Here is a 57,671-nt window from a genome sequence, read left to right as displayed (position 1 = left end):
CACTATGGTGTTGCCGGCGTTAGAAAATCCGACCAATAATACCATGCTATATTTATACGTATAGAGAACGTAAACAGACCAAACGTTAATACATAGCGTTTGGTCTGTTTTGTGGTTAACACCAACTTTTTAGTAATGTTCGTTTTCTATGCGCTTTGTTACAACCAAGGCAGTAACTTGTGCTGACTCCTGCGGGAAAAGCATGCACAAGAAACTATCAATAAAGATTTTACTCATAAAACAAAAGGTAGACAATCATAAAAATGATTGTCTACCTTTTTTGAGATTGGCAGTGGCTAACTGTATTAAAAATGCGTTTATATCAAGCTCTTGTATTCCATTTATAGTCAGCTTTGCCGAGCCAGGTTCATGCGACGAAATCTTGTTAAAAAATAGATTTCTGTCCCACTCTTTCATATTATTCGTTTAAAAACTTCTGAACTTCTTCTTTATTTTTCGCTTTATCGATTTCTAACGCACTACCATCACCAAACGTTTGAATATCTTGGTAACTTCCTTCGACAGGTAACGTTAGAGAATCAACATTTTTATCGCCTCGAATACCAAAGTTTAAGCCTGCTTGCATAATTGCAGAGTCTGGCATGTTCGTATTCAAGTAACCTCTTAAAATACCAGCGACACGTGGCAATTTAGGAAGTGTATCGATACTTGCAAGTTCACCTTTAAGTGCTTGCATCACTTGTTGTTGTCTACGGACACGACCAAAGTCACCTTCAGCATCATGTCTAAATCTAGCATAACCTAAAAGCTCTTTACCATTTAATCGATGGTGACCTTCTTTCAGTGATACACCTATATTTTTCGACATATCTTTTTCAACATCTATAGGTACACCGTTAGGTTCTAGTTCATCAATCATTTTTTCAAAACCAGTAAAGTCTAAAATAGCGTAATACTCAGGATCTACACCTAAGTTTTTCTTCAGCGTTTTTCTCATTAATTCTGGACCGCCTATAGAATATGCAGAGTTAATTTTATGCTGTCCATTTCCAGGAATATCAGCATAGATATCACGCATGACAGACATCATTTTCAGCTTTTTATGCACAAAATCATATTGAGCAATCATAATAGAGTCTGTTCTAGAAATACCACCTTGCTCCTTATCTGCACCTAACACCATGACTGTAATCTTACCGTCATTTTTTTGAGCACCATTAAATTTATGCTCTTTCAGTGTCTTACCATGGTCTTTAGCATAATCAATACCTGAATTATAACCATGAATCGCATAACCAATCACTATCGCCAATAGGATAATGATAATTAAAATAATGAAAGGAAGCTTTCTAATCCGCTTCTTTTTCACCCTTCGTAAAGGGGCCTGTGTTGTTTCTTCGTTCTCATCTGATGTACTTCTTTTTTTGTCCTTATTCATTAGTATCAACCTTATATCTTCAAAATTGCACTTCTATGTACTATAATTAACATATATTAAAGTTATATAAAAAGAGTATAAAAATCAAGTAATATCTTAATATATGGTACTAAGGTCTAATACAGAAAGGATGTTAAGCATGAATATAAACAAAGCATACTTCGCCGGAGGTTGCTTTTGGTGTATGGTCAAGCCTTTTGACACGTATGAAGGTATTGAACAAGTAACCTCTGGTTATATGGGAGGTACAGTTGATAATCCATCATATGAACAAGTCAAGACTGGCAACACTGGGCATTATGAAACCGTCGAAATCGAATATGATGTCGCACTGTTTTCATATAATAAGTTATTAGAAATTTTCTTTTCTGTAATAGATCCAACTGATGACGGCGGACAATTTCAAGATAGAGGTTCGCAGTATAAGACAGCTATTTTTTATTCTAATGACAATCAAAAGGAAGTAGCTGAAACGTATATCGAAAAATTAAAACACACGATTGATAGAGACAAGGCAATTGCAACTCAAATCTTGCCCGCTTCTAAGTTTTATAAAGCTGAAGCAGAACACCAAGAATTTTATAAAAAAAATCCAGAACGTTATGCTGAAGAACAAAATGAACGTCAAAATTATAAGCAATAACAAATCAATCATAAAAGCCGGAGCATATCTTCTATGCATCCGGCCTTTTGATATTATATGATCGAACTCACTTATTAGTCTCCCTATAGCACTATAAGCTATTTTTTACTACTACTCTTGTTTTTTCATTTCTAATGGTATCTTATTCTTCTTCTCTACTTCCTTACCTTTGTGTAAATCTATTACTGTTTTCAAACTTTCTTCACCCATCAAATCAGGTTGTTGCGCGACCGTGGCATATAACTTACCTTTGTCTACTGATTTAATTGCATCTTCATTACCATCAAAACCAATAACTTTAATATCTTTGCTGCCTACCGCTTCTATTGCGCCTAATGCCATTTCATCATTTTGTGCAAAGATTGCTTTAATATCTGGATGTGCTTGAATAATATTTTGAGTTACATCCAATCCTTCTGTTCTATTAAATTTCGCACTTTGTTTGGATACCACGTCAAGTGAGTCATCTGCTACGTTATGGAACCCTTTACCACGTTCTCTTGTAGCACTTGCCCCAGGTATACCTTCTAACTCTGCAACTTTAGTACCTTCCCCAAATTTATCAACGATGAGGTTTGCAGCCATTTCCCCACCTTTAACGTTATCTGAAGCAATAAATGAAGCGACTTCCCCTTTAGCAACTTCCCTATCTAAGGTTACTACTGGTATGTTCTGATCATTAGCTATTTGTATACTACCAGAAATTGCATCTGAGTCTGTAGGATTCACAATAAGATAATCTACATTTTGTTGTATTAAATCATCAATATCGTTTGCTTGTTTTGCCGCATCATCTTGCGCATCTGCAAACTTCACTTTAACACCTTGTTTTTTTGCCTCATCTTCAATACCATCTTTAATTTTCACAAAGAATGGATTGTTTAACGTTGAGATACTTACACCAATGACAATATCAGATTTTTTCTTATCTGACTTACCGTCATCATTATTTTCCAAAGGAGACTCAAGTGAACATCCTGTTAAAAATAATAAAATCGCAATTGCACTGATTAATATTTTTTTCATCTTGCTAACCTCCCACACTATTTATTCTTTCTATCAATTAATACAGCTATGATAATCACTACACCTTTAACAACCTGTTGATAGAATGATGAAACGCCTAATAAGTTCAAACCATTGTTTAACACACCAATAATAAGTACACCAATTAATGTACCGAGTATGCGTCCCTTACCACCCGTAAGTGATGTACCACCCAGTACAACGGCCGCAATCGCATCTAGCTCATATGACATACCTGCTGTTGGTTGTGCAGAGTTTAAGCGTGATGTTAATATTGCACCTGCCATTGCCGACATTAAGCCAGCTAAACTATAAATCATGATTTTTAATTTATTTACTTTAATACCAGAAATAAATGCTGCCTTCTCATTACCGCCCATAGCATAAGTTTGTCTACCAAATACTGTTTTATGTAGCAAAATATATAAAATGATAAACGTAACAAACATTGTAACTGCCGGAACAGGTATGCCTAAAAAGTAACCACGACCAAATAATTGGAATGCATAGCTCCCATTTAAGTTTGTAATCGGGTTACCATCCGTAATCACTAGTGTTAAGCCCCTAAAGACGGTCATAGTAGCCAATGTTGCGATAAATGGTGCCATCTTACCTAAAGTAATTAACAAACCGTTAATGGCCCCTAGAACTGCACCAAAGATACAACCGAGTAATAACGCAATCATTGAATCTACACCTGATACCATTAAAATTGCTACCATCGCACTTGATAACGCCAATGTAGAACCGACGGACAAATCAATACCGCCCGTTAAAATAACAAATGTCATACCAAATGCAATGAGTCCATTAATCGATACTTGTCTCAGTAAATTAAATAAGTTGGATGGTTCTAAAAATGCGCTGTTTAATGCACTAATGATAATAACTAATAAGATTAACCCAATAAACGGAATTATTTTTTCTAAATATGAAAATGATAGTTTAGAATGTGTCATGTACTTCCCCTCCAGTAGCTAATGTCATAATACGTTCTTCTGTTAATGATGCTTTCTCTAGCACGCCCGCAATATTTCCTTCATGCACAACGGCCACTCTGTCACTCATGCCTATAATTTCAGGTAATTCTGATGAAATCATAATGATAGACATGCCTCGTTCGGTCAATTCATTCATCAATTGATAAATCTCTCTTTTCGCACCTACATCAATACCACGTGTAGGCTCGTCTAAGATTAGGACATGTGGCGCAGTTGCTATCCATTTTGCAATAACAACTTTTTGTTGATTACCACCTGATAAATCAACACATGCATCATTTTTCTTACCTTTAATATTCAAACGTTGAATCATTTGTTCTGCATATTGCTCCATAGAAGCTCGTGTTAAAAAGCCGGATTTCGAAAAACTTTTCAACAGCTGGTAACGAGATATTCTCTAATATTGAATCTTGCAAGACCAAGCCTTCTTCTTTTCTATTCTCTGTGATAAATGCTAAGCCTTGTTTGATAGAGTGATTAGGATTATTTATCTGTAGTTGTTTATCATTGAGAGTTACTTGCATATGCCCCTTATCTAAACCAAACAATACACGCATAATTTCAGAACGTCCTGCACCCATCAATCCACTAAAACCTAAAATTTCACCTTTATGTAGATTAAAGTGAATATCATTCAATTTATGTTCAGTAGAACTGAGGTTTTTTACAGAAAGAACAACTTCCTCATCTTGCGTGTAATGTCTGTCTGGGTATTGATTATCTAGGTCTCTACCAATCATTGCCTTAACAATTTTCTCATTTGTTGTATCTGCTGTTGCAGAAGTTAAGATGGAACGTCCGTCTCGCATTACCGTAATACGATCTGAAATACTGAAAATTTCTTCCATTCTATGAGAGATATAGACAAATGACACACCTTCACTTTTCAGTTTTCGAATTTGTTCAAATAAAATATCAATTTCGTTATTTGTTAATGCCGCAGTAGGCTCATCCATAATAATGACTTTTGAATCTTGCATTAAAGCTTTACTAATTTCTAACATCTGTTGCATACCTACAGATAAAGCACCCGCTTCTTTATTTAAGTCGATATTAATATTTAACTTTTTGAAAATAGCATTTGCCTGTTTTTTCATCGCTTTATTATCCACAATACCTAAGCACTTTGTTTCCTCTTTACCAAGAAATAAATTTTCTAACACTGTTAAATTAGGCCATATATTTAACTCTTGTTGTATGAACGACACACCATTAAGTTCCGCGTCTTTGGTATTTTTAAATTGAATCGCTTCACCGTTTTCTTCAACAGACCCACTATCCGACTTATATACACCGGTGAGTATTTTCATCAATGTACTTTTCCCAAGCACCATTTTCTCCCATTAAGGCATGTATCTCACCATCACCGATTTCAAAATCCACGCCTCTTAATACGTCATTTTGCCCAAACGATTTATATATTTGTTCCATCTTTATCATTTTATTCACCCCTTAAAATAAAACACCGCTTGTTAGTACAACATTAGCAAACGGTTTAGCTTCACCTGTGCGAATGATGGCTTTAACTGTTTTACTTTGTACTTTGAATTGCTCATGTGACGTTGTTTGAATTTCAATATTTTCAGCTGATAATGTCTGATATAATGCCGTGTTTTGCGTTATCATTTCTTCAGCTAATGTCATTTGCTCGATTTCCATATGCTTTTTTATAAGGTTAAATACTTCAATAAAAGAAGGCTTTCCAAATTCCAATGCCAGATCAATCTTTTTCACGCCTTCTGGAACTGGAAGTCCACAATCTGCAATGATAATTTGATCAGTATGCCCTAAATCACTTAACAACTTTGAAATTTCGCTATTTAATATACCTGTCTTATACATTCAATCACTCCTAAAATTTTATGTAACCCGTTACATGTTATGCATCAAAATCTCGTACTTTCCCTCCGCTTCACTGTAATTGCTACTTGATCAACGTGGTCCGCGTCTCCCTCCTCATACAAATTGAGGAGTTTCGATACAGCAAGTTCACCTATACGATATGCCGATTGATCTATTGTTGTAATTTGAGGAAATGTCATTTTTGAAAATGGTATGTCATCATAGCCAACAAGTTGTATATCTTTCGGCACTTTAAATCCATGTTGTTGAATCACACCCAATATTTTAATCGCAATCAAATCATTACTACATATAATGCTATCGATATGATTTTGACGTATTTGTTTAATAAATTGTGTTTCGTCATCTATTTGTTCTTCTTCACAACGACAATATGACACATTATGTTGGTTGAGTACTGTTTCTACGCCATTCACACGTAATTGGAATGCGGCTACATTTAAATCAGAATGCACGATTAATACGTGCTGTGCCTGTCCTTCGATGATTAATTGAGATTGGAGTTGACCACCTTCAAAATGATTTGTAGAAATCCCTTCATTGCCATCATTGATACGATCAACAAATACAAATGGAATACCATATGAATGAAGTGTATTTTCAATTACATTTTCATTTAGCGCTGTGGAAATCATACCCGTACAATTATGCGCTACAAATGTAGAAAGATAATTTTTTGCTTTATCAATATCATTATCGCTATTACCTATCAATACTTGGTAACCGTGTGCCAAAGCTACATCTTCTACTCCGCGAGCAATAAGTGTGAAAAACGGATTACTAATATCTGGAAGTAATAGTCCTATCATTTTAGATTTTCGCTTATATAACGTACGTGCCGCTTCATTCGGTTGATAATTCAGTTGGTTAATCGCACTTTCAATTTGTGCTCTTGTTTGTGCTTTTACGTATCCATTATTATTGATTGCTCTAGAGACAGTTGCTACTGAGCATCCTGCCAATTGAGCTACTTCTTTTATTGTTGCCAATGAAATCACCTCAATTTATGTAACCGCTTTCATATTACCACAACTTTTTATAATTTAATAGAACAATCGTATGTTTTAATTATTAGATTAATTTTCTGTAGAGCTATTTGCAGTTTTTAAAAATAAAAAACGGTATTCTTTTAACTTTAGAATACCGCTCTAACATATCAATGCCTTTATCAAATCATATGTAATGTCGTTCAATACTATAACTATTTATCTGGATATATTAAATAACTATAATTGCCACTTTGTACTTTTTAATGATTGTCCGTTACTTGATCTATACTTTCTATCCCCTTAATTTCACCATTTTGACCTACATAAACTTTTACCGAGAATTTATTATTAGGATTATCATCATAAATCATTGTATTTTCTTCGTAGTTTATTGTTCTTGTACCATGTACTTGTCTAAATTGTTGGACATTCACGTCTTCCGGTATGATAAAGAAGCGGCTCACTTTATGATTGGTATAGCGAACCCCAATGTCACCGTATTTAACAACTTTCACACCGGCAATATTCATTGTTTTTTCGCTTTTACCAAATTCAGCTTCTATTTTATCTTTGTGTATTCCCTTCGATACTTTATGATAACCATGTCTTGTATCACGATTCATGAAATCTGTGCTAAATTGCTGTGCTAATACATCTATTTTCGGCGGATGACCGTTACTTTTTTCTTTATTGTGCTCATTACTCTGAGAAACTTGATTTGTCCCTTTATAATTAGAATTAAGGGATTGGTATAAAAACGTGCCCGCAACGATTAATGCAATAACTAATAAGGCTAAGATAATGCCAATTATGATCTTCTTCATTTTAATACGCCCCAATATTTTTAATTTATTTTATATCTTACTACAAATGATGAACTGATTGAATCTATTTTTAATATTAAATAATTATCATACAATTCTATTTTTAGCGATCGTTCCACTCCTAGCAAATAGTAATAATACAATTAAATTTTAAAAAGAAATTATGTAGATAAAATGTCATTTTTTATTTGAATAATCTTACTTCCCACCATTGAAAGCGTTTTCTAATGATGATATATTATGATTATACCTTAACAAAGGGGTAACGAGAAATTCATATATAGTTAGAGTCAAATGATATTTAGAACAGTTCTACCAGTTAGTTTATTTAAAGTAGTTAATAACTTCTCCAGATATTAACTACAGAAACCATTAAACACTTTTAAACTCCTTAAAAAAAGCAACCAACACATAAAATGTGTGTTGGTTGCTTTTATATTTATTCCTTCTTATTTATACTTTCTAATTACACGCATCACTTTTAACATACTAAGCCATAATGAATGATGTTTTCTATAAACTAAAAATCTTGGTTCCCAAAGAGGATTAAATTTCTCTTTGTATCTTCTGAGACCTTGAAATCTATATAGACCATTAAAATGTTCAAAAACTCTACCTGCGATTCTCTCTCCATAAAATGAAAACGGCACTTGCCCCACATTAGATAATGTAGCCATACCCATATTAAAATGCTCATAATTATGCGCCTTTGCCCATAACAACATATTCAAATATAAGCCATCCATTAAAGGTAAATGACTATCTGCCTTCCAACGAATTAAATCTACAGAAAGTGTTGCTTTGTAATACGTGGGCATAAAGGTACAAAATGCGATGATAGATTCATCTTTATTTTTAATGATCGCTATAGGTGCTTGCGATACATAGTATTCATTAAAGCTACCTACAGAAAAATGCATTTCATTTCTTTCTGCTAACCAATCGTGACTAATGTTTTTCAAATCCGCAAGTAATTTGGATGAAAACGGCGGGTCCAACACTTCAAAAGTTAGATTAAGATCATCAAACTTATTTAATGTTGCACGTAAGCCACGTTTCTTTTTACCTGATGTAGTAAATGTAGTTAAATCTATAACCGCTTCTTCACCTAATTTGAAAAATTGATTACCAAAATCATGATAAAGTGACATATATTTATCAGTTACTTGATAAAATATCACATCATAACCTAAGTATTGTGCTTCACGGTAAAACGTTTCTAATAATTCATGAAATGATTCTGGATTGCCTACTGGATCACCTAATACAATATAGGCACTGTATTTATAACGATACATAAGAAAGGCATCTTCTTTTTCATTAATAAAACAATGCTTATCTCCACTATACATTAAATGGCTTAAATAATTACCGCCATTTTGCGCTATGATTGCTTCACACATTTCTATATTGTTACTTCTATTCTTTACTCTATAACGATACTCAAACCACCAGACGATTGCACCGACAATAATAGCAACGAGTAGAATCGTAAACCAGAAATAATACCTTAATATTGAACTGTCCATTTCCAAATGATAAATATCTAATGTATAGAATGTCCCATCTATAACAATATGATTAATATACAAAATGAGTGCACCGACAGCGACACTTAACCATAACTTTGTATATCTGAATGGTCTTTTAATTGTATTTGAGCGTCTATAAAATACCAATAGTAGGACAAACATAACTGCTAGCCAACTCAGTAGTATAAAAGAAGCATAAGTATAAGCTGTAACAATAAATATTAAACTAATCGAAATCATTGAAAATAAAATAGCTCGTTTAGAGAGATGATATACACCAATTATATTTAATAATAAAAGTAAACATGCCGATGTATGTACTGATACGATAATGTAATAAATATAATGATTCGGATCATATAAACCATCATATATAATCGTCATATTATTTAAAAAACATATGAGGCTTGTATACATCAACAATAGTGCAATTGAAAACGATGGCACTCTTACAATTATATCTTTTTGATACGATGCTACGAGTGATGTCATATCTTTCACTGGTAACATAAGCTTTGAATCTTCCCAATAGCGTTTTGCAGTACTTCTGAATTCAAATGTAGAAAGAATCAACGCGATTAACACTGGGAATAAATAATAAGCAAAACGATAGAGCAATAATGCTAAAACAATTTCTTCTTCCGGTACATTCAGACTTTTCAAACCTAATAAGACGACTAAATCAAATGTTCCAAACCCACCAGGAATAAAACTAATTAAACCTGATAGTGACGCTATAATAAATATGCCCATAAAAGCAGTAAATGGTATGTGGATGCCTACAATGACTAAAGCCATATATAATACAAATGACGCTATCATCCATTCAACACCAGAAACAACTGTGCAATAAATACCAAGTAATTTATGTGATTGTTTAACTGGTTTTACATAAGTAACTATAATAAATATTGGTAAAAATAGTGCCACAATATACAATAACCATCTAATCCATGGAAAAGGGCTAAATATGTGCGTCACGTCAAATACGTGAATCACTACAAGGATAGACAGTAAACTAAGTCCTGTTAACATTGATATTAAAACAATAGAGATTGTATGTACTAACGCCTTTTTATCGTCAGTTGCGTTCTTGTATAATAGAAAACGTACACTTGCACCAATAAAACCTCCAAAGCCTACGACAACATTAAGTGCATTTACAATATAACCAATACGAATCGTTTTCAATAAAGAGAGTTTCAACTTTAACGTTTTTACTAAGAGGACGTCATAAAGCGATAATACAATAATAGATAACCCACCACTTAAAAATAAAGCAACTAACCATACTCTATTAATTTCCCCAAATGATTTTACTGTTTCTTTAAGATTAATATGTGAGAGTTCTTTATATAATGTGAAAACAACAAAAATAAATAACGTAACTGCAAATACTATTTTTAATATAGAAAATACTTTACTTCTTAATTCCTTAGACATATCTTCACTTCTCTTTTCAGTGATTCTATTGTGTCATAAAAAATATAGCACAACACTAAAATATAATAAATAAATTTTTAATGACATCTATATAACATAATTGTTAGGTGGCTTTCATTTAAATCATTTATACGATGCACAGTGAAGTCATTATGAAACGCAAAGTATATAAAAAACGACGAATTTCAGCCTTTGTCATTTTTGTGCGTGCTTTCTGCGGTCACAGCCTTTATTGTTATATTGGCAGTAGATTTCTGTCCACTCCCATGCTCAGGCAAGCATGTACTTTCAAAATCAAAAATTTTCTAATAAAAAAGGAGCGGTGATAGGAAATCAGATTTTGATTTCCTATCACCGCTCTATAAGACTGACTCGAAAAAGTAATACAGGAACTGAAAAAACTTCATTTAGATATCAGACAGCTACTGTGCAATCTAATCGAAGGATGCGTTGATATTAACGAATTTCTTCTTCTGATGAAGTTTGATACTCGCCTGCATCTTGACCATAATATTTATTATATCTACGTTTATACATAGAATATAAGTGTGAAATAAGCACTTTTAAGATAGCGTATGCTCGGTATACCTAAAATAACCCCAACTACACCGAGTAAGTTACCCGCACTTAACAAGATAAAAATAATTGTTAGTGGATGTATTTTCAGTGTTTTACCCATTACATTCGGTGAAATAAAGTGCCCTTCAATAAATTGTACAGCAGTCCACACGATAATTAATTTCAACAACATGATTGGTGAAGTAATTAATGCAATAATAATTGCAGGTGAAATTGCAATCGTAGGACCAATGTATGGTACTACACTCGTTACAGCCGCAATAGATGCTAAGATTAAACTATAATCTAATCCGATAATGCTATAACCAATAAATAATAGAATTCCAATACAGAACGAAACAACAATTTGTCCTTGGATATAAGAACCTACTTGAACACTCATTTTGTCTAATAAATCATGAAAATCTTTTCTGAATTTTGGTGGCATCAATTTTGTAGAAAAATCTTTGAAACGATAGCCATCTTTTAACATAAAGAATAATACAAATGGTGTTGTTGCAATTACTACACCAACATTGACTAATGCTTCGGCAAAATTCTTGATTTTAGATCCAAAACCATTAAAATAATCAGAAACCATACCTGGTAATTTTTTTGCTAATGTATCAAGTTGATCTTGAATCTGCGTATAGAAATTAGATATCACAGAAAATTTAGTAAGACTATCAATAAATTGGTTCACTTTATCGACATAGTATGGGAAATTATTACCAAAACTTTTGAATTGTGACCCAATCACTGGAATAAGTAGATTAATTGCCAATGATATTACACCAACGATGAGTAGGAATAGAATGATAACGCCCCAAACTCTTGGAATATTATATCGTTCCATTAAATTAACTACCGGGTTAAATAAATAATAGAGAATAATTGATACAATGATAGGTGTTGCAAGCGTATTAAATACGATAATAAATGGTTTGAAAATGTAAGAAACTTGATCAAATATAAAAATTGAAAAACCTACTAATATTAAAATCAACAAACCAAAAAGTAAATCTTTACCGCCTAAAAACTTCATGAAGCGGGTTTCTGGAAAACTCAGTCTCAATTTATCTTTTCCACTCTTTTTTTCTTGCTTTATATTTTCTTCATTCGACATATACTCACCATACCTTAATTTGATTCTAAAATTATAATTTAACATTAAATGATACAAATCGTAGTACAAAACTACGAACATAAAATGCATTGTCGATTTATTTGCTAATATTAATATTAACACATTCGTCATCTTCCAAACATATATTTTACCACATTATATATCGTAAGAATCTTTTTGAGAAATTATACACATAATAAAAGTACAACAATACTTTCATTATTTTTGTACTACTACAGCTTTTAATAAAAAAAGACAAACCAAACGTGAAAATTTGCTTGGTTTGCCTAGAAGTTAGTATATTCCACAATAATACGAGAGCTCTAAATTGTTAATTTAAAGTGGGTTCATTTTCACGAACTGGTTCTTCGGTAATATCTTTATTTTTATTCGTCTTCTTTTTAGGAATCGGAACGATATAATTGCCATAAGGTAATTTACCAATTAAGTATACTAATAATGCAGATAGTGCAACTGCTGCAATAAAGACACTCACAAATTTACTTTGTGGTGCTATATTCTCTACAATTGGTAATCTTTTCACAAATTGTATGGCAACATAGTGAACTAAGTATATCCCCATTGAATAGTTACCAATTACCGTTAACGTATTTAATACAATCTTATTTTTCTTAACATGCTCGTACATGTAATTAAGAAAAACGATAAAGAATGGAATATAAATAATGTTCGATATTGTGATTGAACTATTGAGATTTTCTAAATCAATACTTATGAGTAAATCTATAAATAATATTGCAATAATTATAGTAAGCGGCTGTTTTATACTTAAATATCAATTCTTTTATTTCATTATAAAATTTAGCATATACAATGCCTAGCATAAAGAATGAAATCCAATTCAAAATAAACAGTTTATCATTAACAAAGCGTTCGACGCCTCCGCCACCTAATGAAATTGGCTGAATGACGATCCAAACAATGTTGACAATGGTCGCTAAAATGAAAACCGATATGATTGGCCAACCTTTTTTAAATTTATGCACAAATGGAAAAAGAAAATAAAATTGAATGACAGTCAAAATAAAGTATAAATGAAAATTAGCTTTACCATAAACAAAATAGTTAATTAACTTACCGTCATCCTCAAGGTTATGTAAAAAATATTCTCTATATAACAAATAAAAAATCGTCCAAATTATGTAAGGGATAAAGATTTTACTAAATCTAGATTTCATAAAGTAATTCAAACTAAATCCTCTATTAATAACTGATATCGTCAATAAAAAAGCACTAATAACAGCAAATATAGGCGTGCCTAATCTTGCCATTTGATTGATATATCCTAAAGCGTCAGAAGTAAAATCGCCTGTTGAAGCTGAATAACCAATACTATTGACTGTATGAATTGCTACAACTAACATAGCCGCTACTGCTCTTATAATAGGCACTTCATCATAATACTTCACGCAACTGTAGCCCCCCTACTCATAATTAACCTGAAGACTAAGTCTATAATGTTCAACATAAGCTGTAAACCTTGTTGGCGGTGAAAAGTTGAATCTTAATACATTATTATATGTTATTTAATATTTTCTAAACACTCTTTACATTTCAACCTTTTTAAAAAGTAAAATTACTTTTTATTTAAATTAAAATATCAAAGTTTTTTAATTTAGTTTGTGGTTTTAAAAATAGCACCTAGTCATTTGAAATGACTAAGTGCTATTAGCAGTGTTAACTGGGGCATATAATAATTTTTATACATAAGTTTATATCATTGTCCGATTTTGCAATGAATTAAATTATGTTTGATCTGACGGCTTAGCGACCATAAAATGATAAACATGTAATGTTAAATAAATGACCTCTGCCTCATATATAGTAACATTCAGTTCTTGTTGCAACATTTTCATTATTTTCAAGGCGATATTAAAACACAAAGGGTACTGCGTTTTTAATAATTCTTCAAACGCACTTGTTTTTTGCAATACTTCCCCTTTATTTAATCTTCTTATTAAAAATTGAATATGTCTAATAAACCGTTGATATTGTACCGTTTCTTTATCTATTGTATGTTTCAAATCGTGCTCTAAAATAAAGATACTTTTATTAATCAACACATTTATCGTTTCCATCTCACGTATGGACACTGTTTCAGTATTAGAAGCGATATGTAATGCGATAAAACCAATCTCATCCTCAGGAAAATTCACTTCTAAAACATCGTTTAATCGTTCAATTACTTTTTCTGCTATTTCATATGCCTCACTATATAATTGCTTTGTTTCCATGACGAATGGATTATTAATTAATTGATTTTGTTTCATACGCTTATAAGCAAAAATAATGTGATCTGTTAACGATACAACCAATTTTTGATTGTCTATTTTCATTACCGAATTGGTAATAATATTTACTGCATCAATCACGGCTTGTATCAAGTTATCATCAGCTAATTCAACCAATGTTTTATAATGATCTTGTTGTGATTTTTGATCTAATATATATACTTTTTCAATGGATTGGTTTTCATGTAATGTCATTCCAATCTTTTTATTAAAACCAATGCCTTTTGCAATTAATACATATTCTTGCATTTCATTAGTACAAATAATTACATTGTTATTTAAAACCTTTGTAATAAGGTAAGAACTCATGTCACTCATCCTTCTTATTATGTCAATAAGCATTATATAGTGAAATTTATAAAATTGAAAGTAGTAAAACGCTTTTCTATTAATTTCATAGTATTATTACATAAAAAAACTATGCATTTTCATTTTATAGAAAATACATAGTTACAATCACTTTATATAATTATTTCTTTTTCATGCCCTAGACTTTCAATGCCAAATAAATTAATTTCTAATTCTTCTGGTTTAAAGACAGGCTTTTTACCTGCTTTACGTTGACGTTGGTAATCATTCATAACTGCAAATGCAATATTAGATAATCCTATAATTGCGACTAAGTTGACGATTGCCATTAAGCCCATAAATACATCGGCTGTGCCCCAAACAGTTTCTGTTTTAATTACTGCACCTACAAATACAAGTACAACAACTAAACATCTAAAAACAAATAATAATGTTTTGTTTTTAGATAAAAATTCAATATTTGATTGTCCATAGTAATAATTTCCTACTACAGATGAAAAAGCAAATAATGATATTGCTACTGTTAAGAAAATACCACCAACACTACCTAAATGTTCATTAAGTGCAGATTGTGTTACTGCAACACCTTGTGCCGCATTTTCACCAAATTCTAATCCTGTATATAATAAAATCATAATCGCAGTTGCTGTACAAACAAGCATAGTATCAAAGAATACACCTAGCGATTGAATTAAACCTTGTTTTACAGGGTGAGGAACGGCCGCTGTTGCCGCAAGCATTAGGTGCAGAACCCATACCGGCTTCGTTGGAGAATAAACCACGTTTAACTCCTTGTAAAATCGCCGCACCAACAGCACCACCAGTCGCCTGTTCAAACCCAAAGGCGCTCTTAACAATTGTAGTAATCATTGGAATTATTTGATCATAATTGATAAACAAAATAACAGCTACAAGACCGATATATATGATTGCCATAAATGGTACGATGACTGATGATATTTTGGCAATACTACGGACACCACCAAAAATAATAACACCTGTTAGTACTGCTAAAATGACACCTGTTACAACAGGGCTTACGTTATATTGTGTTTTTAATGATTCAGCGATCGTATTAGATTGCACAGTGTTAAACACAAATGCAAATGTCACTGTAATTAATATGGCAAATAAAACACCTAGCCATTTTTGATTTAAACCTTTAGTTATGTAATAAGCTGGTCCACCACGGAAACCACCATCTTCATCAGGTACTTTATATACCTGTGCTAAAGTTGCTTCTATAAAAGCACTCGCCGCACCAATCAATGCGATAACCCACATCCAGAACACAGCGCCTGGTCCACCTAAAACAATTGCAGTAGCCACACCCGCGATATTACCTGTACCGACACGAGATCCCGCACTTATTGCAAAAGCTTGGAATGGCGAGATACCTTTCTTACCACTATCTAGTGTTTCGGGTTTTTCGCCAATGGCACGAAACATTTCTGGAATCCATCTTAATTGAACAAATTTAGAACTAATAGTAAAGTATAAACCTGCTGTTATTAGTAGTCCAATTAGGTATTGCGACCAGATTAAATCATTCCCGACTTGAACAAAAGTTTTGAACCAATCTGGAATTAAACTATCAAAATTACTCAATTTAATCCCTCTCATCTATATAATTTAAATTTTATAGCAAAATCAAGAGATTTATAGTTATTTCATGTACATATTAATAATCAAAATGCATATGTGCACATGAAAGTGAGCGAAGGTTTAAAAGTGTTTAGCTAAAGGCTTTGCACTATCATATCTTGCTCCACTATAAATCTCTTGGTTTTATTTTTTATTGCACCTAAAAGGTATTTTATCATTATATAGTTGTATTTACTAACAGTTTTTTCAATTTATATTATTTAACAACTAAATTTTCCACTTCTCCAAAGTCATTAATATCTACTATGAAACTACCATTTGTGTATTGTTCTGATAAATGAATATCTTTAATCTCGCCTGTTTCTTGTTGTTTATTTGAATAGATTGTATATTGCTTTTGTCCTGGTTGGACAACTTCGGCGACTACAATACGATGAGGTGCTTTCTTAAGTTCTTTCAACAATGTAAGACCACGTTGCGCACGTTTTGCTGTTTGCAATACTTTAAATCCTACACGTTTTAATGAACCTCTTTGTGTCGCCATTAGAATTGAATCTTTTTCAGATATCAATTGTGTAAGCACTGCATAATCTTCGTCTTTTAAGTTAATAGATTTAACACCAACTGCTCTTAAACCAGTATCAGAAAGTTCATCACTACTATATGTTAAGGACATACCTTTATGTGTAAGCACTGTAATCAGTTGTAGTTCTTCTATGCGCATGACATTAATGATTTCATCATCCGTTTTTAACTTCATTGATACTAATGGTTTATTAAAGCGTGAAGTTTTGAACATAGAAACATTACTTTTCTTAATCATACCATCACGTGTAGCAAGAATATAAAATGCTTCAGGTTTAAAGTCACGTTCACAAAAGACATCTACGACATGTTCACCTTCATCAATCGGTACGATTTGTGATACGTGTTGACCCAAATCTTTCCATTTGATCTCTGATAATTTATGCACTGGAATATACAAGTAACGTCCTTTATTAGTAAAGACAAGTGCAGTATCTAAAGTATTAACTTCTTGATATTTAAGCAACTCATCGCCTTCTTTGACACCAACTTCTTCGGCGCCACTTGCATTAAAACTACGTAAAGAAGTACGTTTAATATAACCATGTTTTGTAACGCTCATGATTACAGTTTCACTTGGTATCATAACTTCTTTATCAATTTTGATTTCCGTAATTTCCGCTTCAATTGAAGACAAACGTTTTTGTTTATAGCGATTTCTTATTTCAGTTAATTCTTCTTTAATAACATTTAATAAGGCATCATGATTATCTAGGATGTTTCTTAAAGCTTCGATCGTTTTTTTCAATTCATCATGTTCATTTTGTAATTCAACAATATCTGTATTTGTAAGACGATACAATTGTAACGTCACAATCGCTTCAGCTTGAGCATCACTAAAATCATATTCAGCTACTAAGTTATTTTTAGCATCTTTTTTATTTTTAGAACTTCTAATGAGTTTTATGACCTCATCCAAAATAGAAAGTGCCTTCATTAAACCTTCTACAATATGCATTCTACTTTCAGCATGGTTTAATTCATAGCGCGTACGTTTTGTCACAACATCAATTTGGTGATTGATATAGCTATCAATAAATTGGCGAATGCCCATAAGTATAGGACGTCCATCACTAATCGCAACCATATTAAAGTTATATGCAACTTGTAAATCAGTGTTTTTATATAAGAAGTTCGCCACCGCTTCACTATTTACGTCTTTCTTCAATTCAATTGCTATACGTAAACCAGTTCGGTCTGTTTCATCACGTACTTCAACGATACCATCTACTTTTTTATCTGCGCGTAACTCATCCATTTTTTTAACTAGTGAACTTTTATTCACTTCATAAGGTACTTCAGTAACGATAAGCTCTTTTCTACCATTTCGTAGTTCCTCTAATTCTACTTTAGAACGGACAATGATTTTACCTTTACCGGTTTCATAAGCTTTCTTGATACCGTCAATACCCTGGATAATACCACCAGTAGGAAAATCTGGCCCTTTAATATATTTCATCAATTGACTCACTGTAATATCAGGGTTATCAATATATTTAAGCGTTGCTTGAATTACTTCTGCCAAGTTATGCGGTGGTATATCTGTTGCATAACCTGCAGATATACCGGTACTACCATTAATCAATAAATGAGGTAACCTTGCTGGTAAGACCATAGGCTCCATTGTTGTGTCATCATAGTTCGGCATAAATGGCACTGTTTCTTTATTAATATCTCTTAATAATTCTTCTGAGATACGGCTTAATTTAGCTTCCGTATAACGCATAGCCGCCACTGGATCATTATCAATACTACCATTGTTCCCTTGCATTTCGATTAGTACATGGCGTAATTTCCATCCTTGACTCAGTCGAACCATTGCGTCATACACAGAGGAATCACCATGTGGATGATATTGTCCAATGACATCACCGACAGTTTTAGCACTTTTACGGAAATTTCTATCATATGTGTTTCCACTTGAATACATTGCATATAAAATACGTCTTTGAACAGGTTTGAGCCCATCACGAACGTCTGGCAATGCACGCTCTTGAATGATGTATTTACTGTACCTACCGAATCGATCGCCAATAACATCTTCTAGCGATAAATCTTGAATTATTTCACTCAATTTATTTCCTCCTCATCGGGGTTTTCCTGTTCTAAAATTTGAATTTCATTATTATCCAAAATACTTTGTTCTTGTTGTAAGCCAAATTCAACATTTTTTTCAATCCATTCACGTCGTGGCGCTACTTTATCACCCATTAATGTTGTCACACGTTTAGAAGAACGCAATTCATCTTCAATTTGTACTCTAATTAACGTTCGAGTTTCAGGATTCATTGTTGTTTCCCACAATTGATCGGCGTTCATTTCACCAAGACCTTTATAACGTTGTAGTGTAAAGCCTTTACCTAATTTATTTTGTAATTGCTCTAATTCTTCGTCAGTCCAAGCATACTCAATTTTTCTCGAAGCACCTTTACCTTTTTCTAATTTGTATAAAGGAGGTAGTGCAATAAATACTCTGCCGACTTCTACTAAAGGTTTCATATACTTAAAGAAGAATGTTAATAACAACACTTGGATATGTGCGCCATCGGTATCAGCATCTGTCATGATGATGATTCTATTATAATTGCTATCTTCAATCTTAAATTCGTTACCGACACCCGCACCAATTGTATGGATGATTGTGTTAATTTCTTCATTTTTGAATATATCATCCAGTTTAGCTTTTTCTGTATTTATTACTTTACCTCTTAGCGGTAATATAGCTTGATACTTACGATCTCTTCCTAATTTAGCAGAACCACCTGCTGAGTCACCCTCTACTAAGTATATTTCTTTTTTCTCAGTATTTTTACTTTGTGCAGGTGTTAATTTCCCAGAAAGTAATGTGTCTTTACGTTTATTTTTCTTGCCTGAACGTGCATCTTCTCTTGCTTTACGTGTTGCTTCTCTCGCTTGTTGGGCTTTCAGAGCTTTTTTTACTAGAGATTTAGATAATTGCCCTTTTTCTTCTAAATAATACGGCAATTTGTCAGACACAACGGAATCAACTGCACTTCTAGCTTCTGGTGTACCTAACTTAGACTTGGTTTGTCCTTCGAATTGCAGTAATTCTTCCGGCACACGTAACGATATAATTGCTGTAAGCCCTTCTCTTATATCATTACCATCTAGATTCTTATCTTTCTCTTTTAATTCATTAATACGTCGCGCATAATCATTAAACACACGTGTCATAGCTGATTTAAAACCAACTTCATGCGTGCCTCCATCTTTAGTACGAACGTTATTAACAAAACTCAAGATACCTTCTGAGTATTGATCGTTGTATTGAAATGCTACTTCTACTTCAATTTTATTCGCTTCACCTGCAAAATTAGCGACTTCGTGTAATACTTCTTTGCCTTCATTAACATAACTCACAAATTCTTTAATGCCATCTTCATAGTGGTAAACATCTTCACGTTCTTTACCAGCTCTTAAATCTCTAAGCGTGATTTTTAGGCTTTTCAGTAAAAAAGCCGACTCTTGCAATCGTTCACTTAACATATCGTAATTAAATGAAGTTGCTCGCTTTGAAAATTTCAGGATCTGGTTTAAACGTTACTTTTGTACCTGTTCTTTTTGTTTTACCATGTTTTTCAAGTCCTGATGATGGTTTACCACCATTTTTAAAACTTTGGGTATATATCGTACCATCTCTACAGATTTCAACTTCCAACCATTCACTCAGCGCATTGACAACTGATGCGCCCACACCGTGTAATCCACCTGAAGTCTTATATCCGCCTTGCCCAAACTTACCGCCTGCATGAAGTACCGTGAAAATGACCTGAACAGTAGGTTTCCCTGACGTGTGGATACCTGTTGGCATGCCACGTCCGTTATCTTCTATTGTAATACTTTCATCTTTATTGATAGTTACTATGATTTCACTACCAAAACCGTTTAATACTTCATCGACGGAATTATCGACAACTTCATACACTAGATGATGTAATCCACGTTTATCGGTAGAACCAACATACATACCAGGTCTTTTTCTTACGGCCTCTAACCCCTCAAGAACCTGAATGGAATCATCCGAATAGTTATTTTGTTTATTCATTGCCAATCGTTTCGCCCTCCTACAAACATACGTTCGTTTTTAAAACTATACATTAGTTATTCTTATATAAATCTGGATAAATTGCAAGCACCAAATCAATTTTCAAAAAATAATTCATTCCTCTATGAAAATTTTTATTCGTCTTATTATGGTCTTGTATGGTAAAATAATTTTAATGTCATTAAAGGATGTGGATTATATATGATGATGATTATAATCATGTTGATACTAAGTTACCTCATTGGTGCATTTCCAAGTGGCTATGTAATAGGAAAATTATTTTATAAAAAAGATATCAGAGAATTTGGTAGTGGCAACACTGGCGCGACAAATAGCTTTAGAGTATTAGGTAAACCAGCAGGCTTCCTAGTTACTTTTTTAGACATATTTAAAGGTTTCATTGTTGTCTTTTTCCCACTATGGTTACCTGTCAGTGCAGAAGGTCCTATTAGTTCATTTTTCACAAATGGATTAATCGTTGGTGCTTTCGCAATTTTAGGTCATGTATATCCAGTTTACCTTGGATTCAAAGGTGGTAAAGCCGTTGCTACAAGTGTTGGCGTTATACTTGGTATGAATCCTGTCTTATTAATTATACTAGCAGCTATTTTCTTTATAATATTGAAATTAACAAAATATGTTTCACTTTCAAGTATTATTGCGTCAATCTGTTGTCTTATTGGTGCTGTACTCATTCGAGACGTCATCTTAGTTATCGTTAGCATCGGTGTAGTTGTATTGCTGATTATTAGACACCGTTCTAATATTGTAAGAATTTTCAAAGGTGAAGAACCCAAAATAAAATGGATGTAACTATTACACAAGTCACTATGTAAACAATCAAGTAATTAAAATAAAAAGCTAGAGGACTTCATTGCCTCCAGCTTTTTATTTTTAGCTTAAGACCCCTAACATCCACGTACGAAGAATTAATTTCTTCGATCACTTTAAAACATCATTACTTCTATTATACTACTAATGTAGTGCTTTAACATAGATTTTCGCTATTTCACATATGTCTAAATTGATTTCAAATAATTTTTTGATAATTTATGCTATAATATCTTTAGTATTACTCAAAACGGGTAATGTATATAATACTAATTTTTAGATTAGTCACTAACTATCATAAGTTAAGCACTTGTGAACCGAAAGGAGACTTTTATTATGGAAATAGAACTTTCAAATAATGCAGTGTCTTGGTTTAAAGAAGAACTTGAATTACCCGAAGGTGATAAAGTCTTACAATTTTTCGTTCGTTATGGTGGAGAATTTCAGTTAAAACAAGGATTTAGCCCTGCCTTTAGCGTAGACAGAAAAGATGAAGTTGAAATTGGTTACGAAAATAATTACGAAGGTTTAGACGTAGTCATCGCCGAAAAAGATTTATGGTATTTTAAAGATGATAATTTATTCATCGATATAAATGATAGTGTTGATGAAATTTCGTATACTACTAAATAATATATAGTTAAATTATTTTGAACTTAAGTTAATGTACAATCAGTGTTGATTATTATCTTTCTTCTATATAATATTGCTTAAACAGTTGTATTTAAACTTTTAGATTCAAATGATTTATCATTAGTATAATTAAAGAAGCTTTCGAGATAAAAGAATTAAAGTTAAACAAGAAAAAGGATGATTTCTATTAAATAATATAGAAATCATCCTTTTTTATTTGTTTTACCATGTATCTTTTAATTAACATTTAACGAAAAGTAGTATTGAGTTAAATACCTTTTACAAGCTCTAACGTTTCGCCCGCTTTATTTTTTTGATCAATATCAAGATAAGTCGCATGCCACTCTGGGAAATACTTATCTAGTCTAATTGGTTTAAAGTCTTCCTTTTTAATACAAGTTAAAGTAGTAGATCCTGTAGTCGCTAACTCGTCTGCTTCATTAAAAATCTCATAACGATAAACATATCTCAATCTAGAGTATTTATCTACCCAAGTCTTAATTGTTACCTTTTCTGGATACGTGATGGATTTAATATATTTAATATCTATATCTGTTACTGGTGAGATAATACCCGCATCTTCCATGTCTTTATAACTGAAGCCCAATTTAGAAATATAGTCTGTACGTGCGACTTCGAACCATGTAGGGTAATTACCATGATAGATTACGCCCATTTGATCTGTCTCTTGATAACGTGATTCTATTTTTGTCATACTGTAAATCATTTTACGTCCTCTTTTCAAATACACATAGTCATTATTACACATTAAATATTAACATAAAAAAGGGAGCGTGACAGAAATCAACGTTTGATTTCATTTTCCCACCCCCACAAGACTGATTAGATAAAGAAATACAAGTGCTTAAGCTCTTGCATAAGAACTTAAAACAAGTGAATTTATATATCAGACAGCTAATGTGTAATCATTAAGTTATTAATTACTAGCTAATTTTTTTCTTAATACAAGTTGTAAGATACCACCATGGCGGTAATAATCCATTTCTACATTTGAATCAAAACGTGCAACTGCTTCAAATTCAATGACTTTACCATTTTCTTTTTTAGCTTGTACTTTAACTAAATCATGAGGTTTAACATTTTCATCAATATCAACTGAAATAACTTCAGTTCCATCGATACCTAAACTTTCTGAAGACTCTCCGTCTTTAAATTGTAAAGGTAAAACACCCATCATAACTAAGTTTGAACGGTGAATACGTTCGTAACTTTGAGCAATAACTGTTTTAACACCTAAAAGGTTTGTACCTTTAGCTGCCCAGTCACGTGAAGATCCCATACCGTAGTCATTACCAGCTAATACTACTAAACCAGTGCCATCTTCTTTATATTTCATTGCCGCATCGTATATTGGCATTTGTTCACCTGTTGGCCAATACGTTGTGAATCCGCCTTCTGTACCTGGAGCCAATTCGTTTTTAATACGAATATTAGCGAAAGTACCACGGACCATAACTTCATGGTTACCACGACGTGAGCCATATGAGTTAAATTGACGAATTGGAACATCATGATCCAATAAGTATTTACCTGCTGGTGTGTCTTTGCCAATAGCACCTGCTGGCGAAATATGGTCAGTTGTTACTGAATCTCCAAATTTACCCATAACACGTAAATTTTTAAGTGATTCAATTGTTCCTGGCTCTTTAGATAAGTCTTGGAAGAATGAAGGGTTTTGAATATAAGTAGATTCAGAATCGAAGTCATATAACGGTTTATCTGTAACATCGATTTCGTTCCACATTTCATTATTATTGTATACCGTTGCATACTCTTCTTTGAACAATTCAGGTGTAACAACATTATCTACAGTATCTGAAACTTCTTTAATTGTAGGCCAAATGTCTTTTAGATATACATCTTCGCCATCTTTGCCTTTACCTAGTGGTTCATTTTGTAAATCGATATTTACTGTACCTGCTAAAGCATAAGCAACAACTAATTGTGGTGAAGCTAAGTAGTTACCTTTAACTAAAGGATGGATACGTCCTTCAAAGTTACGGTTACCTGATAATACAGATGTAACTAATAAATCTTCTTCTGCTATAGCTTTTTCAATTTCTTCACGTAATGGACCTGAGTTACCAATACAAGTTGTACAACCATAACCTACAAGGTTGAATCCAAGTTTATCAAGATAATTGTTTAAACCTGAATCATTTAAATAGCCTGTAACAACTTTTGAACCTGGTGCTAATGAAGTCTTAACGTATTCTGGCACTTCTAATCCTTTTTCTACTGCTTTCTTAGCAACTAGTCCAGCACCTAACATTACATATGGGTTAGATGTATTTGTACATGATGTAATTGCGGCAATAGCTAGGTCGCCCGTTTTCATTGTTGTACTTGAACCGTCTTTAAATTCAATATCAACAGTTTTATCAAACTCGCTCTCATCAAATCCGTGACCTTGGTTACCTGTTGGTGCAGTAACTGATTTTTGGAATTCAGTTTTCATATCACTTAAGAAAATTAAATCTTGAGGACGTTTTGGTCCTGCTAATGAAGCTTCAACAGTTGATAAATCTAATTCAACAACTTTAGTATATTCTGGTTCATCATCTTCTACTGTGAAGAACATGCTGTTTTCTTGTAAATATTTTTTCACAAGTTGGATTTGATCCTCAGAACGACCTGTTAAGCGCATATATTTTAATGCTTCTTCATCTACTGGGAAGAAACCACAAGTCGCACCATATTCTGGAGCCATGTTTGCAATAGTTGCACGGTCTGCCAATGGTAAATGTTGTACACCTGGACCAAAGAATTCAACAAACTTGCCAACCACGCCTTGTTTACGTAACTCTTGAGTCACACGTAAAGCTAAATCTGTAGCTGTTGCACCTTGTGGTAATGCGTTAGATAATCTAACACCAATCACTTCAGGGATTGGGAAGTATGAAGGTTGACCAAGCATTCCTGCTTCGGCTTCGATACCACCTACGCCCCAACCTAATACACCAAGACCATTAATCATTGTCGTATGTGAGTCAGTACCAACTAATGTGTCAGGAAACGCTACAGTTTCACCATCTACTTCACGAGCATGAACAACATTTGCTAAATACTCTAAGTTAACTTGGTGAACGATACCAGTTGTTGGTGGCACTGCACTATAATTGTTAAATGCTTTAGTAGCCCAATTTAAAAATTGATAACGTTCGTAGTTTCTTTCAAATTCTAATTTCATATTACGTTCTAATGCATCTGGATTTGCATAGCTATCAACTTGAACTGAGTGGTCAATAACTAAATCTACTGGTACTTCTGGGTTGATTTTATCCAAATCTCCGCCAACATCATTCATTGCTTTACGTAATGATGCTAAGTCTACAACTGCGGGAACACCTGTGAAATCTTGTAGAATAACACGAGATGGTTTAAATGGTACTTCGCCTTCTGCGCCTTTGTTAAAGTCAGATAATGCTTTGATGTGTTCATCAGTGATTACAAAACCATCTTCTTGTCTTAAAACAGACTCTAGTAATACTCTAATTGAGTATGGTAATTTTGATACTTTCGTTAAACCTTGTTCTTCTAACGTATTTAAATCATAAAATGTATATGATTTTCCGTTAAGCTCAAACGATTTTTTCGCTTGTTGTTTGATATTAGAAGCCATAAAAATCCCCCTTGAAATTTATATTGATTATATGCCGTTATCTGAATTGTATAATTAAATGCAACTTAAAACAACTACATAATACTAGAAACCTATATAATTTAGATTTGATTTTTCAATCAGTATGTATAAGTATAACTTATCACGCTATGATTGTGTAATAAGTTAATGTTATCAATTGAGAATCATTATCACCTATATTTAATTATATATACAATTCTTTTTACTGTTTTGCTTATATTTTTTATTTATATTAAACGCTTTAACAAAAACCGCTCCTCGCTTAATATTTAATCTTTTTGCGCACAAAAAAACTGGAGGCCCATTAGGATCCCCCAGTTAATTCACATTATTTTTCGTTTTTTTCATCGTCTCTTAATGGTTTACGTCTTTCAATAATGTCATCTTCATAATCATCTTCTTGATGTTGCACATAATCTTGCAATCTATGTTTGTTAGGCGTCAATGTTAAGCCTAAGAACTTACGCTCTTTATTGGCATCTTTGTAGAATGAAACCATCATCATTATAACTACAAAGGAGAACGGCAAGGCACTTATAATGGCGGCACTCTGAATCGCGTTCAGTGCTTGTGCACCATCACCCCCACCCGCAAATAATAATACGAAAGCAATTAATGATTGTGCAATACCCCAAGTTACTTTAATGTAATTCGAAGGATTTAACGAACCATATGTCGTTTGCATACCTAATACGAATGTAGCTGAGTCTGCTGAAGTAATAAAGAATGATGCAATTAATATTAATGCAACGATTGATAATATAATACCCATAGGTATTTCGTTAAACACAGCAAAGAGTTGTGTTTCTACGGTCATATCGAATATTTCAGGATTTTTCTTACCAGTTTCAATACCTAGTACTCCAAATACACTGAACCAAACGAAACTTACTAATGCGGGCACTAAAAGTACACCAGAAATAAATTCACGGATAGAACGTCCTTTAGATACACGTGCAATAAATATACCTACGAATGGACTCCAGCTTAACCACCAGCCCCAATAGTAAAGTGTCCAACTAGACATCCATTCACTCTTTTGAGGGTTTAAAGCTGCTGTATCAAATGAGTTAAATAGGAACGAGTTCAATAGACTACCTGTTGAACTTGTCATCATATTTAAAATTAATACAGTTGGGCCAATAATAAGTACAGCTATCATCAATATTAAACCTAAACTAATATTTAGATTACTTAAATATTGGATACCTTTACTTAATCCAGACCAAGCACTCATGATAAATAATATAGTTACAATCACAATAATAATTGCTTGTACCCATATATTATTTGGAATTCCGAATAAGTAATTCAAACCACCATTGATTTGTAATGCGCCCATACCAAGTGATACGGCAACACCAACAACAGTAGCAAATACTGCTAATACATCGATTATTGTTCCAATAGGACCTTCTACTTTATCGCCTAAGATAGGTCGTAAAGTTCTAGAAATAAGTCCTGGTTCGCCTTTTCTAAATTGAGCATACGCTAGCGCTAATGCTACTACGCCATAAATTGCCCATGCGTGGAAGCCCCAATGGAAGAATGTTGCGCGTAAACCTTCAGTATACGCTTCAGTTGTTTTTGGATCTGCAGTTGGTGGCGCGGCAAAGTTAGCCATTGGTTCAGCCGCTCCATAGAATACAAGTCCAATTCCCATACCAACACTAAATAACATCGCAAACCATGAAATTGTATTAAATTCAGGTTTATCATTCGGTTTACCAAGTTTCAGTTTACCGATTGGGCTAAATATTAGGAAAACACAGAAGAAAACAATGAACGTTGTAAGTATTAAGTAATACCATCCAAGTTTTTCTGTTATCCATAGTTTGATTGTATTTGTTACAGTGTCAAACTGTTCAGGCAAGAATGCACCTATAAGTACTACAATCGCTACGAGTATCGCACTATAGATAAAAACTGGAGATATTTTCTTACCACTAAGTCTATCGTTAGAAGAATTCATTAATAATAACTCCCTTTCTCATCTTATTTAATTTTTTAAAATCCTAAATAGAAAAAACACTATAAATTCTATTTTTATCTTTCGCCACGTATTAGAATAACAAACCCTAGTGTTAATATCAAATTTAGTTAAAAAAACTATTCTCTTTATTTAAAACTTATTGTATAATAAAATTTATATTTAATTAAGAGGTGTTATAAAATGTTGAAGGAATTTAAAGAATTTGCATTAAAAGGTAATGTCTTAGATTTAGCGGTAGCTGTAGTAATGGGTGCGGCTTTCAACAAAATTGTTACAGCACTAGTTGCATACATCATCATGCCTTTAATTGGCTTGATTTTCGGAACTGTTGACTTTGCAAAAAGTTGGACATTCATGGGCATCGAATATGGTATGTTTGTACAATCAATTATAGATTTCATTATCATTGCTTTTGCATTATTCATCTTTGTTAAAATTGCAAACACCTTAATGAAACCTGAAGAAGAAGAAGTAGAAGAAAATACTGTATTACTAACAGAAATTCGTGATTTACTACGTGAAAAAATTAATAAAAAGCAATAAGCATTTGATATCCATTGCTTCTTACTACCAACTAAGTCTAACGATTTTGTTGGTATTTTTTATGCATGTTTACCGCAGACAAAGCCTCAGCCTGACGTAGTCTTTGACTAGCGTATTTCCTGCATGGGTCAACCCAAAGCACCATCATTTTCTAATAATTCAACAACCAAAAAACATTGATGTATAACCAGTTTTTGGTTTCTTGAATGCTATTTTGAGTTTCAAATGAATGTCACTTCGTGGGTTACCTAAAGTTAAACGAGAAGTAGAATTAGTATTAATGGCAATAAATATAAGAAAAATAGCAACTCATTGAGCTACTAAAATGGATAAGCGATTAAAAATGGTGGTTTCTACTTTATTTCACGTAGAAACCACCATTTTTTAGTTTACTATGAAGCCTATGTCTCAGACTCCTCTATAAGCATATTGGCAGTAGCTGACTGAATTGAAAATATGCTTATATCATGCTTTTGTATTCAACTTTATAGTCAACTTTGCCGGGTCGGGCTCATGCGATGAAATCTTTTTAGAAAAACTAGATTTCTGTACCAATCCCTTATTCAATTATTGCCTTTTAAATTGTGTAGTACTTTGATATTGCTCTGTACTAACTTCAAGTATTAACGGAATTCTTTGCTTAAGTTCACTTACGTGAGAAATAATACCTACCATTCTCCCTGTAGATTTCAAACTCAGTAATGTATCTAACGCTGTTTCTAATGTTTCTTGATCTAATGTTCCGAAACCTTCATCTACAAACATAGAATCTAAAGCAATTCCTCCAGACTCTTGTTGAACTACTTCACTAAGTCCTAATGCTAAGGCTAATGATGCTTGGAAAGTTTCTCCACCAGATAATGATGAAATATGTCGAGATTGATTCGAATGCGAGTCAAAGACGTCTATTTCAAGTCCACTGTAACCTTGTGATATTTGTTCTCTTCTTGTTAATTGGTAGCGTTGCCCTGTCATCAATGCTAAACGTTGATTGGCTTGAGCAAGAATTCGTTCCAAGTAGTAAATTAATACATAGTTTTCTAACGTTAACTTTTGATCATTTTTACCTGACAATATTTCGGCTAATTGAAACACTTCTTGCTGTGCTTTCAATTCCTTTTCTAATGTTTCTATAATTGAATTAATCTCATTGATTTTCTTCTGATTAAAATCAATCTTATATTCATGTTGGCTTAATTCCGTAGCTATCTTGTCTAATACTTGTTGCTTTTGTTGATAGATTTCTTTTAAATGTTGGCTATCTTCAAGTTTTTTATTTTTTGTTTCTTCACTAAGCTGTGTAATAACTAATTCTAATGACTGTTTCTCTTTATTGTAAGTATTGACCTCTGCTTCAATTTTGTCTTTATCTGCTACTTTAACTATTGTTGCTTCCACCTGCTCAAATTGAGTGAAGCCAATTCTATCCATTTCTTCATCTATCTTCAGATTCATATTTTCCAATTCATTTTTTAATTCTTTTAAACTTGATTCTAAATATGCTTTACTATTTTCTTCAATAGACAGTTGTTGGTTACTATTTAGAATATTTTGTTCTAATTTATTAAAAACATTGTCATATTCTTTTATCTTTTCTAAATTACTTTCATAAGCTTTCACAAACTTAGCAACATTATCAAGTTCGGTGTTATGTTCGAAATCATTTATAGTAATATCATTTTCTCTTAGAGTATGTTGCTTATTTTTCATATCTAATTCAAGCGTATGATAAGTTTGTTCGTTTTTTTGTAATTGTTCTTTTAATTGATTAATCTCTTCATTTTCTTTTTCTAAATTCTCTTTTTCATCATATTTATAATCAATACGCTTTTCAAGTTCACGATAATTCGTATTATTAAGCTCTTCTTGAGAAAATTTTTCTATTTGTTCATTTAAATAGTTTAATTCACTTTCACATTTTATCTTTTTCTCTTTTATATCTTTATGTTGTTCTTCTATTGCAGTTAACGCTTGATGTCTTTCAGTTAGTTCATCAAAGTCTAGATGTTGCTCAATTGAATGTACTTCATTTCCACAAATCGGGCATGTATCACCTGAATTTAATGCTGATTGAACTTTTGCAATAATATCCTTTTTATTGTTTAAATCTATATTCGTTTTGTCTATATTAGAGTATTTGTCATCTAATTGTTGAAGCCGCATATGAAATTTTTCTATATCTGTTAACTTTTGTTTTTTTCTGTTTTGTAAGCTTTCAAATTCAATTTTTTTGAGTTCATTCTGTTTTAACTCTTTGATTTCATTATTTAAATTATAAATTTGTGCATTAAGCAATTCAACTTTTTTATAATCACTGTTACGATGGTTTAACTTCTTAGCGAGATCATCCAGTAGTTGCTTTTGTGTTTTAACCTTTTCTTCAAGTGTTTTATAAGCTTTATTTATTGTTTCACGTTGATGATATGCCTCTCGATATTTACTTGCTTTATCATAAAACAACTTACATTTTTCTACATACTTTCTAAAACCTTCTAATATATCTGAAGACTGTAAATGTTTTTCGAGTTGTTTTTTATTTTCATGTGACTTATCTTTGAGTGAATTAATCGATTTTTCTTTTTCTTCGATATCTTTTATTGATTTTTCTTTTTTTAAAGTTAACGTTTCTTTAGACTCTAACAAATTAGCTAACGGTCTTACTTCATAAATTTCATTTAATAGTTGGATTTTCTTTTTGATTTCGTCATCAACTAAAAGTAACTGTTCATATTGCAGTTGTTTCTCTTTAAGTTGCGTTAATGCTTCTTCAAGTTTTAAATTATAATTTAAATTATTTTCTGCCGTGGTCACTTCATCTTTATATTTACTCTTTTTTTCTTTTATTTCTTGTTGTATTTTTCGTGCTTTTTCTTTAAATTCTGGTAATACTTTCATAATTCGATTTGTTTGTCTAGCATTGATTGTTTTATATTCAGTTAATAGTTCATCGTTAAATGTTTCAATATCATGCCAATTATTTTCTAACATATTGAATCTTTTTTCAATTTGTTCTCTAACTTCTTTTACGTCGTTACTCAAGTGTTTCTGTATTTCTTCAAAACGCTGACTATTAAAAAGTGTCCTTAAAATTTCTTGCTTCTCTGAGCTTTTAGATAGTAAAAATCTCTTGAATTCTCCCTGAGGTAATATAAAAAGTTGTCTGAATTGCTCAGCGTTTACGCCTAATAAATCTCTGATAAATTGATTACCCGTATTTATTTTACTCTCTCTGAGATTATATTCATTGTCTTCGTATTGGTATATTGCTAACTGGCCTAGCGTTTTATTTTTATTACCTTCTTTAATAAATGCACCTTGTCGCACAATCTTAAAAATATGGTCTCTTAGTTTAAATTCAAATTCTACAATCATAGGTGTCTTGCTATCTGCAAAATGACTTCTTAAATCACTCTCTTTTCTATCTTTAGTAGACGCTTCACCAAAAAGTGCATAGACAATTGCGTCAAAAACCATTGTCTTACCTGATCCAGTTTTACCACTGATTAAAAAAAGTTGATTATCTTTTACGTTATTAAAATCTATCATTTCTTTTAAGAAAGGTCCGAAATTATTTAAATTTAATGTTAAAGGTCTCATTTATTCAGATTCTCCTTCGAGCAAATCATTTAACACCTTAGCTACTGTTTTACTTTGAGTTTGTGTTAGTTCTTCATCAGTAATATTTTTATAGAATTTATCAATTATCGTTTCATCATCTAATTTTTGAATTTCATAGTTATCTTGATGAATGTGTGCACTAAAATCAAAAGTCTGGTTTGTAAGTGCCAATGTATTAGGATAAATTTGTTTTAAATGTACCATTGGATCACTGACATGAGACATATGTTTTAATTTGAAGTGTAAATAATTATCTTTATCTTTTACCTTTAATTTTTCTTGTATCGCGTCTTCGTAATCGCCTTCTACAACTTCTAATTGTCTTAAAGGCGCAATCGGTATGAATTTCTCTTTAATCGTATCTTCATTAATTTCAATGGTTCTATACCCTTTAGGTTGATCCACTTCTGAAAAAGAATATTGGAGTATAGACCCACTATAGCTTATAAAATCAGAATCTATGCTAAACGGATGGTGTAGATGACCCGAGCATAACTCTATCAAACTGTTGAAACGAATCAGCTTCTACAGATTCGACTGTCCCTATAGATAAAGGTCTCTCTGATTCTGAACGCACACCACCTTGTACAGTTAAGTGACCAATAAGAATATTGGTATTATTCTTATTTATATTATTACTCATATATTCAATAGATTTACTTAAAGCTTGTTGATAAGTTTCTATCGTATTATCTTTTAAAAAATGTTGAGTTTCATTAATTGTTGCAAACGGTAACGTATAAAAATCTATAGCCCCAATTGAAATAGGTACATTCATATCTTCAAGTTTTGTACGTATATATAAATTTGATTTTTCAAACCACTTGGAACCATAGTTCAATCGTTCTTTACTATCATGGTTACCGCTTATCATAATGAGCGGAATGCCCATCTCTAGATTCAAAGTATCAATTGTACTTTCTAATAATTGAATCGCATCTTTATTCGGATAACTCGTATCATATAAATCACCCGCAATGACTATGACATCCGGTTGTTCATTTTCCATTGCTTCTATAAAACGATTTAAAATATATGCTTGGTCTTCTAATAATGATTTACCATTTAAAATTCTGCCTAAATGCCAATCGGCAGTATGTATTACTTTCATTTTAACACCTCTAATAGAACGTTTGTTCGTATTTATATATTATAATATTTTTACTACTAAGACAAGTATAACCATAATGGCGATGAGACAAAAAGCTAATTTTTCTAATAAAATTTTGTCATATGACTCCAGAACACAAAGATGACTATAAAAAAAGACAATAGCTTCAGCGCTTATATAAGAACTACTTATCTTCATAAATGAAGAACTAATGCTTTAAAAGTTACATATAAAGGAATTTCCACTTCTTTCAACTACTGCCAATATAACAATTGAGGCTGAGACATGTATTTATGCCCCAGCCTCTACAAACTATTGAATTAACGTGCTTTTAAGCTTTTTATATTTATATAACATTGCTAAACGCCAAGGAACAATCATAGAAAAACCAAGTAAGAAAAACATGCCACCAATTTCTCCTGGGTCTATTTTATTGCTAATAAATATTTTAAGTAATGTACGTATTAACAGTAGTGAAATAAGAATGATAGGGAAAGCTTTAGAGCGTTTCATATATATTTCACTGCCCTGAGTTTCAAATTTAGATGTCCATATTAAAATTGTAGAAAACGCTATACCTAAAATAATACATTCTACAATTTCAAGACCAGTTAATCTAAAATATGGAACAACGTACATTAAAGCACCTGTTGCCATAAAAAATGGTGGTAATATAATTTTCTTTTCATTAACTGGAAAATTTTGCGCTTTCATTCGCACAAAGATAGCACCTAGTCCCATTATAAAAGCGAAAATTATAGAAATTACTAAATATAACACACTTACACCTTCTTTAAATTTCTATAAGATGATATTTACTTTCGATAGTATATCACTTAACAAAATATTAATCAGTATTTTTAATTCGTTTTCCACTATTTTCTCGTTTCTAACATTACATAGTATATATTAGCATTTTTAAATTAAGTAAATAACAACTATCAATATCTTTTCCCTCTATAAATAATAAATTTCTTATACTAAATATGCTTAACATCTATGCGAATAATATAATTTTTTCTATTGTTTTATTCTTGGGAAAGTGAAGTGCTATGACTAAAGCTTTGTGAGACTAAAAAATCTAAAACATACACCATAAAAAATGCCAACAAAGTCTTTAAGACTTTGTCGACAATGTGAATGAACCTTGGTAAAGGTTTATTCTATCATTTTTGCTCTATTGCACATGTGAATTAACACATGCTGATAATGCATCATTTAGTGTATATCTAAGATAATTCATATCATGAATTTGCATTGCGTTATGATATTTCTTAAAAGCTTCATCGTTCGGAAAGTTAATGTGCATATTAGCTAGTCGATCTAATACTTCTCTGTCTTCCATGTCATAAGCATCCTTCACTTATCGATACCTCCCTTATATATACACAATTATAACAAAAATCATATCACAATCAAATGTTTTCTGAATATTTGAAATATAAAGTTCACATTTTAATTATTGAATACTTTAGGGTTCGCGACATAAACATCTTGATAAAACTATCATTCACTTTGAAAATATTTAATATGGCTAAGGATTTAATGATTTAATCTTATTGTTAAAAAATAAAGGTTCAAACCAATTCACTTATTGGCTCGAACCCTTTATAGAACATTATTTTGTTTTTTTCATTTGATCTTGTTGATTTTTGTTCATCATTGTCATCATTTGATTTATTTTCTTTTGAGATGGTTTTTGACCCATTTGCATCATCATCATACGTAGCATTTCTTCGTTAATTGGTGGGTTCTTTTTAAGATAATCCATCATATATTTTCTTGCAAGGAAAAATCCACCGACTAGTCCTAGAATTAGTGCTAACACGATTAATAAAATTGCTAACCAAGTTGCCATTGTTTCACCCACTTTCCTATCCTAATGAATTTTACTAAAATTGGTGCTCCTTTTCAAGAGCAACTCAATTAATATATATTTTTTCAACCTTATGTATTATATCAATTACAAAATCAATTTGTAAATATAAGCTATGCTTTATATCTAATAATAAAAATTGGTATGAGAACTTTCGCTCTCATACCAACAATTTAAATAATTAATTATATTAATTAGAATGTTTGTATTTGATTCAATACGTTTTCTTTAGTGAAACCATATTTTTCAATTACTAAATCGCCAGGCGCACTTGCACCAAATCCATCAATTGCGATGACTTTGCCTTGTGTGCCGACATATTTATGCCAACCAAGTGGTGAAGCCATTTCAATAGCTACACGTTTTGTAATTGATGATGGTAATACTGATTCTTTATACTCAGCAGATTGTTGATCGAATGCATTCCAGTTAGGCATTGATACAACACGAACGCCTTTACCTTGTGCTTCTAAATCTTTTGCCGCATCTACAGCAAGATTAACTTCAGATCCTGTTGCTAATAATAAGAATTCTGCTTCTTTGTCAGATTCAAACACTACATAAGCACCTTTACGTACGCCCTCTTCAACTGTTTCTTTTGGTAAGTCCATTGTTGTAAGGTTTTGACGCGTTAATACTAATGATGTTGGTGTACTTTCTGATTCTAGAGCTACTTCCCAAGCCACACGTGTTTCGTTACCGTCTGCAGGACGAATCACATTCATATTAGGAATCGCACGTAAACCAGCTAATTGTTCGATTGGTTCATGTGTTGGACCATCTTCACCAACAGCAATTGAATCATGCGTAAAGATGAATGTTGAATTTAAGCCCATGATTGATGATAAACGAAGTGCTGGTTTTAAGTAGTCACTGAATACGAAGAATGTTGCACCGTATGGATGTAATCCACCATGTGCGACCATACCATTTACTGCAGCTCCCATTGCGAATTCACGCACACCAAACCAAATATTTTTGCCTTCTGGTGTATCTTTGTCAAAATCAGCCGCATCTTTTACGTTTGATTTGTTAGAACCAGCTAAGTCTGCTGACCCACCAAAGAATGAAGGTACTGTTTTACTTAATGCTTGTATTACTTCACCAGAATCAGCACGAGAAGCACCACTATGGCCAGCTTCGAAGTTTGGTAACTCATCTTTATAATTTACTGGTAATTTACCACTAATAGCTAGTTTAAATTCTTCAGCTAAATCTGAGTACTTACTGCTATATTCTTCAACAAGTTTATTCCATGCTTCTTCGTTTTCGTTAGCACGTTTTAGCATAGTTTGTTGGAAAATTTCATATACTTCTTCAGGCACATTGAAACGTTTTTCAGGATCTAAACCATAATTTTCGAAAGCTAATTTTCTTTCGTCTTCACCTAATGGCGCACCGTGCACACCATGAGAAGCTTGTTTGTTTGGTGCACCATAACCAATAATTGTTTTAACTTCAATTATTGTAGGTACATCATTAGACTTCGCTTCTTCAATTGCTTTATCAATTGCTTCGATATCATTACCGTCTTCAATTAAAATATGCTTCCAACCGTATGCTTCGAAACGACCTTTAACATCTTCAGAAAATGCTTTATCTAAATCACCATCTAAAGAAATATCATTTGAATCATATAAAACAATTAGTTTATCTAATTGACTATGACCTGCTAATGAAGCGGCTTCATGTGAAACACCTTCCATTAAGTCACCATCAGAAGCAAGTACATAAGTATAATGATCTACAACTTGTGCGTCATCTTTATTAAATTTACCAGCTAAGTGTTTTTCTGCCATTGCCATACCAACTGACATAGCGAAACCTTGTCCAAGTGGACCTGTTGTTACTTCAATGCCATCCGTATGTCTAAATTCAGGATGACCAGGCGTTTTAGAATCCCATTGTCTAAATTGTTTTAGCTCTTCTAATTCTAAACTACCTGAAACATGTAATAAACTGTATAATAACGCAGACCCGTGTCCCGCAGATAATACAAAGCGATCTCTATCAAAGAAATCTTTTGATTGGGGGTTAAAGTTTAAATGACGCGTCCATAAAGTATAGGCCATAGGAGCAGCGCCCATTGGTAATCCAGGGTGACCTGAGTTTGCTTTTTCAATAGCATCGATACTTAACGCTCTAATCGTATCTATCGCTAATTGATCTTTTTCTATATTCATCTAACATGACTTCCTTTCTTCTAGCAAGATTCAATACCATTATACATTAATTTTCTTCTATTTAACAAAAAAGTGATTTAGTTTTTATCTTCTTTGTCTTTAGAATCTAATATTTTTTTCACTTTATTAGGTGTAACATCATTTCCTTCTGAATCAATAATTCTAGTACTTTCAATTTGTTGCTTGAACTTGCCTCTAAATTCGTCTAAATAAGCTTTGCGCAACTTAGATTGCTCTTTGGCTTCAATTTGAGTAAGTCCCTGTTCTTTTTTCTTCTTTGCTAATTCATTAATACGTTCTAAATCTACGCTACCCTTGTTAGCCATAGTTAACCTCCGTAATTTATAATCTAGGAAAAATATAACAAAAAAGTGAGCGAAACTAAATCGTTTCGCTCACTTTATCCCTATTTACTATTAACATGCTTGCTTTCCCAAATCACTTCTATTTAAAAAATTATTTAACCGCTTGCTATAACCGGTTGTTGTTCGTGTTCGCTATTCTCTTCGATTTTCACATTGTATTGTTCGCTTTGTGCTGGTTCATGCGTTATTTGATGATCGGTCATTTCGTACGTCTGTTCTGATTCTGCATTGTTATGTGCACTTAAAATAAATAATGCGCTTAATAGCATCGTAACAAGTAACACTGTTACATACGCTTTTATTTGGTGTTTATATATTTTCAACATTAATAGCCACTCCTAGAACGTTTGTTTGTATTTACACCTTACCAGAACACTTGTTCCGAGTCAACAAGAAACGAACAAACGTTTGTAATATATATATATGCATGCTATAATAAAAACAAATTAATCTAGGGAGTGCCTACTATGAGAGAGTTAACAAAGCGACAAAGTGAAATTTTCGAATATATAAAACAAACAGTTCATTCAAAAGGATATCCGCCAAGTGTAAGAGAGATTGGTGAAGCCGTAGGATTAGCATCAAGTTCTACAGTGCACGGTCATTTATCAAGATTAGAAGAAAAGAGTTATATAAGAAGAGATCCTACTAAACCTCGTGCAATTGAAATTGTATCAGAACAATTAGGTGATACTTTAAATATGGAAGAAACTATTCATGTTCCTGTAATCGGTAAAGTAACAGCCGGTATACCGATTACTGCCGTAGAAAATGTTGAGGAATATTTCCCGTTACCCGAACACTTCACTTCAACTCATAATAGTGATATTTTCATTCTCAATGTCGTTGGAGACAGTATGATTGAAGCAGGTATCTTAGATGGTGATAAAGTAATCGTTAGAAGCCAAACAATCGCTGAAAATGGAGATATTATTGTTGCTATGACTGAAGAAAATGAAGCTACTGTTAAACGGTTCTATAAAGAAAAGACACGTTATCGCTTACAACCTGAGAATAGTACAATGGAACCTATCTATTTGGAACATGTAACTGTATTAGGTAAAGTTGTAGGCCTATTTAGAGAAATGTAATTATAAATTGAATCCTTTAAAAACACTCTCACAAAAATAAGAGATTGAGCAATGAGCTCAACCTCTTATTTTTTGTCTTTTTTATCTAAGACTTCTTTTACTTTTTCAAGTATATCTTCTGTTTTATCTTTTTTATTTGTTGTCATAACTTATTCATCCTCACAAATTATAAGATACCCTCTTATAACAATCAATAAACACTATCCACTGTAATTTTCAGTCCAATAAGGTTGTCTATCTTCATTAAAGTCGACACCTACACCTAATGTTTTGAATTCTTTTTTAGTATGTTCTTTCTATGTCCCAATGAATTCATTAAACCTTGGTGTGCATAAATGCTACTTGTTTGACCATAAGCTAGATTTTCACCTGCCGCATTAAAATCATGACCGTCAGCTTCTAATCTGTCGAATGGTGAATCACCTGATAAATTATCATGATCAAAATAATCATGCTCTGCCATATCTACACTATGTTTTCTAGCAGTATCAGAAATACTAGCCGAATAATTTAACGAGGCTAAATCACGTTGGACTCTCTCAGCGTTTACTAAATCAAAGTTTTGTAATTCGAAACTTTGCGCTAACCCTTCTGATGGTGCGGCGTATTGTTGTTGTAAGCGGTTTTCCATTTTTTCACTAACTTGTAAAAGTGCAGTTAAGTTATTGTTCTCATGTTTGTCGTAAAAAGCTGTTGTATAAATCTGATCATCATGGAAATTGTCGAATTCGTCATCTTGCACATCAAATTTTACATGACCTTTTTCTTTTTCAGTAATAGGTTCACCTAATCTATCTCTAACGACTTCTTTGGGTGTTCCATATTTAATTTTTGATTTTGATGAAATCACATTCTGATTACTATAAAGTGCATTTACTTTATCATCAATGTAACTCACCATCACAAATGATCTATAATCACCAGAGTAGTAAGTATGCCAATTTGTACCGTACTCACTAGAAGTCACACGTTGTGCGTCTCCTAACTTTTTGTCAACTTCATCTTTAGTCATGTTCATTTGAATATTATTCACAGCAAATTCTTGTTCACTCGGCACTTTCAACGCATCATCAGAAGTAGATTGTTCTGATGTCCAACCATCCACTTTTGATTTAAACTGTTGTTGTAACGATGTCATAGGAGCTGTTTCTTTGATTGGAACGACTAATACTATGATTAACAAAACAACTATATATAATAAAATTTTTCTGATTTTATACACCCACTATAAAACTAGTCTCTATCACCATTAAAAATAGAGTTTCTAACAATTACATAATCCACTTTTCTTAACGCATTCAAATCTTTGCCACCTGAATATGAAATTGAACTTTGTAAATCTTGTTGCATTTCTATTAAAGTATTCAGTAAAGAACCTTTGTGTTCAACAAACATTTTTTTACCTTCAACATTTTTGTGTTCGCCTTTTTGGAATTCAGAAGCACTACCAAAGTATTCTTTATACATTTTACCATCTAATTCAACAGTTTCGCCAGGAGATTCTTCATGTGCTTGCAAATAATGAACCCACCATTACCATTGATGCGCCAAAGCGAATTGATTTAGCGATATCACCATGTGTTCTGATACCACCATCAGCGATGATTGGTTTTCGTGCTTGCTTTACTACAATGGTTGAGTGCTGATAACTGCCAGCCACCAGTTCCAAAACCAGTTTTAATTTTAGTAATACAAACGCGACCAGGGCCTATACCTACTTTCGTAGCATCTGCACCGGCATTTTCAAGTTCACGAACGCCTTCAGGTGTACCCACATTACCAGCTATTACAAATGTCTCTGGAATATGTGCTTTTATATGTTTAATCATATTAATGACTGAATCTGAATGACCATGTGCAATATCAATTGTAATATAGTCAGGGATTATTTTTTCTGCTGCTAATTTTTCAACAAAACCGAATTCACGCTCTTTCACTCCTACAGAAATAGATGCGAACAAACCTTTATCTTGCATCCTTTTAGTAAATGGAATACGAGCTTCTTCGTCAAATCTATGCATAATATAAAAATAATTATTTTCTGCAAACCATTCTGCTAATTCTTCATTCATCACTGTTTGCATATTTGCTCGGTACTACTGGCAATTTAAAGTTTCTTGAACCAAATTTAACAGTTGTATCACATTCAGAGCGACTATCAACAATACATTTATTTGGTATCAGTTGGATATCTTCATAATCAAAAATTTTCATAATTTAACAAACCCCTAACATCTTTAATAAAACAATAATATAATGGTAAGATTTTCATGATGATTTTAAATATTATATAAGGAAAATACATGTTTTTACATCAGATTCCGAACAATAACTTTTTAATTTATCTTAACCAATTGATAATATACATTGTTTTACTATAAATGTAAACGAACTTGGGTCGTATTTACCAACTTGATTTTTTAATACCTGGAATTTGTCCTTTATGTGCATATTCACGGAAAGCAATTCTAGACATTGCAAATTTTCTGTAAACACCTCTAGGTCTTCCAGTAACTTTACAACGACGTGTTAATCTTGTTGGTGAGGCATCTCGTGGTAATTTTCTTAAAGCTTCATAATCTCCTTTAGCTTTCAATTCTTGACGTAATTCATAATACTGAGCGACTAACCGTTCTCTTTTTTGTTCTTTTGCTATTTTTGATTTTTTTGCCATTAATATAACTCTCCTTTTAAATCGTAATGATTTCGTTTTAAATCATAACACATCTATTTAATTAATCAAATAGAAAGTTCTAAATCCAACTCATTATTACAATTTGTTTGAATGAGATAATTCATATCTTCTTTAATGCATATATATTTTAGAAAAGTAATTGAAATTGAATAATTTATATGATAGAATTTTAAAGCGTAATCATTCCTGTTAAGAAAGAGGTGTCAACTTTGCGCGTAAATATTACATTGGCTTGTACTGAGTCTGGCGAGCGTAACTATATTACTACTAAAAATAAACGTAATAATCCCGAGCGTATAGAACTTAAAAAGTTCTGTCCAAGATTAAACAAATATACGTTACATCGCGAAACAAAATAATATGATGTTAGACCTTATCTTTTGAATACGACATATTTAAAAGTAATACAGAACTTAAATGATTTGTTAAGTTCCAGAAATAAAGGTGTTTCCATAATGGTGTCACCTAAGAACGTAGATAGGGAGTGGGACAGAAATCTAATTTTTCTAATAAAATTTTGTCGTCCCACCCCAAGCACAGCTGACTAGAACTGAAAAAAGCTTGATATAAGCGCATTTTCAATTCAGTCAGCCACTGCCAATATAAAAATGAGCCTGAGGACATATGCTATGTCCCAGGCTCTATTTCCTACGATTAGTCAAGTACTAGTATTTAAAAAAGGCATACTAAAATAGACCTTATGATTTTATTTTTTAAAATAAGGTGTTAATATATATTTGATTGTATGATTGTTTTAATGTGGGGACATTTGATAATCATATAACTTATTATTAGTAACTAAATAATGAATTGTTTTCAATAGGCGGTTCATACAAGCTACTATTGCAGTCTTATGAGATTTCTCATTAGGTTGCTTTCTTAATTTATAATAATAATCTACTATATGATTTTCAAAACGGTGTTGACCACGTAATATATTACATATAACCAAAAATAATAAACGACGTGCTTTTTTGTTTCCACGTTTATTAATTGTGTCTCTATAATGCGTTAACCCAGATTGATATCGTTTGATATCAATACCTACAAATGCGTTTAATTGTTTATGAGAGTGAAAGTTAGAAATATCTCCCAATTCTCCAATAATCATCGCCGCTGTTAATTCTCCTATACCTGGAATAGAAATAATATTTTGAAAGCAATTTAATTCTCGTGCTAAATCAATCATCTCATTATCTAGCTTATCCATCTGTTGAATAGAAAATTTTAATTGTTGAGTAATAATTTGAACTTTTTGGACTAAAAATGATTCTGCTTCTACATTTGGATAACTTTCATTCGCTAATTGAAGTAAAAGTGTTGAATACTTGTCTGCTTTTTCTAGAGACATACCTTTATTTGTTGAGTTAAGTATATCTAAAGTTAATGTGTGTGGGGCTTTTTGAAGCACAAAGTCTGGATGAGAAAAGCATTCCGCAATATTAAGGGCAATTATAGAATAGCGATTTTTAAAAAGATTTTCTAATCCGGGAAAAGTTTGATGAAGCACTTCAATCAATTCTATTTTTAAACGATTTTAATTATTTTCGATTTCAAGATGAAATCGAGCTCTTTCTCTTAATTCGAAATAAATAGAACTATCTGATTGTTTCATACTCTTTTTTGAAAGATTTGGTGCTAATAGAGCTAACTTGTGAGCGTCAGACTTATCCGTTTTCCAGGACCTTAAAGAACTTGTTTTAAACTTTGCTTCTAACGGATTAATTTCAACGAAATTAATATGATTTGTCTTACAAAACTTAGCCATAGCTCTTGAATAAATTCCAGTCGATTCAAATATGAGACACATATCATGAAATTGCTTCAAATATTTAAGTAAATGGTTAAATCCATTTTGGTTATTTTGCATTGTAAATTCTTTAACAAATTGCTTTTCAGAATAGTGGGCAATTACACTATCTTTTTTACTAATATCAATTCCTAAGTATTCGATATAAATCAAACCTCCTAAAAAAGTTTGAGAAGCGAAAACTTTACTTAACCTTTCTCATTTCACTTTCCTATACACGGTTTCAAGAACCCAACATACTACAATCGAATTTCAAAAGGCGAGAGTAAAGCTGATCAGTTTTTAGTACGGATTTAAAATCCAAGAGTCTGCTCGATCTACTTCTCTCTACAACTATAAAAAATAGCTGTGAAAAAATCTATCGTCATAGATTTCTTCACAGCTAATCTTAGTATGTTTTTTATATTCATTTTTATTGAGAGTATCTTTTTTTATTTCATTTTCTAAGGGCTTTTTCATAATAGAGATTCCTTTATTTTTATTATGAAACTTTAAATTTGATTAGATCATCACACAGAAATAAACCCTTTTGCCATGCATTCCATAGCTTTCAAATCTTATAGGTCATTAATAAGTGTTAATTAACATTTTACAACTTAATTGTCACTTTTAAATTTTTAAGCAGTCTTCTAATCAACCGTGAAACATCTTATAATAGAATAAGTATTTATTATTGGAGGAGAATTTTATGGAAAATCGCCACATGTCAGACGAGCAGAAAAGTCATATCATTAATTCAATAACGACAAAAACAAAAGACAAAAGTATTTGTAATTGTGAACAGCCTAAAATCGAAATTTTAAATGGGCATTATTTCGCGCCCTTATTAACAGCTTCATTAGGAAATGATGCAACGCCGTTAATTGCACTAATGTGCAATAATTGCGGTAAAATCCATTTTTATTCACAAAACTTTTTAGGAATTAAAACGAGATAACATAAAAAGGTAGCCTCCATTATATTGGAAGCTACCTTTAATTATAAATTCTGCTTTAAGGTTTTAAAAATCTTAGAAAGTTAATACCCATCATATTAACTTAGTCTGCTACTTCTAAATCTACATCATTGATATCAATACCTAATGCATTCGCTACGCCTTTACCATATTCACTATCAGCTTTGTAACAGTGACGGATATGACGGTGTTGAACTTCTAATGTAGTACCTTGCATTTCATTTGCAGTATTTACAAATATACGCTCTTGTTGCTCTTTAGATTGTAATCTAAACAAGCGACCTGGTTGTTCGAAGTAATTGTCATCATCTTGTCTAAAATCATATTCATATGCTTCGCCTTCAATTGGTAATCCAGGTTTTTTAAATTGTGGTTGATCTTCAAAAGAACCATCACTATTTGGATAATAGTGTGTGCCACCGCCTTGATTATTATCTAAAATTCTCATTTGACCATCTCTACTGAATGGACAAATATTTTCAACACCTACACCTTTAGGTTGGTTTACTGGAATTTGCCAATGGTTAGCACCCAGTCTGTAACGTTGTGTATCACCATATGAGAATAAGCGGCCTTGTAACATTTTATCCGGTGAAAAATCTAATCCTGGTACAATGTTTGTTGGCGCAAATGCAGCTTGTTCAACATCTTGGAAGTAGTTATCAGGGTTACGGTTCAGTTCCCATTCACCAACTTCAATTAGCGGATAATCACCTTTATACCAAACTTTAGTTAAATCGAATGGATTATCTTTATGATTTCTTGCTTGCTCTTCAGTCATCACTTGAATATATAATTTCCATTTTGGATAATCTTTATTTTCGATTGCTTCGAATAAATCACGTTGTGATGATTCTCTATCGTTAGCAATAACGCTTGCTCGCTTCCTCAGGTTGTAAGTTTTCAATGCCTTGTTGAGTTCTGTGATGGAATTTCACCCATACACGTTCACCTTTGTCATTGTACATTGAATAAGTATGAGAACCGAAGCCATGCATATTTCTAAAACCTTTTGGAATCCCTCTATCTGACATCAAGATTGTTACTTGATGTAATGCTTCTGGTAACGAAGTCCAAAAGTCCCAATTGTTTTGCGAACTACGCATATTAGTTCGTGGATCACGTTTTACTGCGTGATTAAGACTCGCGAATAATTTAGGATCTCTAAAGAAGAATACTGGTGTGTTATTACCTACTAAATCCCAGTTACCTTCATCCGTATAAAATTTCAAAGCAAATCCACGGATATCACGTTCAGCGTCTGCTGCACCACGCTCTCCGGCTACTGTTGAAAAACGTGCAAACATTTCTGTTTGTTTTCCAACTTCTGAAAAAATACTTGCAGAAGTATATTTTGTAATATCATTTGTTACTGTGAATGTACCAAATGCTCCAGAACCCTTCGCATGCATGCGTCGTTCAGGAATAACTTCTCTATCAAAATGAGCCATTTGCTCTAAAAAGTACCAATCTTGCATTAATAGTGGTCCTCTAGGTCCTGCCGTCATACTATTTTCTCTGTCCGAGACTGGCGCACCAAAAAGGCTTGTCAATTTTTTATCATTACTCATAAAAATTCCCCCTCGATTTTCTAAATAATAATAATTATTATCTAGCACTTATTTTAATGTAATATGATTTTAAAAGCAACAAAGTATCATTGAAATATGTGAAAGTTTTCTAAATATTTAAATATTTTATGAATTTTAAGTCACAAAAGGCATTGCTTGTATCACTTAAAAGCATTAAAATGGACTGTATATATAAAATTCAATAGATTATAGGAGATTTTTTATGGCACAAAATAATATGAATCGTGGTCTTAACTCTCGACATATTTCAATGATAGCAATAGGCGGCGCCATCGGTACTGGTTTATTTGTAGCAACTGGGAATGTTATATCTCAAGTCTGGTCCAGGCGGCGCAATATTGGCGTACTTGATTATTGGCGTAATGCTGTATTTCTTAATGTCATCTATCGGTGAATTAGCTACGTTTTATCCTGTTTCGGGGTCATTCAGTTCATACTCTACCCGTTTCGTGGATAGTTCATTAGGCTTTACGATGGGTTGGTTATATTGGGCAATATGGTTACTCGTAACGAGTGTTGATATCATTATATCTGCAAGCGTACTTTATTATTGGGATGTATTTCAATTCTTCTCACCAATGACGTGGAGTATTATCTTTTTATGTTTACTCTTTTTACTGAACATTTTTTCAGTTAAAGCTTTTGGTGAAACAGAATTTTGGTTGTCACTTATAAAAGTTATCACAATTGTTGTATTTATTGTGATTGGTGTATTAACTATTGTTGGTATCTTAGGTGGTAAAACATATGGTTTAAGCAATTTCACAAGCGGAGAAGCACCGTTTGTTGGTGGGATTTCAGGCTTCTTAGGCGTATTACTGGTCGCAGGTTTCTCTGTTGGTGGTACTGAGGTTGTTGCTGTAACGGCTGGAGAATCCTCCAATCCGCATCGTTCAATGCCTAAAGCAATTAAACAAGTATTTTGGAGAATTTTATTATTCTATGTATTATCAATAGCTGTCATATCAGCAATTATTCCTTATACTGATCCAATGTTATTGAACAAAAGTGAATCAGTAGCACAAAGTCCATTTACAATTGTATTTGACCGTGTAGGTATTGCATTTGCGAGCATCTGTAATTAACGCTGTAATTTTAACTGCATTATTATCTGCAGCGAACTCAGGTATCTATACTACGAGTCGTATGCTATTCTCAATGGCAGAAGATAAGCAAGCACCAAGATTCTTAGGTAAATTAAATAAAACTACAAAATTACCAATGGCTGCACTTTTTGTTACTTTTATCATTGTATTAGCTATAATTATTATCGCCCAATTCAAATCTGATATTATTTTCACATTACTTAATATCATTGGTTCTTTAGTCATTGTAATTTGGGGATCCAGTATTTTAGCACAAATAAGATTACGGTCAGCAATTAAAAAACAAAATAAAAATCCTGATGATGTACTTCCTTATAAAGCACCATTTTACCCATTAGGACCTATCATTGTAATTCTTGCTTTACTATTCTTATTTGTTGGAAATTCATTTGGTGCTGTAATGGCTCGTGATTTCGGAGCATTATTCCGAAATATTTTCCCTATGGTGATTTTAGCTATTGTTTACTTTGGTCATAAGTATTTCAAAAAAACTAAAATTGTTAAACTTGAAGAGTTGGATTTAAAAAGTCACGATTACAGTTAATGTCTTAGCATTGATGCACAGAAGCAATTATTTGTTTCTGTGCATCAATGCTTTTTCTTTTATAATAAATCGTGTTTATTGAATTCAACACATATTCAAATCTATAAGGCGATGATATTTTCAGTTGAAGAGAAATATAGTATAATGGATTATAATAATAAACGTAACTTAGAGGTGGAAATTATGATTGGACAAACGAATTTATTTGACGATATTTTAGAAACTGAGGAACGCTTCGTTATTGTTGTGCAATCACTTGAAGATAGACATAACCGCTTAATTAAACGCACATTAAGGGAGTATAGTAGTTTAGACCATTCACAAATGGAAAGTCTTTTTAACCATCTTAAAGATTTATTTCTCGAAGAAGATTTTGAAGAGAATCAATCCGCATTTTCTATTACAGTCTACACAAATTTAGATTATGCGACTGATCAGGTATACGCGCATGTTAAACGACATCGCGGTAAAAATGAATGGACACATACAGCAAAATAAATACGTAAACGAACTTTAGACGATTGCTCTATTCATAAAACAAATCACCAATTCAATGGCTTGATATGCCAAGGAATTGGTGATTTTTTAAATTGAACAAATATAAACTAAACTTAAATCCAAGCCTATTTTATTATTTTTTGTAACGTATGTGGAATGCCATTATCAATATTACTTAAAGTAATTTCATCAGCTACAGCCTTCACAGCGTCATTTGCGTTGTCCATAGCTACTGCATAGCCTACAACTTCAAGCATTGATATATCGTTAGAACTATCACCAAATGCGACGACTTGTGCTATATCTATATCCAATTTCTCACATAGAGCAATAATTGCATTTCCTTTAGATACGTCTTTTGTCATAAATTCTAAAAAGTAAGGTTTGCTTGTTGTAACATCTACAGCTTCATTGAAACTGCCATCTAATTCAGTGTTAATAGCTGAAACTTTAGAAACATAATCAACGCCCATAATTTTAGGCACATCTGATTGAATATACGCCTTTATATCAACTACATGCTTCATTGGTAAACCAGTAAGCTCTGATTCAATGTTCATGTATTCGTGTTCACCTTCATATATGATGTGACCATCTTGATAAGTTAAAACAAACAATTCATGTTTTCTACAAAAATCTACAATTAAATCAAAATTTTCTTTCGTTATTGCTCGGCTCACTTCAACCGCTTCATCACGAACATTGATTGTTTGACCACCATTGTAACTAATCACATAACTATTATGTCGATCTAACTCTAACAATTTCGCAGTGGGTAGCATACCTTCAGTTGGACGACCTGAAGCTAAAATAACTTTATACCCTTGTTTTTGTATCTCAATTAAATAAGATTCTGTCTCAGGGCTGACTTTATTTTCAGCATTCATCAACGTATCGTCCATATCCATTACTATTACTTTATATTTACTCATGTTGCCTATCTCCTTTCAACATCTTCATTCTATACTACACCAAATTAAAGATGTTGGTACAATACTTTAGTTTCTACACCAGATTCGTTGATTGTAACAAGTTCAGATCGGCAACTTTCAAATTCATGCTTTAATTCTCTTACCAACTCACCACTACGTTCAGGTGCAATTAAATTTAATACTGTAGGCCCTGCACCACTTATTACTGTCGCATAGGCTTGGTACTGTTTAGCAATCGCTTTAATCGATTGGAACTCAGGTATTAAATGCTGTCTATAAGGTTCATGGAAGCCATCTTGCTCCATCATCTTGCCGGCAAGTTCATAATTATGCTGTATGAGTGCACTAATCATCGTATTACTTATTGCACTGTTTTGAACCGCTTTTTTGTGTGAAAAAGTATCAGGCAACGCATTTCTTGAGTCAGTTGTCTTCAATTCATATGATGGAATTGTGATAATAATATCTACTTTCGGTGTGTCAATATAAGACACATCTGTAACCTTTGTATCTGGATTATAATACCCGAGTACTAAACCACCATATATCGTAGGTGCGACATTATCAGGATGCCCTTCAAATTCTGTAGCAAGTTGAAGCAATTCATACTTAGACAATTCTATATCACCAAAATAGTTAGCAATATAAAGCGCACCTACCAATGCAGAGGCTGAAGAACCTAATCCTCTCGCTAATGGAATTTCACTTCTCATTTCTATATCTAAGTTGGGTAAAGTAACGTTATACTTACGCGCAACCTTTTGAGCAACTTGGAAAATATAGTGACTGTCATCAGTTGGTAATCCTTCAACATTTGGGCCGTTATGGTTAAATGTCCAAACATTATTCTTACTTACTTTCACATCTAAATATAAAAATTTATTTAAAGCCATTCCTATAGAATCAAAACCGACACCTAAATTTGCAGTAGATGCCGGAATTTTTAAATATAACCTATCGCTCATGCTATAGTGCTCCTTTGATGTAGTCTAGAATACTCTTTCTATCATTTGGTAAAGGTTTAATAGGGTTATCTAATAAAGAAATTGCAGTGTCAGGATCTTTTAAGCCATTACCTGTTAATACAGCTACTACCTTTTTACCTTTTGGTAGTTTTCCAGAACGGTGTAGTTTAATTAATCCCGCGATTGAAGCATTACTTGCGGGTTCACTAAAGACGCCTTCTTTTCGTGCCATAAGTTGATATGCTTCTAAGATTTCTTCATCAGTTACACTGTCGACTAATCCATTAGATTCATTCAATGCATTTGTCGCTTTATCCCAACTTGCGGGGTTCCCTATTCTAATTGCTGTTGCAACTGTATCAGGATCCTTCACTACTTTGTTTTGTACAATTGGCGAAGCACCTTCAGCTTGGAATCCGTACATGTTAGGTAATTGCGTATCATGCTTGTCGTGATATTCTTTAAAACCTTTCCAATAAGCCGAAATGTTTCCAGCATTACCTACTGGTATAGATAAAATATCAGGGGCAACACCGTCCAATTGTTGAATTACTTCAAAGGCACCTGTTTTTTGACCTTCAATACGGTATGGATTCACTGAATTTACAAGTGCAATTTCACCATTTTTAGCAACTTCTTGAACAATTTCTAAAGCTTCATCGAAATTGCCTTCTATTGAAACAATTTCAGCACCATACATAACAGCTTGAGATAATTTGCCTAAAGCAATTTTCCCTTCTGGTATTACAACGATTGCTTTTAAACCAGCACGTGCAGCGTATGCTGCAGCTGATGCTGATGTATTACCTGTAGAAGCACAAATCACTATTTTTTTGCCTTCTTCTTTTGCTTTGGCCATAGCCATAACCATACCTCTATCTTTAAACGAACCTGTTGGATTTGCACCTTCATACTTCACATGTAATTCAATATCAAGCATCTCTGACATGTTCTCACAGTAAATTAAAGGGGTATGTCCTTCATTTAATGTTAACTGTGGTGTTGCTTCATTTACGGGTAAATATGATTTAAATTCTTCTACTAATCCTTGCCATCTTTTCATAAATATTAAACCCCTTCTACTGGATAAATTTTCTTAACAATATAACCTGACTCTGTAATAGAGGTCTCTGGTGCTTCATCGATACCAACGATGACTATACCTACAGTATGCGCATCACGCTCTGATACTGATAATGATTTATGGAAAGGTAATATACTTTTAATTTGAGTTTCAACTTTGTTTATTTCTTCACCATCTGTTTGGACTACTAAGTAATAACTTTCTTTATCTTTAAACGAAATTGTATCCTCGTCATCCATCATTTCTTTTGTTTCTGCAGTTTTCAATTCAAAGTGTGGTGGTAATGTATGCAAATTCGTTTCAAAGTTTAATGTGACATTCAATAAGTCACTTACTACAGCACTACCTGTAGCTAAACTACCCGCACCTTTACCATAAAACATTGTTTCACCGACAGCATCACCGATAACATAAATTGCATTGAATTCATCTTCAACTGAAGCTAATTGATGCGATTTATTAACTAGTGTTGGCGCTACAGAAGCTTGTACTTGGCTATTTTCATATGTACCTTTACCAATTAATTTGATTTTATATCCTAATTCATCGGCTACTTTAATATCTGAAAGTTCAACGTCACTAATACCATGTCTATCTACATCAGCTAAATTGATGACTTGGTTAAATGATAAATAAGACGTAATTACTACTTTTCTTGTCTGCATCGATGCCTTCAACATCATCAGTAGGATCTGCTTCAGCAAAACCTAATCTTTGCGCTTCGTCTAAAGCATCTTTAAATGATGTTTCTTCTTGTGTCATTTTACTTAAAATAAAGTTTGATGTTCCATTTAAAATACCCATGAATTTACTGATATTATTTGCATTTAAACCGTTATTTATCGCATTGACGATTGGTATACCACCCGCAACACTTGCTTCATATTTTAAAGCTACATCATTTTTTTGAGCTAATTCTTCTAATACATTCAAGTGAACTGCCAATAAATCCTTATTTGCTGTAATAACATGTTTTTTCTCGCTTAAAGCACGTTTCAACCAATCTACTGTTGGTTCAATACCACCCATGACTTCTACGACGATATCAATTGAATCATCATTTAATATTTCATCAATGTCTTCCGTCAAATGATACTTCGAAACATTTATAGGTCTTGAACGACTCTTGTCGCGTACCAAGATATGTCTAATATTAATATCTTTGTTCATTGTTTCTTTAATTTGTTCTCTATTCTCTTCAATAATTTTTACTACACCTGAACCTACAGTACCTAAACCGAGCAGGGCTACATTTAATTCCTTCATAAATTCATTCCTCCGATTGTTCTTCTAAAAAATACAATTGTACAGTTGAAAAATACTTGAATATGGTATAGTATAAATTCATTCATTATTTTTGTAAAGCTTGAAAATCTAAATCGTATATCTATCCTATCACTCTCGTGATAAAAACTAAACAAAATTTTCTGATTTTTTAGAAAGGTTGTATGTCACTATGAAAGTTTCAAAATTTGGAGGAAGTTCTGTTTCTAATGCAGAACAAATAAAAAAAGTATTAAATATTGTTAATTCGGACGAAGATAGAAAAATCACTATTGTTTCTGCACCAGGGAAACGACATAAAGAAGATGTGAAAACAACTGATTTATTAATTCGTCTATACGAAAAAGTAATTGATCGTTTAGACTATATTTCTAAAAAAGAAGAAATCATTCAGCGCTATGCCGATATTATTCATGAATTACATATGAGTGATACATTACTATCTACGATTGATCAAACACTAGAATCTTACATTGCTACATTAAAAGACAAACCTTCTCGTTTGTTAGATGCTTTATTATCTTGTGGAGAAAACTTTAATGCTCAATTGATCGCTGAGTATAATAACAGTCAAGGCATCCCTACCCGTTATATTTCGCCCGGAGATGCTTGGCATAACTGTTACAGATTTACCCCAAAATGCCCAAATCTTAGATCAATCTTATGAAGCATTGTATAAATTAAGAGCATATGATGAAAAATTAATTATTCCCGGTTTCTTTGGCCTTTCAAGACAAAATTACATTGTTACATTCCCACGTGGCGGTTCTGATATTACTGGAGCAATTGTCGCTAGAGGTGTTAGAGCAGATATATATGAAAACTTTACAGATGTATCTGGTATTTTCAGAGCCAATCCTTCTATAGTAAAAGATCCTGAAGTGATTGATGAAATTACTTATAGAGAAATGCGTGAACTTTCATACGCCGGCTTTGGTGTCTTCCATGATGAAGCACTGCGGCCATTGCATAAAGATAGAATTCCTGTCGTCATTAAAAATACGAATAGACCTAATGATATAGGGACATATATTCGTCATGATAGAGAAATAAACTCTAATAACGTTGTCAGTGGTATTAGTTGTGACAAAGACTTCACAGTACTGAACATCAAAAAATACTTAATGAATAGACAAGTTGGTTTTACACGTAAAATATTAGGTGTACTTGAAGATTATGAGATTTCATTCGATCACATGCCTTCAGGTATAGACAGTATCAGTATCATAATGCGTTCAAAAGAAATTCAACATAGAGAAGAGCAAGTCTTAAACGATATTCGCGAACGTTGTGATGTTGATGAGTTGAGTGTAGAGCACGATTTAGCTGTACTCATGATCGTAGGAGAAGGTATGCATAGAATTGTCGGCACAGCCAATACAATAACGCATGCGCTTGCCGAAGCTAATATAAATTTAAAAATGATGAACCAAGGTGCTTCGGAAATATCTATCATGTTCGGTATAGATGTAACAGATGCAGAAAAAGCGGTTAAATCAACATATGAATACTGCTATAATGGTCAATGTTTAAAAATCTAACACGATGCATTCATAAATATTAAATAAAGAAATCCTTCAAATCAAATGTGCTTTAGTTAAAAGACTGACATTCTGATTTGAAGGATTTTATATTGCTTTCTTTTCTGAAATTAATGCTTGGTTAATACGTTCATCTCCAACAACTAAGCGTAAGATAACGAATTGATAATAACTTAATGAATCAATGACACTTCTATAATTAGGAATTTGATGATAATCGATAGGATCCAACAATTCATACATCAAGACGATTTCTGGTTTAACATAATCTACATCCCATTTGATTGAATGGAAATAAATATGTTTCTCAGGCATCCTAATATTATGATTCCATCTAAACATCCAATCTTCATCTTCTACATCATAAACAATAATCGTCATGATGATATCTTCGTTATCAAAGATATTAGCGTGTGTCACTTTAGGAAAATCAATTTTCGTGAAATCTGACGTTGAGGATGTGCCATCATATAGCACAGATTTAAATGTTTTAGGTATATATTTTAAAACTTCCCCTAAAAATTTTCTTTCAACACTTATGTCTACTTTTCCATTTAAATTAAATTTATCATGCAAAAATAATTGTTTAGCAACTTCACCATTATATTTAAATAAACTAGCTACATTTTCATTTAGCGTCTCTACAATTTGTTTAATATTATTATTTTTAGTATCTGGCAAATGAGCACCTCCTATTCAAAGTAAGCGTTTCCAATAATATTCATTATATAATTTGTAGAAGCGTTTTTCAATGTATAAAACATGAAAATGTGAAATAAAACACATTTAATTTTAAAAATCACCTATATGTATAAAATCATGTGCTAATCTGGTATTTAAAAATTCAGGTCTATTAATAAGCAAAAATTGATCAGCACTTTGTATTAGCGCAACTTGAATTTCAGCTACTTCAGGTATAGTCTGATATAATGAATTATCTGCCATATAAGGCATAGTAGCAAAATACCGACTAATACGATATTTTGAAAATGTTTGAGCAACATCTGTCCCTACTATAATATGATATTCACTGCTAACCACACCATTTGATAATATAATATTAAAATTTGTATGTTTAGCTACATATTTAATAATATCCGTAGAATAACTAATCACTGAGATTTTAATTCCATTATAAAATAATTGATCAATTATTTTATAAGCAACAGGATGATTATCAAATGCGATAATTTCATTTTCATTGATCTTCTCAGTAATTTGCTCGAGATAACTTTTAATAGCACTCAAATTGTCGTCCTCCATCTACACTATTTATATTGCGCATAATTTATTATATCTATTTATAGTCATAAGTAAAACTATAAATCATTGTTCAAACGTTCACTTAGTTAACTTTTATTATAGGAATAATCACACAAATAATAACAATTGTTATTAATAATGATTTTATTGTATTTTTTATAACAATTTAATAAATACAATTTGTACTACTTTAAAGAAAGGCGTAAAATAAACCTTGTTAAAAATTAAATTAAGATTAGGATGATACACATGTTTTTAATTTCTATTTTACTTATAATAATTGTTCTATTAATTATTATTGTATTTATAAATCATCACCTTATGAAACATAAGCTTGATACTGAAATATATTCTAAGAATCAATTAGTTAATAAAATCAGTATGGTTACGAGTGAAAACACATACTTAAAAAATCAGATGTTAGATATTGATGCAAATAACGATACATATCATCATGGATTAAGAAAAGCCAAACAGGATTTAAATGAAATTTTATCACAATACAAAACAGAAACTAAGATTAAGTTTTATGACATCATTGCTACAAGTAATCTTGCAGTAAAACATCCGTTATTTGAATATGCAAGAACATTCGATTATATCGTGATAACTGATAAAGGGCTCTTCAACATTAATGTTAAAAATTGGAAACAAAAAACGTTCTACCATTTTAATGTAGACTCTAACTTAGAATCTTTATCTAATAATGAAGACACAGTAAATCAAACTGTCGGTCGCTACATTGCGAATCAATATCATTCACAATTTCAAACAACACGAAAAACAAGTTATACATTTATAGAACGTATCAAAAATAACTCAGTGATTTTTGAATTTTATAATTATGATCCATATGAACAATCTTCTCAAAATGCCAAAGTATTAGAAGATAAAATAAATGAACACTTAAAACGTCAAATCAAGAGTATAGGACTTGTTTATTTTACAGATGGTAGTGTGAATATCATAGATGGACCAACAATTAGAGGAGATTACGCAGAAACCGTCTCTTCAAAATCATCTTTAAAAGAAGTCATTGGTGAAACACTAGCATCTTCAAATGAATCATTAACTGAAGAACAATATAATAAATTAGTGAATCATATGCATTAATCGATATTACTAGAAAGAATAGTGGCAAAAATAAAAAGGTAGCTCCCTAAAATGGGAAGCTACCTTTTATTTTGTGCACAAAGTCACATGATTCCTTTTAGCATTTATATGCATACTTTGTACAACCACGTTCGGTTGATTACTTTAACTCCAAATATTCTCATTGTTATTTTTTGCTTGTTGTTCAGCTTTTTCAAATACGTCTCTGTATTTACCATTAGGTGCATAATATTTTTCTTTAGCTAAACCTTTTTTTATTAATTCTTCATTAAACATTGTATGCTTATCTAACCATAAATAAGCTAATGTTCTTCCATATTGATCTTCTTGTTCTTTATCATATTCCAAAAAAACGTCTTTGTTTGTCAATTGTGCTTTAGAATAATCAGAAGCTTCTTTACCATATGGTTGAACTGGAGTATCAGGTTTAACTGTTTCTGGCGTGTCCACTCCGATAAGTCTAACCTTCAGTTCTTTGTTATTGTCATCTTTGGCAACCAAAGTATCACCATCAACAACACGTTCAATGTGCACTTCCTCAGTTTCGTTAGGTCCAGAATCTGATTTTGATCCATTATTTTGAAAAGGCCCTGTTCCATTTATAAATTGAAACGCAAGTACACCTAACACAATCACACTAACAACTAATATCGTCATTTTTTTAGTCGATTTCACTGTTGCACCTACTTCTTTTGAATTGTCCAAATTATCATATAGAAAATCAATTAAGCCGTCAAGTTAGCGTAGTCCACAATATTTTATACTTTAATTCAAATGACAAAATTCTGTTATAATATTCAACGTAATTATAATGACGAATAATAATATTTTATTTTATATCACTGATAAACTCGTGCTATAATACATTAGATAGGAGTGAACAAATTGAGTATATTTAAAGAGAATATGATTACAATCATCGCAGTGATTATTGCAGTGATTGTAGGACTCATATTACAAAATCAATTTCAATTACCGTTAATGGTATCGGCAGTCGTAGCGATTTGTTTAGGTGTCCTTATTGGTTTCATTGTTTTTGTTATCCAAGCAGTCGTAACGAAATATAAAAAGAAATAACCTTTACTGCCGCATATCAAATG

General features: G+C 32.3%; 37 protein-coding genes and 13 pseudogenes (1 of these 50 only partly in view). 13 read left to right on the top strand and 37 right to left on the bottom strand.

Annotation, left to right across the window (positions count from 1 at the left end):
• Window positions 1-39, top strand: partial view of a 2-hydroxymuconate tautomerase gene (locus ABLV95_RS04645; RefSeq protein WP_002507674.1) — the 3' end only. It extends 147 nt beyond the left edge of the window; 39 of the gene's 186 nt are visible here — the last part of the coding sequence; the start codon falls outside the window, past its left edge; its stop codon occupies window positions 37-39.
• Window positions 40-418: 379 nt separating this feature from the next.
• Here ABLV95_RS04645 and ABLV95_RS04640 read toward each other — a convergent pair whose 3' ends face one another.
• A complete protein-coding gene (locus ABLV95_RS04640; protein WP_277579774.1) occupies window positions 419-1,399 on the bottom strand; it encodes an LCP family protein in 981 nt (326 codons plus the stop codon).
• A gap of 139 nt (window positions 1,400-1,538) precedes the next feature.
• Here ABLV95_RS04640 and msrA point away from each other — a divergent pair, with 139 nt between their 5' ends.
• Window positions 1,539-2,042, top strand: a complete 504-nt coding sequence (gene msrA, locus ABLV95_RS04635; protein WP_069815726.1) for a peptide-methionine (S)-S-oxide reductase MsrA — start codon at window positions 1,539-1,541, stop codon at window positions 2,040-2,042.
• Window positions 2,043-2,153: 111 nt separating this feature from the next.
• On the opposite strand, the gene ABLV95_RS04630 is transcribed toward msrA, so the two are convergent.
• The 13 genes and pseudogenes from ABLV95_RS04630 to parE form a co-directional block, all read right to left on the bottom strand.
• Entirely contained in the window at window positions 2,154-3,068 is a 915-nt protein-coding gene (locus tag ABLV95_RS04630; protein WP_069815730.1) for a D-ribose ABC transporter substrate-binding protein, read from the bottom strand.
• 17 nt (window positions 3,069-3,085) lie between these two features.
• Window positions 3,086-4,027 (bottom strand): ABC transporter permease, encoded by a 942-nt coding sequence (locus tag ABLV95_RS04625; RefSeq protein WP_427704503.1) that lies wholly within the window; start codon window positions 4,025-4,027, stop codon window positions 3,086-3,088.
• A pseudogene (locus ABLV95_RS04620) lies at window positions 4,014-5,509 on the bottom strand (sugar ABC transporter ATP-binding protein). Before ABLV95_RS04620 ends, ABLV95_RS04625 begins: the two are co-directional and overlap by 14 nt.
• A 12-nt stretch (window positions 5,510-5,521) precedes the next feature.
• The gene (rbsD, locus tag ABLV95_RS04615) at window positions 5,522-5,911 is read right to left on the bottom strand and encodes a D-ribose pyranase (protein WP_285323875.1); all 390 of its coding nucleotides are present in this window, start codon (window positions 5,909-5,911) and stop codon (window positions 5,522-5,524) included.
• A gap of 44 nt (window positions 5,912-5,955) precedes the next feature.
• A complete protein-coding gene (locus tag ABLV95_RS04610; protein ID WP_427704506.1) occupies window positions 5,956-6,930 on the bottom strand; it encodes a LacI family DNA-binding transcriptional regulator in 975 nt (324 codons plus the stop codon).
• Between the two features lie 251 nt (window positions 6,931-7,181).
• Window positions 7,182-7,745, bottom strand: a complete 564-nt coding sequence (locus tag ABLV95_RS04605) for a hypothetical protein (protein WP_427704508.1) — start codon at window positions 7,743-7,745, stop codon at window positions 7,182-7,184.
• A 449-nt stretch (window positions 7,746-8,194) separates the two neighbouring features.
• Window positions 8,195-10,720 carry a bifunctional lysylphosphatidylglycerol flippase/synthetase MprF gene (gene mprF, locus ABLV95_RS04600; RefSeq protein ID WP_460876502.1) on the bottom strand — a complete coding sequence of 842 codons (2,526 nt, stop codon included), beginning with the start codon at window positions 10,718-10,720 and terminating at the stop codon, window positions 8,195-8,197.
• Window positions 10,721-11,176: 456 nt separating this feature from the next.
• Window positions 11,177-12,404 (bottom strand): annotated as a pseudogene (locus tag ABLV95_RS04595) (AI-2E family transporter).
• A 331-nt stretch (window positions 12,405-12,735) separates the two neighbouring features.
• Window positions 12,736-13,834, bottom strand: a pseudogene (locus tag ABLV95_RS04590) (acyltransferase family protein).
• Between the two features lie 336 nt (window positions 13,835-14,170).
• Window positions 14,171-15,025, bottom strand: a complete 855-nt coding sequence (gene glcT / locus ABLV95_RS04585) for a glucose PTS transporter transcription antiterminator GlcT (protein ID WP_460872624.1) — start codon at window positions 15,023-15,025, stop codon at window positions 14,171-14,173.
• Between the two features lie 152 nt (window positions 15,026-15,177).
• A pseudogene (locus ABLV95_RS04580) lies at window positions 15,178-16,633 on the bottom strand (alanine/glycine:cation symporter family protein).
• Between the two features lie 253 nt (window positions 16,634-16,886).
• Entirely contained in the window at window positions 16,887-19,289 is a 2,403-nt protein-coding gene (gene parC / locus ABLV95_RS04575) for a DNA topoisomerase IV subunit A (protein WP_460876499.1), read from the bottom strand.
• Window positions 19,286-21,281, bottom strand: a pseudogene (gene parE / locus ABLV95_RS04570) (DNA topoisomerase IV subunit B). The gene parC and the pseudogene parE overlap by 4 nt, the downstream one beginning before the upstream one ends.
• A 204-nt stretch (window positions 21,282-21,485) precedes the next feature.
• Here parE and plsY point away from each other — a divergent pair.
• On the top strand, window positions 21,486-22,094 hold the full coding sequence (gene plsY / locus ABLV95_RS04565; protein ID WP_460876738.1) for a glycerol-3-phosphate 1-O-acyltransferase PlsY: 609 nt from the start codon (window positions 21,486-21,488) through the stop codon (window positions 22,092-22,094).
• Between the two features lie 354 nt (window positions 22,095-22,448).
• Window positions 22,449-22,745 carry a HesB/YadR/YfhF family protein gene (locus ABLV95_RS04560; RefSeq protein WP_069815759.1) on the top strand — a complete coding sequence of 99 codons (297 nt, stop codon included), beginning with the start codon at window positions 22,449-22,451 and terminating at the stop codon, window positions 22,743-22,745.
• Window positions 22,746-23,013: 268 nt separating this feature from the next.
• Here the strand turns inward: ABLV95_RS04560 and menI are convergent, their stop codons facing one another.
• The 3 genes from menI to ABLV95_RS04545 all read right to left on the bottom strand — a co-directional run bounded on the left by menI (window position 23,014) and on the right by ABLV95_RS04545 (window position 28,381).
• Window positions 23,014-23,472: a 1,4-dihydroxy-2-naphthoyl-CoA hydrolase MenI gene (gene menI / locus ABLV95_RS04555; protein ID WP_460876497.1), complete on the bottom strand. Its 459-nt coding sequence runs from the start codon at window positions 23,470-23,472 to the stop codon at window positions 23,014-23,016.
• Window positions 23,473-23,682: 210 nt separating this feature from the next.
• A complete protein-coding gene (acnA, locus tag ABLV95_RS04550; RefSeq protein ID WP_460876495.1) occupies window positions 23,683-26,388 on the bottom strand; it encodes an aconitate hydratase AcnA in 2,706 nt (901 codons plus the stop codon).
• 349 nt (window positions 26,389-26,737) lie between these two features.
• Entirely contained in the window at window positions 26,738-28,381 is a 1,644-nt protein-coding gene (locus ABLV95_RS04545) for a BCCT family transporter (protein ID WP_460876493.1), read from the bottom strand.
• Window positions 28,382-28,582: 201 nt separating this feature from the next.
• Between ABLV95_RS04545 and mscL the strand changes: the two genes are divergently transcribed.
• Window positions 28,583-28,945 carry a large conductance mechanosensitive channel protein MscL gene (gene mscL / locus ABLV95_RS04540; protein WP_460872621.1) on the top strand — a complete coding sequence of 121 codons (363 nt, stop codon included), beginning with the start codon at window positions 28,583-28,585 and terminating at the stop codon, window positions 28,943-28,945.
• Window positions 28,946-29,512: 567 nt separating this feature from the next.
• Here mscL and sbcC read toward each other — a convergent pair.
• The 8 genes and pseudogenes from sbcC to sosA all read right to left on the bottom strand — a co-directional run bounded on the left by sbcC (window position 29,513) and on the right by sosA (window position 38,424).
• Complete coding sequence (gene sbcC / locus ABLV95_RS04535; RefSeq protein ID WP_460876491.1) at window positions 29,513-32,542, bottom strand: exonuclease subunit SbcC; 3,030 nt, start codon at window positions 32,540-32,542, stop codon at window positions 29,513-29,515.
• Window positions 32,543-33,674, bottom strand: a pseudogene (sbcD, locus tag ABLV95_RS04530) (exonuclease subunit SbcD). It abuts the gene before it with no gap.
• Between the two features lie 312 nt (window positions 33,675-33,986).
• Window positions 33,987-34,454, bottom strand: coding sequence for a CcdC family protein (locus ABLV95_RS04525; protein ID WP_002507699.1), 468 nt, complete (start codon window positions 34,452-34,454; stop codon window positions 33,987-33,989).
• A 397-nt stretch (window positions 34,455-34,851) separates the two neighbouring features.
• Window positions 34,852-35,037 carry a hypothetical protein gene (locus ABLV95_RS04520; protein ID WP_057512104.1) on the bottom strand — a complete coding sequence of 62 codons (186 nt, stop codon included), beginning with the start codon at window positions 35,035-35,037 and terminating at the stop codon, window positions 34,852-34,854.
• A 255-nt stretch (window positions 35,038-35,292) separates the two neighbouring features.
• Window positions 35,293-35,532, bottom strand: a complete 240-nt coding sequence (locus ABLV95_RS04515) for a YneF family protein (RefSeq protein WP_021338794.1) — start codon at window positions 35,530-35,532, stop codon at window positions 35,293-35,295.
• 212 nt (window positions 35,533-35,744) lie between these two features.
• Window positions 35,745-37,733 carry a transketolase gene (gene tkt / locus ABLV95_RS04510; protein WP_460876489.1) on the bottom strand — a complete coding sequence of 663 codons (1,989 nt, stop codon included), beginning with the start codon at window positions 37,731-37,733 and terminating at the stop codon, window positions 35,745-35,747.
• A gap of 77 nt (window positions 37,734-37,810) precedes the next feature.
• Window positions 37,811-38,059, bottom strand: coding sequence for a DUF896 domain-containing protein (locus ABLV95_RS04505; protein WP_069815891.1), 249 nt, complete (start codon window positions 38,057-38,059; stop codon window positions 37,811-37,813).
• A gap of 134 nt (window positions 38,060-38,193) precedes the next feature.
• The gene (gene sosA / locus ABLV95_RS04500; protein ID WP_460876487.1) at window positions 38,194-38,424 is read right to left on the bottom strand and encodes a DNA damage-induced cell division inhibitor SosA; all 231 of its coding nucleotides are present in this window, start codon (window positions 38,422-38,424) and stop codon (window positions 38,194-38,196) included.
• A 141-nt stretch (window positions 38,425-38,565) separates the two neighbouring features.
• On the opposite strand from sosA, the gene lexA reads away from it, so the two are divergent.
• Entirely contained in the window at window positions 38,566-39,189 is a 624-nt protein-coding gene (gene lexA / locus ABLV95_RS04495; RefSeq protein ID WP_069832155.1) for a transcriptional repressor LexA, read from the top strand.
• A gap of 200 nt (window positions 39,190-39,389) precedes the next feature.
• Here the strand turns inward: lexA and ABLV95_RS04490 are convergent.
• The 3 genes and pseudogenes from ABLV95_RS04490 to rpsN form a co-directional block, all read right to left on the bottom strand.
• Window positions 39,390-40,411: pseudogene (locus ABLV95_RS04490) on the bottom strand (CAP-associated domain-containing protein).
• 11 nt (window positions 40,412-40,422) lie between these two features.
• Window positions 40,423-41,403 (bottom strand): annotated as a pseudogene (gene guaC, locus ABLV95_RS04485) (GMP reductase).
• Window positions 41,404-41,593: 190 nt separating this feature from the next.
• A complete protein-coding gene (rpsN, locus tag ABLV95_RS04480) occupies window positions 41,594-41,863 on the bottom strand; it encodes a 30S ribosomal protein S14 (protein WP_427704659.1) in 270 nt (89 codons plus the stop codon).
• Between the two features lie 230 nt (window positions 41,864-42,093).
• Between rpsN and rpmG the strand changes: the two genes are divergently transcribed.
• Window positions 42,094-42,243, top strand: a complete 150-nt coding sequence (rpmG, locus tag ABLV95_RS04475; RefSeq protein ID WP_002507773.1) for a 50S ribosomal protein L33 — start codon at window positions 42,094-42,096, stop codon at window positions 42,241-42,243.
• A gap of 395 nt (window positions 42,244-42,638) precedes the next feature.
• On the opposite strand, the pseudogene ABLV95_RS04470 reads toward rpmG, so the two are convergent.
• A pseudogene (locus tag ABLV95_RS04470) lies at window positions 42,639-43,838 on the bottom strand (IS110 family transposase).
• A gap of 544 nt (window positions 43,839-44,382) precedes the next feature.
• On the opposite strand from ABLV95_RS04470, the gene ABLV95_RS04465 reads away from it, so the two are divergent.
• Window positions 44,383-44,631, top strand: coding sequence for a hypothetical protein (locus ABLV95_RS04465; RefSeq protein ID WP_427704662.1), 249 nt, complete (start codon window positions 44,383-44,385; stop codon window positions 44,629-44,631).
• A gap of 100 nt (window positions 44,632-44,731) precedes the next feature.
• Here ABLV95_RS04465 and ABLV95_RS04460 read toward each other — a convergent pair.
• Window positions 44,732-46,220: pseudogene (locus tag ABLV95_RS04460) on the bottom strand (catalase).
• A gap of 223 nt (window positions 46,221-46,443) precedes the next feature.
• On the opposite strand from ABLV95_RS04460, the pseudogene ABLV95_RS04455 reads away from it, so the two are divergent.
• Window positions 46,444-47,891 (top strand): annotated as a pseudogene (locus ABLV95_RS04455) (amino acid permease).
• Between the two features lie 183 nt (window positions 47,892-48,074).
• Entirely contained in the window at window positions 48,075-48,389 is a 315-nt protein-coding gene (locus ABLV95_RS04450; protein ID WP_460876736.1) for a hypothetical protein, read from the top strand.
• A gap of 125 nt (window positions 48,390-48,514) precedes the next feature.
• Here ABLV95_RS04450 and ABLV95_RS04445 read toward each other — a convergent pair whose 3' ends face one another.
• From ABLV95_RS04445 to ABLV95_RS04430, 4 genes and pseudogenes are all read right to left on the bottom strand, one after another.
• The gene (locus tag ABLV95_RS04445) at window positions 48,515-49,321 is read right to left on the bottom strand and encodes a Cof-type HAD-IIB family hydrolase (protein ID WP_069815908.1); all 807 of its coding nucleotides are present in this window, start codon (window positions 49,319-49,321) and stop codon (window positions 48,515-48,517) included.
• A 44-nt stretch (window positions 49,322-49,365) separates the two neighbouring features.
• Window positions 49,366-50,286: a homoserine kinase gene (thrB, locus tag ABLV95_RS04440; protein WP_069815910.1), complete on the bottom strand. Its 921-nt coding sequence runs from the start codon at window positions 50,284-50,286 to the stop codon at window positions 49,366-49,368.
• Between the two features lies 1 nt (window position 50,287).
• The gene (gene thrC, locus ABLV95_RS04435; protein WP_069832829.1) at window positions 50,288-51,349 is read right to left on the bottom strand and encodes a threonine synthase; all 1,062 of its coding nucleotides are present in this window, start codon (window positions 51,347-51,349) and stop codon (window positions 50,288-50,290) included.
• A 5-nt stretch (window positions 51,350-51,354) separates the two neighbouring features.
• Window positions 51,355-52,636 (bottom strand): annotated as a pseudogene (locus ABLV95_RS04430) (homoserine dehydrogenase).
• Between the two features lie 190 nt (window positions 52,637-52,826).
• On the opposite strand from ABLV95_RS04430, the pseudogene ABLV95_RS04425 reads away from it, so the two are divergent.
• A pseudogene (locus ABLV95_RS04425) lies at window positions 52,827-54,195 on the top strand (aspartate kinase).
• Window positions 54,196-54,282: 87 nt separating this feature from the next.
• On the opposite strand, the gene ABLV95_RS04420 reads toward ABLV95_RS04425, so the two are convergent.
• Together ABLV95_RS04420 and ABLV95_RS04415 are read right to left on the bottom strand one after the other, a co-directional pair.
• Window positions 54,283-54,876 (bottom strand): hypothetical protein, encoded by a 594-nt coding sequence (locus ABLV95_RS04420; protein ID WP_069815918.1) that lies wholly within the window; start codon window positions 54,874-54,876, stop codon window positions 54,283-54,285.
• Between the two features lie 111 nt (window positions 54,877-54,987).
• Window positions 54,988-55,443 carry a hypothetical protein gene (locus ABLV95_RS04415; RefSeq protein ID WP_460872615.1) on the bottom strand — a complete coding sequence of 152 codons (456 nt, stop codon included), beginning with the start codon at window positions 55,441-55,443 and terminating at the stop codon, window positions 54,988-54,990.
• Between the two features lie 264 nt (window positions 55,444-55,707).
• Here ABLV95_RS04415 and ABLV95_RS04410 point away from each other — a divergent pair, with 264 nt between their 5' ends.
• Window positions 55,708-56,571, top strand: coding sequence for a hypothetical protein (locus tag ABLV95_RS04410; RefSeq protein ID WP_427704675.1), 864 nt, complete (start codon window positions 55,708-55,710; stop codon window positions 56,569-56,571).
• Between the two features lie 144 nt (window positions 56,572-56,715).
• Here ABLV95_RS04410 and nucI read toward each other — a convergent pair whose 3' ends face one another.
• Complete coding sequence (nucI, locus tag ABLV95_RS04405; protein ID WP_427704677.1) at window positions 56,716-57,246, bottom strand: thermonuclease NucI; 531 nt, start codon at window positions 57,244-57,246, stop codon at window positions 56,716-56,718.
• A 210-nt stretch (window positions 57,247-57,456) separates the two neighbouring features.
• Between nucI and ABLV95_RS04400 the strand changes: the two genes are divergently transcribed.
• Window positions 57,457-57,648: a hypothetical protein gene (locus tag ABLV95_RS04400; RefSeq protein WP_069815926.1), complete on the top strand. Its 192-nt coding sequence runs from the start codon at window positions 57,457-57,459 to the stop codon at window positions 57,646-57,648.
• Window positions 57,649-57,671 lie beyond the last annotated feature (23 nt).

The organism is Staphylococcus sp. Mo2-1 (assembly GCF_046721385.1).
Taxonomy (GTDB): domain Bacteria; phylum Bacillota; class Bacilli; order Staphylococcales; family Staphylococcaceae; genus Staphylococcus; species Staphylococcus equorum_A.
The sequence above is the reverse complement of the archived record's forward strand: the minus strand, read 5'-3'. Positions and strand labels throughout refer to the sequence as shown.

Coding starts and splice junctions, on each gene's coding strand:
- ABLV95_RS04640 (WP_277579774.1), bottom strand. CDS start 1,399: ATGAATAAGGACAAAAAAAGAAGTACATCAGATGAGAACGAAGAAACA.
- msrA (WP_069815726.1), top strand. CDS start 1,539: ATGAATATAAACAAAGCATACTTCGCCGGAGGTTGCTTTTGGTGTATG.
- ABLV95_RS04630 (WP_069815730.1), bottom strand. CDS start 3,068: ATGAAAAAAATATTAATCAGTGCAATTGCGATTTTATTATTTTTAACA.
- ABLV95_RS04625 (WP_427704503.1), bottom strand. CDS start 4,027: ATGACACATTCTAAACTATCATTTTCATATTTAGAAAAAATAATTCCG.
- rbsD (WP_285323875.1), bottom strand. CDS start 5,911: ATGTATAAGACAGGTATATTAAATAGCGAAATTTCAAAGTTGTTAAGT.
- ABLV95_RS04605 (WP_427704508.1), bottom strand. CDS start 7,745: ATGAAGAAGATCATAATTGGCATTATCTTAGCCTTATTAGTTATTGCA.
- mprF (WP_460876502.1), bottom strand. CDS start 10,720: ATGTCTAAGGAATTAAGAAGTAAAGTATTTTCTATATTAAAAATAGTA.
- glcT (WP_460872624.1), bottom strand. CDS start 15,025: ATGAGTTCTTACCTTATTACAAAGGTTTTAAATAACAATGTAATTATT.
- plsY (WP_460876738.1), top strand. CDS start 21,486: ATGATGATTATAATCATGTTGATACTAAGTTACCTCATTGGTGCATTT.
- ABLV95_RS04560 (WP_069815759.1), top strand. CDS start 22,449: ATGGAAATAGAACTTTCAAATAATGCAGTGTCTTGGTTTAAAGAAGAA.
- menI (WP_460876497.1), bottom strand. CDS start 23,472: ATGATTTACAGTATGACAAAAATAGAATCACGTTATCAAGAGACAGAT.
- acnA (WP_460876495.1), bottom strand. CDS start 26,388: ATGGCTTCTAATATCAAACAACAAGCGAAAAAATCGTTTGAGCTTAAC.
- ABLV95_RS04545 (WP_460876493.1), bottom strand. CDS start 28,381: ATGAATTCTTCTAACGATAGACTTAGTGGTAAGAAAATATCTCCAGTT.
- mscL (WP_460872621.1), top strand. CDS start 28,583: ATGTTGAAGGAATTTAAAGAATTTGCATTAAAAGGTAATGTCTTAGAT.
- sbcC (WP_460876491.1), bottom strand. CDS start 32,542: ATGAGACCTTTAACATTAAATTTAAATAATTTCGGACCTTTCTTAAAA.
- ABLV95_RS04515 (WP_021338794.1), bottom strand. CDS start 35,532: ATGGCAACTTGGTTAGCAATTTTATTAATCGTGTTAGCACTAATTCTA.
- tkt (WP_460876489.1), bottom strand. CDS start 37,733: ATGAATATAGAAAAAGATCAATTAGCGATAGATACGATTAGAGCGTTA.
- ABLV95_RS04505 (WP_069815891.1), bottom strand. CDS start 38,059: ATGGCTAACAAGGGTAGCGTAGATTTAGAACGTATTAATGAATTAGCA.
- sosA (WP_460876487.1), bottom strand. CDS start 38,424: ATGTTGAAAATATATAAACACCAAATAAAAGCGTATGTAACAGTGTTA.
- lexA (WP_069832155.1), top strand. CDS start 38,566: ATGAGAGAGTTAACAAAGCGACAAAGTGAAATTTTCGAATATATAAAA.
- rpsN (WP_427704659.1), bottom strand. CDS start 41,863: ATGGCAAAAAAATCAAAAATAGCAAAAGAACAAAAAAGAGAACGGTTA.
- ABLV95_RS04465 (WP_427704662.1), top strand. CDS start 44,383: ATGGAAAATCGCCACATGTCAGACGAGCAGAAAAGTCATATCATTAAT.
- ABLV95_RS04450 (WP_460876736.1), top strand. CDS start 48,075: ATGATTGGACAAACGAATTTATTTGACGATATTTTAGAAACTGAGGAA.
- ABLV95_RS04445 (WP_069815908.1), bottom strand. CDS start 49,321: ATGAGTAAATATAAAGTAATAGTAATGGATATGGACGATACGTTGATG.
- thrB (WP_069815910.1), bottom strand. CDS start 50,286: ATGAGCGATAGGTTATATTTAAAAATTCCGGCATCTACTGCAAATTTA.
- thrC (WP_069832829.1), bottom strand. CDS start 51,349: ATGAAAAGATGGCAAGGATTAGTAGAAGAATTTAAATCATATTTACCC.
- ABLV95_RS04410 (WP_427704675.1), top strand. CDS start 55,708: ATGTTTTTAATTTCTATTTTACTTATAATAATTGTTCTATTAATTATT.